38 protein-coding genes, 1 other RNA gene and 1 pseudogene (1 of these 40 cut by a window edge) are annotated in these 53,611 nt (G+C 43.4%); 24 read left to right on the top strand and 16 right to left on the bottom strand.

Annotated features, from left to right (window positions below; translation table 11 throughout):
* The first annotated feature begins 558 nt into the window (after positions 1 to 558).
* Both rsmA and PG901_RS02435 read left to right on the top strand, forming a co-directional pair.
* Entirely contained in the window at positions 559 to 1,422 is an 864-nt protein-coding gene (gene rsmA / locus PG901_RS02440) for a 16S rRNA (adenine(1518)-N(6)/adenine(1519)-N(6))-dimethyltransferase RsmA (protein WP_271133366.1), read from the top strand.
* Positions 1,423 to 1,492: 70 nt separating this feature from the next.
* Positions 1,493 to 2,335 carry a symmetrical bis(5'-nucleosyl)-tetraphosphatase gene (locus PG901_RS02435; RefSeq protein WP_271133365.1) on the top strand — a complete coding sequence of 281 codons (843 nt, stop codon included), beginning with the start codon at positions 1,493 to 1,495 and terminating at the stop codon, positions 2,333 to 2,335.
* A 118-nt stretch (positions 2,336 to 2,453) separates the two neighbouring features.
* Here the strand turns inward: PG901_RS02435 and PG901_RS02430 are convergent, their stop codons facing one another.
* The 8 genes from PG901_RS02430 to PG901_RS02395 all read right to left on the bottom strand — a co-directional run bounded on the left by PG901_RS02430 (position 2,454) and on the right by PG901_RS02395 (position 17,124).
* On the bottom strand, positions 2,454 to 4,934 hold the full coding sequence (locus PG901_RS02430) for a site-specific recombinase (protein ID WP_271133364.1): 2,481 nt from the start codon (positions 4,932 to 4,934) through the stop codon (positions 2,454 to 2,456).
* A gap of 490 nt (positions 4,935 to 5,424) precedes the next feature.
* On the bottom strand, positions 5,425 to 7,209 hold the full coding sequence (locus tag PG901_RS02425) for an acyl-CoA dehydrogenase C-terminal domain-containing protein (protein ID WP_201625499.1): 1,785 nt from the start codon (positions 7,207 to 7,209) through the stop codon (positions 5,425 to 5,427).
* A 415-nt stretch (positions 7,210 to 7,624) separates the two neighbouring features.
* A complete protein-coding gene (locus PG901_RS02420; protein WP_201625498.1) occupies positions 7,625 to 9,418 on the bottom strand; it encodes an acyl-CoA dehydrogenase C-terminal domain-containing protein in 1,794 nt (597 codons plus the stop codon).
* Positions 9,419 to 9,767: 349 nt separating this feature from the next.
* Complete coding sequence (locus PG901_RS02415) at positions 9,768 to 11,492, bottom strand: bifunctional diguanylate cyclase/phosphodiesterase (protein ID WP_271133363.1); 1,725 nt, start codon at positions 11,490 to 11,492, stop codon at positions 9,768 to 9,770.
* A gap of 63 nt (positions 11,493 to 11,555) precedes the next feature.
* A complete protein-coding gene (locus tag PG901_RS02410) occupies positions 11,556 to 12,458 on the bottom strand; it encodes a 16S rRNA (uracil(1498)-N(3))-methyltransferase (RefSeq protein ID WP_271133362.1) in 903 nt (300 codons plus the stop codon).
* Positions 12,459 to 12,630: 172 nt separating this feature from the next.
* On the bottom strand, positions 12,631 to 13,479 hold the full coding sequence (locus PG901_RS02405) for a methylenetetrahydrofolate reductase (RefSeq protein WP_271133361.1): 849 nt from the start codon (positions 13,477 to 13,479) through the stop codon (positions 12,631 to 12,633).
* Between the two features lie 13 nt (positions 13,480 to 13,492).
* Positions 13,493 to 14,917, bottom strand: a complete 1,425-nt coding sequence (gene ahcY / locus PG901_RS02400) for an adenosylhomocysteinase (RefSeq protein WP_271133360.1) — start codon at positions 14,915 to 14,917, stop codon at positions 13,493 to 13,495.
* Positions 14,918 to 15,261: 344 nt separating this feature from the next.
* Positions 15,262 to 17,124, bottom strand: a complete 1,863-nt coding sequence (locus PG901_RS02395; RefSeq protein WP_271133359.1) for a TonB-dependent receptor — start codon at positions 17,122 to 17,124, stop codon at positions 15,262 to 15,264.
* Between the two features lie 589 nt (positions 17,125 to 17,713).
* On the opposite strand from PG901_RS02395, the gene PG901_RS02390 reads away from it, so the two are divergent.
* Positions 17,714 to 19,639, top strand: coding sequence for a mechanosensitive ion channel family protein (locus tag PG901_RS02390; RefSeq protein WP_442966839.1), 1,926 nt, complete (start codon positions 17,714 to 17,716; stop codon positions 19,637 to 19,639).
* A 118-nt stretch (positions 19,640 to 19,757) separates the two neighbouring features.
* Here PG901_RS02390 and PG901_RS02385 read toward each other — a convergent pair whose 3' ends face one another.
* The 5 genes from PG901_RS02385 to PG901_RS02365 form a co-directional block, all read right to left on the bottom strand.
* Complete coding sequence (locus PG901_RS02385) at positions 19,758 to 20,390, bottom strand: DNA-3-methyladenine glycosylase family protein (RefSeq protein WP_271133358.1); 633 nt, start codon at positions 20,388 to 20,390, stop codon at positions 19,758 to 19,760.
* Positions 20,391 to 20,552: 162 nt separating this feature from the next.
* Positions 20,553 to 21,284: a Smr/MutS family protein gene (locus PG901_RS02380; RefSeq protein ID WP_201629096.1), complete on the bottom strand. Its 732-nt coding sequence runs from the start codon at positions 21,282 to 21,284 to the stop codon at positions 20,553 to 20,555.
* A 77-nt stretch (positions 21,285 to 21,361) separates the two neighbouring features.
* Positions 21,362 to 22,243: an indole-3-glycerol phosphate synthase TrpC gene (trpC, locus tag PG901_RS02375; RefSeq protein WP_271133357.1), complete on the bottom strand. Its 882-nt coding sequence runs from the start codon at positions 22,241 to 22,243 to the stop codon at positions 21,362 to 21,364.
* 131 nt (positions 22,244 to 22,374) lie between these two features.
* On the bottom strand, positions 22,375 to 23,511 hold the full coding sequence (gene trpD / locus PG901_RS02370; RefSeq protein WP_271133384.1) for an anthranilate phosphoribosyltransferase: 1,137 nt from the start codon (positions 23,509 to 23,511) through the stop codon (positions 22,375 to 22,377).
* Between the two features lie 118 nt (positions 23,512 to 23,629).
* Positions 23,630 to 24,253, bottom strand: a complete 624-nt coding sequence (locus tag PG901_RS02365) for an anthranilate synthase component II (protein ID WP_271133356.1) — start codon at positions 24,251 to 24,253, stop codon at positions 23,630 to 23,632.
* Between the two features lie 667 nt (positions 24,254 to 24,920).
* Here PG901_RS02365 and glnA point away from each other — a divergent pair.
* On the top strand, positions 24,921 to 26,330 hold the full coding sequence (glnA, locus tag PG901_RS02360) for a type I glutamate--ammonia ligase (protein ID WP_271133355.1): 1,410 nt from the start codon (positions 24,921 to 24,923) through the stop codon (positions 26,328 to 26,330).
* 194 nt (positions 26,331 to 26,524) lie between these two features.
* Complete coding sequence (locus PG901_RS02355; protein WP_271133354.1) at positions 26,525 to 27,349, top strand: DUF4124 domain-containing protein; 825 nt, start codon at positions 26,525 to 26,527, stop codon at positions 27,347 to 27,349.
* A 166-nt stretch (positions 27,350 to 27,515) separates the two neighbouring features.
* Here PG901_RS02355 and PG901_RS02350 read toward each other — a convergent pair whose 3' ends face one another.
* Positions 27,516 to 28,232: an SIMPL domain-containing protein gene (locus tag PG901_RS02350; RefSeq protein ID WP_271133353.1), complete on the bottom strand. Its 717-nt coding sequence runs from the start codon at positions 28,230 to 28,232 to the stop codon at positions 27,516 to 27,518.
* Between the two features lie 267 nt (positions 28,233 to 28,499).
* On the opposite strand from PG901_RS02350, the gene ffs reads away from it, so the two are divergent.
* The 13 genes and pseudogenes from ffs (at position 28,500) to PG901_RS02285 (ending at position 45,965) form a co-directional block, all read left to right on the top strand.
* Positions 28,500 to 28,596: signal recognition particle sRNA small type (gene ffs, locus PG901_RS02345), an RNA gene on the top strand.
* A 207-nt stretch (positions 28,597 to 28,803) separates the two neighbouring features.
* Positions 28,804 to 29,400 (top strand): LemA family protein, encoded by a 597-nt coding sequence (locus tag PG901_RS02340; protein WP_201564982.1) that lies wholly within the window; start codon positions 28,804 to 28,806, stop codon positions 29,398 to 29,400.
* A 50-nt stretch (positions 29,401 to 29,450) separates the two neighbouring features.
* Positions 29,451 to 32,612 (top strand): M48 family metalloprotease, encoded by a 3,162-nt coding sequence (locus PG901_RS02335; RefSeq protein ID WP_271133352.1) that lies wholly within the window; start codon positions 29,451 to 29,453, stop codon positions 32,610 to 32,612.
* Positions 32,613 to 32,696: 84 nt separating this feature from the next.
* A complete protein-coding gene (locus PG901_RS02330) occupies positions 32,697 to 33,569 on the top strand; it encodes a hypothetical protein (RefSeq protein WP_271133351.1) in 873 nt (290 codons plus the stop codon).
* A gap of 107 nt (positions 33,570 to 33,676) precedes the next feature.
* Positions 33,677 to 34,786 carry a 3-phosphoserine/phosphohydroxythreonine transaminase gene (gene serC / locus PG901_RS02325; protein WP_271133350.1) on the top strand — a complete coding sequence of 370 codons (1,110 nt, stop codon included), beginning with the start codon at positions 33,677 to 33,679 and terminating at the stop codon, positions 34,784 to 34,786.
* A gap of 281 nt (positions 34,787 to 35,067) precedes the next feature.
* Positions 35,068 to 36,900 (top strand): extracellular solute-binding protein, encoded by a 1,833-nt coding sequence (locus PG901_RS02320; RefSeq protein WP_271133383.1) that lies wholly within the window; start codon positions 35,068 to 35,070, stop codon positions 36,898 to 36,900.
* 217 nt (positions 36,901 to 37,117) lie between these two features.
* Complete coding sequence (gene tnpB / locus PG901_RS02315; RefSeq protein WP_271133349.1) at positions 37,118 to 38,266, top strand: IS200/IS605 family element RNA-guided endonuclease TnpB; 1,149 nt, start codon at positions 37,118 to 37,120, stop codon at positions 38,264 to 38,266.
* Positions 38,267 to 38,400: 134 nt separating this feature from the next.
* On the top strand, positions 38,401 to 39,180 hold the full coding sequence (gene gloB / locus PG901_RS02310) for a hydroxyacylglutathione hydrolase (protein WP_271133348.1): 780 nt from the start codon (positions 38,401 to 38,403) through the stop codon (positions 39,178 to 39,180).
* Positions 39,181 to 39,222: 42 nt separating this feature from the next.
* Positions 39,223 to 40,290, top strand: a complete 1,068-nt coding sequence (gene yejB, locus PG901_RS02305; protein WP_271133347.1) for a microcin C ABC transporter permease YejB — start codon at positions 39,223 to 39,225, stop codon at positions 40,288 to 40,290.
* Positions 40,290 to 41,372: an ABC transporter permease gene (locus PG901_RS02300; RefSeq protein WP_271133346.1), complete on the top strand. Its 1,083-nt coding sequence runs from the start codon at positions 40,290 to 40,292 to the stop codon at positions 41,370 to 41,372. The genes yejB and PG901_RS02300 overlap by 1 nt, the downstream gene beginning before the upstream one ends.
* A 16-nt stretch (positions 41,373 to 41,388) precedes the next feature.
* Positions 41,389 to 43,071 (top strand): ABC transporter ATP-binding protein, encoded by a 1,683-nt coding sequence (locus PG901_RS02295; protein WP_442966838.1) that lies wholly within the window; start codon positions 41,389 to 41,391, stop codon positions 43,069 to 43,071.
* A gap of 56 nt (positions 43,072 to 43,127) precedes the next feature.
* Positions 43,128 to 44,342 (top strand): annotated as a pseudogene (locus PG901_RS02290) (low temperature requirement protein A).
* Between the two features lie 312 nt (positions 44,343 to 44,654).
* Positions 44,655 to 45,965 carry an iron-containing alcohol dehydrogenase gene (locus tag PG901_RS02285; RefSeq protein ID WP_201564989.1) on the top strand — a complete coding sequence of 437 codons (1,311 nt, stop codon included), beginning with the start codon at positions 44,655 to 44,657 and terminating at the stop codon, positions 45,963 to 45,965.
* 123 nt (positions 45,966 to 46,088) lie between these two features.
* Here the strand turns inward: PG901_RS02285 and folE are convergent, their stop codons facing one another.
* Entirely contained in the window at positions 46,089 to 46,685 is a 597-nt protein-coding gene (gene folE / locus PG901_RS02280; RefSeq protein WP_271133344.1) for a GTP cyclohydrolase I FolE, read from the bottom strand.
* A 352-nt stretch (positions 46,686 to 47,037) separates the two neighbouring features.
* On the opposite strand from folE, the gene PG901_RS02275 reads away from it, so the two are divergent.
* Entirely contained in the window at positions 47,038 to 47,844 is an 807-nt protein-coding gene (locus PG901_RS02275) for an enoyl-ACP reductase FabI (protein ID WP_271133343.1), read from the top strand.
* 109 nt (positions 47,845 to 47,953) lie between these two features.
* Entirely contained in the window at positions 47,954 to 48,652 is a 699-nt protein-coding gene (locus PG901_RS02270) for a YoaK family protein (protein WP_201620356.1), read from the top strand.
* 53 nt (positions 48,653 to 48,705) lie between these two features.
* Here PG901_RS02270 and PG901_RS02265 read toward each other — a convergent pair whose 3' ends face one another.
* On the bottom strand, positions 48,706 to 48,867 hold the full coding sequence (locus tag PG901_RS02265) for a hypothetical protein (RefSeq protein ID WP_201564991.1): 162 nt from the start codon (positions 48,865 to 48,867) through the stop codon (positions 48,706 to 48,708).
* A gap of 502 nt (positions 48,868 to 49,369) precedes the next feature.
* On the opposite strand from PG901_RS02265, the gene PG901_RS02260 reads away from it, so the two are divergent.
* The 4 genes from PG901_RS02260 to hrpA form a co-directional block, all read left to right on the top strand.
* The gene (locus tag PG901_RS02260) at positions 49,370 to 50,794 is read left to right on the top strand and encodes an SLC13 family permease (protein ID WP_271133342.1); all 1,425 of its coding nucleotides are present in this window, start codon (positions 49,370 to 49,372) and stop codon (positions 50,792 to 50,794) included.
* A 172-nt stretch (positions 50,795 to 50,966) separates the two neighbouring features.
* A complete protein-coding gene (locus PG901_RS02255; protein ID WP_271133341.1) occupies positions 50,967 to 51,557 on the top strand; it encodes a DUF1543 domain-containing protein in 591 nt (196 codons plus the stop codon).
* A 1-nt stretch (position 51,558) separates the two neighbouring features.
* On the top strand, positions 51,559 to 51,876 hold the full coding sequence (locus PG901_RS02250; RefSeq protein ID WP_271133340.1) for a hypothetical protein: 318 nt from the start codon (positions 51,559 to 51,561) through the stop codon (positions 51,874 to 51,876).
* Positions 51,877 to 52,125: 249 nt separating this feature from the next.
* On the top strand, positions 52,126 to 53,611 hold the start of the coding sequence (gene hrpA, locus PG901_RS02245) for an ATP-dependent RNA helicase HrpA (protein ID WP_271133339.1). Its footprint extends 2,819 nt past the window's final position; 1,486 of the gene's 4,305 nt are visible here — the first part of the coding sequence; it begins with the start codon at positions 52,126 to 52,128; the stop codon falls past the right edge of the window.

Genomic DNA, 53,611 nt, shown 5'->3' with positions numbered 1-53,611 from the left:
CGAGTTACAATGTGGCTTATCCCGAACTGGGGTTATCTAATATTTGCGGGTTTGTATTCTGACAAGCCGTTAAACTGAGTAACAGCATGCTTAAAAGTAGTGTGTACTTCATATTAGCTTTGTTCCTTTTAAAAATTAGCGTCATAACGAATGACGACAGGACTTCCGCTTAGCATACAACAGCAAATGACCATGCGATGTTGGTATTTTATAGGGTTTCGTTTTCAAGCTGTCACGCTGCATGAAGAATGACGGCTCTAACATAGATATTACCTAGGTTAATCCGTTAATTGAACGGGTACTATCTTAACTCGTAATTTTACGAACCAATAAAGTAAGTTTGTCGTTACTATTATCAACTGTTGCTTCCTTATAAAAAATGGTTTAAGAACAAAAAAAGTAATGGGTCGATTGTGCTAAGGTATGGGTAGTTTGCTAATAAAATATCTCAAAAAGACAGTGCATTTATGAGCTGTGTTATAATTCATTGATATATAATCAGCATATTGCTGCCATAGCGCTATAGCCCATTTATCTTTTATCGATTAAGACCTTTTTATGTCCAAAACTACGTTTGATGCTCAATCTATTTCTAACAGCCTACGCGCTGCCAAACACCAACCGCGTAAGCGTTTTGGTCAAAACTTCTTGCACGATGGCAGTGTCATCCGCCAAATTGTTGACAGCATTCGCCTAGAGCGTGATGACAATTTAATCGAAATTGGGCCGGGCATGGGCGCTCTGACTGAGCCGCTATTGGCAGAAGTCGATGCGATGACCGTGGTAGAGCTGGATCGCGATTTGGCAGATAGTTTACGTATTCGTATCGGTGCCAATAGCCATCCGAATTTTACGATTATCAAAGACAATGCCATGCATGTCGATTATCGTGAACTGTATAGCCCTGAGCGCGGTAAGCTCCGCGTAGTCGGCAATCTACCTTATAATATTTCTACGCCGATACTCTTTCATTTGCTCAGTTATGCCGATGTGATTCAAGACATGCATTTTATGCTGCAAAAAGAAGTGGTCGAGCGTATCACTGCCGATGTCGGCAGTAAAACCTATGGTCGTCTATCGGTCATCATGCAATATCACTGTGATACCGATTATCTACTGACCGTACCGCGCGGTGCATTTAATCCGCCGCCAAAAGTCACCAGTGCCGTTTTTCGCCTGACGCCACATATCAACAAACCAATCGTGGCAGAAGACGAAGCGTACTTTGCGATTGTGGTGCGCGAAACCTTTAACCATCGCCGTAAGACGCTACGCGCTATTTTTAAGAAATCTACATTACTCCCAACGCTAAGCGAAGACGACTTTGCGGCTTGCGCCATCGACCCGCAAGCGCGCCCTGAAGTCTTAAGTGTGAAAGATTTTGTCAATCTCAGCAATCAGGCATGCAAAATAGAGGTTTAAATGAATCTACTGCCGCTTTATCGTTAAAAATTTTCGCATGATAAACATCACATAAAAGTATAGAGGGTTTATGAGTTTTCGCCATCAGTATGTTATCGGTGACTTGCAAGGTTGCTATGCGGCATACCTGCAATTACTGGAAACCTTGGATTTTGACCCTGCGCAAGACAAGCTATGGTTTGCAGGTGACTTGGTGGCGCGCGGTGAAGACTCGTTAAGTACCTTACGTCATGTGAAAGCGCTATGTGAACAAGGGGCTGCGGCAACGGTATTGGGCAATCACGATATCAATTTAATTGCGGTTTGGCGCGGTACGACGTCGATTAAGAAAAAAGACAAGACGGCAGCTATTTTTGCTGCCGATGATTGTGATGAATTGCTTGAATGGCTACGTCATCAGCCAATATTGGCTTTTCCTGATGAACAGACGGTATTGGTACATGCTGGCATTCCACCGCATTGGACGATTGAAGCGGCAGAAAACTATGCGCAGCAGTTAGAGGCGCAGCTACAAGGCAGTTTAAAACAGCTGGATCGTTTATTGCCAAATCTATATAGCAAAACAGCCGATGAGTGGCATGCGGGTATTAATGGTTTTACCAAAATGCGCGCAATTACCAATTATTTCACGCGTATGCGTCTATGCAAACAAGATGGCACGCTTGAATTTAGTTTTGCAGCAGGGTTAGAAGAGCCGATGCCAAAAGGGTTTTTACCTTGGTTTGAATGGCAAGTACCGCGCACGCGCAAGATTTTGTTTGGTCATTGGGCTGCGCTTAAAGCTGAGGTTGATTTGCCGTATGCGCGTGCACTTGATGGTGGCTGTGTTTGGGGCAATCATCTATTGGCTTATCGCTTGGGCGATGGCAAAACCATCACCTCAAGCGCGCATTGCTTACTGCCAGAATCATAATCTTAGTTATATAGCTTATATATAGGGTGTTCTTTTTAGATAGTTATCTCAAAAAAATACTCAGTTAACAATTCAAGTTTTTATTTAAAAGATTGTCTAAACCACCAAAACCGTCCCATTAACTGGGTAGGTTTGGTGGTTTTTTTGGTTTAGGCAGTGGCGTTTTGGCATCGCCCGCAGCTTTACTCTCAGGATTGCTATCATCATTAGTATATTGAATGCTTGCCTGATGCTCTTCATTCAAGGCATTGTGCGCTTTATCGTATTGAATATCATTGCTATAAGGAACGCTATTAAGCTCCGCATCTAGCAGTCCATCATCGAGGTCAATGGTTTTTTTAGTGCTGATATGATTGGTGGTGCTGTGAGCTTCCCGACTTGTGATCGCTGCGTCAAGGTCACCATTTGATATATTATTATCGTAATCTATATCGGTGACAGCCTGCTCATTTTGCATGCTTTTTTGCTTAGATTTAGGCAGGATTTTAACATCAGACAAACGGCGCACCACATAATTGTTATGGATGGGCTGCCCGCCTTTATGGGCGCTGGTATCATCAAAAATCATATGTCCTTGACTGTCAATTCGAGCGTATTTCATAGGCTTATCACGCGGCCAGATAAAGTCAGAAGGATGGGTGAGCAGGTGACTAAAGAGTTGCTTGGTTAAACGGCTCCACTCCATAAATTTGACTTCTTTAGAGCGTAGTGCCACAAATAAGGCCAGCGAAAAGCTTACCATTAAGTTGACCATACCGATAAGGGCAACGCCCAAGATGGAAATAAATACAATCTGCCAATCCCATTGGTTGGCGGATATATTAAACAATCCATGTGCTAGATTTGCCGAGGCAAAAGCAATATGGCGAATATCAATCGGTAAGCCAAATAAGAAGCCGATGGTTGCGGTACTGCCTAAGAATACCCCGAATAAAAAGTTACCCATAATGGCGCCGAGGTTGGCTTCTATAAAGCCGCCTAAACGCTGTAACCAAGCTTTCGGTAATAAGTATTGCAGTAGCCGATGGCGCTGAATACGGGCGCCGATTTGGTTATAAACCGCCAGATTATCATAGTAGCCAGCGATAAGACCGGATAAGAATAAATACACGCCAGCGATAGCTGCATGGGGTAGTGCCAGTGAACGAAACGGGTCAAGATCATGCAATAAGTGCGCAGCCTTATCGGTATTGATCATCGGTGCGCCGGTATAATGTAACCACGCAAAAGAGATAATCAGGGCAACGGGTATTGCCACCATGACGTTACCCATAATCGCGACAAACTGGGTACGTAAAATATCGACCACCAATTCTGATAACTTATTTAACTGATGCGATTTTTTGCCAGAACCATCCGATATGGTAGAGGCGATTGCTGCTGCCGTCATAGCGGGCTGCTTGGTGGCGACCGTACCATGGACGATATGAATAAAAACAAAACCCAAACCATAAATCATGCTATTGATAAAGGCGCGTCCCATCGGTGCAAGCGCCAGATGGTACGCCAATATCTTAGTGGTCGCCATAAAAGCAATGATAAAGCCACCGATAGAAGCCTTTTTAAACATCTTCTGATAACCAGATTTATCGGTACTAATATAATGCTCACCGACGCGACTGGCGTTTTCGGTGACTTTACGCGACAGCAGCTTGGTATTATTATCAATCAGATAGCCAATACTATAGCGGCGGCTGGCGGTGGTAATCAGCGCTTGAATCAGCTCAATGATGGCCTGATCGCGCTTATCATAATTGTCTGCTACCAGCTCAGTTAAGATGCGCATGCGCTGCAAACTTTGATCCAAACGGAGCATCATATTGGTTAGGCGGATAGAGATACCGGTTTTATAAATGCGCTTACGTATGGTGGCAACGATATCTTCGCATTGCTCAATCATGACCAATAGCGGCGCTGGATCCACGGCTTTTTCAGGAATGATATCGGTTAGGGTGTCAAGCTCATGCGCTTCGCGGTACTGATTGACATACAAGACCGCTTCTTGATTTTGTGCCACAAATGACGCTGAATAATTCAGCATTTGCGGATAAAACTCCATCAAATCTGGATGCAAGCCAATGCCGCTGATACGATACGATAAAATGATAATCGCGTTTAAGATGCTGTTTTTTGCCGTCGCGACTAAGTTTAAATGCTGCTCATTGACTTTGAGTAGCCCGACCAGCTCATCCCATTTGTCCTTGTCGATATGGGCAAGCCAGCGCTCATCAGAGCGTCTATCGAATAAATAACCAACCAATTCTACGACGGAGTCTTCTTGTGGCAACAGTGGTAAGAAACGATGACCGACAAGGCGGCGCAGACTATTAAAAAATCCCTGATCTGACATGATGCCAGTATCGGTATATAAAGCAATTTGACGATATTCAATAATAAGCTTTAAGACAAAACTTGATAGCCCGTCGCCATATTCTGGATGTTGACGTATGACCTCAATCAACTCTTGAATATTCTGATTGGCCAAAGCCGGCTCTTTATCACTCACTCGTAGCTCATCGATTAAGCGCTTGAGTACCGCAGGATCTGGCACATCACTTAAGGCAGTAATCTGTTGTAAAATGTGTTTTATCTCTGACACATCGCATCCCTTATGGTGGTTATTTCAATCATTGTTATTATTCAGTCTGTGCAACGATATATTTTATTTGAAACCTTTTCTTCTCATGCTTGTCGGAATTATCACTGTTGCGATATAGGCCTCTATGAATTGACCGCTTGTTAATTTGCAGGGTATAAAATTAGAGTGTATCGATTTTCAGATGTTGCTTTATAGGCATTGCTTTATAGGTATCAGGAATATTCTTATTAAGCGCAATACGTTTGGCGTTGCGTTATTTTAATCGTAACGACACGTGGGCGGTTAATTATTTTGTTAGCAGTTATTGTGCTGCAGATTGTGCCGCTCATGCTGTCGATTGTTGTGTAAGTGGCAGCTTCGATTATTACTTTGATTATTGCTTCGATGCTTTTGCTTACTGCGACGATATTTTTGGCAAAAAAAGGGACAGTAGCGTGACTGTCCCTTTTATCATAGTGCGGTAGGCTTACTTTATTATAAAAGTAAAAAATTAGCTAGCAGGTACATCAAAGTAATTTAGATCAAAGTTCATCATTGGATCACTACCGGCTTTAACCATCTGTGCATGAGCATCGATACGTGGCAAGATACGACCAACGAAATAATCGGCAAGCTTGGCTTTATTGGTGTAGAAATCACCTTCTTTACCGTTAGCGGCTTCGACCATCAAGGCAAACATATACGAGTAGGCAAGATAACCAAAGGCGTGCATGTAGTCAACCGCACAGCCGTTGATTTCGCTCTTGCGCTCACCGATGTTGTTTAACACAGTGGTGGTTAGCTCTTCGATGGTATCAGCAGCATTTAGCGTCGCTTGCTTAATACCATGATCCGCTTGCATATTATTGACAAAATCACGAATCTCACCTAAGAAATGAGTGACGTATTTGCCATTATTTTTCGCCACTTTACGACCTAATAGGTCGAGCGCTTGAATACCGTTGGTGCCTTCATAAATCTGCGCGATACGAGTATCACGAACGATTTGCTCCATACCCCATTCGCGGATATAGCCATGACCGCCAAATACTTGCTGGCAATCAATGGTCGCTTCTAATGCTTTGTCGGTCAAGAACGCTTTAGCAACTGGCGTTAGTAGGGCAACGCGCGCTGCTGCTGCTTGAGCGGCTTCAGGATCGGTACTAAATTTCTCTTGATCAAGGTTTTTGGCCACGTACATTGCAAAACAACGTGACGCTTCAGTATTGGCTTTAGCATTTAACAGCATGCGGCGTACGTCGGCATGATGAATGATGGCATCGGCTGGTTTTTCTGGGCTTTGAATTTGCGTGTCGCTACGGCCTTGACCACGGTCATTAGCATATAAAGCAGCGTTTTGATAAGCAAGCTCAGAACCACCTAGGCCCTGTAGACCCATGGTGACGCGCTCATAGTTCATCATAATGAACATTGAAGACAGACCGGTATTTTCTGCACCAACCATCCAACCTTTGGCGTTGTCAAAGTTCATCACACAAGTGGCAGAGGCTTTGATGCCCATTTTGTGCTCAATAGAGCCAACTGCTAAAGTGTTGCGCTCACCTAAGCTGCCATCTTCATTAACCAAGAATTTTGGCACAACAAATAACGAGATGCCTTTTGAGCCTTCTGGCGCATTCGGGGTTTTTGCCAATACCAAATGAATGATGTTTTCGGTTAGGTCATGCTCACCGCCAGTGATAAAGATTTTGGTACCAGAGATATCATAGCTACCATCATCGTTAGGAACGGCTTTGGTTTTGATGATACCCAAGTCAGTACCAGCATGCGGCTCGGTCAAGCACATAGTGCCCGCCCATTCACCGTTGTACATTTTCTCTAAGTAAGTTTGCTTTTGCTCTTCAGACGCTGCCGCATTTAGGCAAAGTGTCGCGCCAACAGTTAGGTTTGGATAGAGGGCAAATGACTGGTTGGCCGTGAAGACCATCTCTTCAGTCAGCATGGTGACCATTTTTGGGAAACCTTGACCACCGTATTCAGAGTTACCGCTTAAGCCAACCCAACCTGATTCTGCATACTGCTTATACGCCTCTTTAAAACCAGTCGGGGTGGTTACAACGCCATTACCTTCAAAGGTTGCGCCTTCTTCATCACCGCTACGGTTGATAGGCAATAACACGTTTTTTGACAGCTTTGCCATTTCTTCCAAAATCATATCGACGGTTTCCATGTCAACATGAGCAAGGTTTTCGTTATTTTGCCAAAATTCATGGGCTTTAAAAACGTCAGTTAAAATAAAGCGCATGTCGTTAAGAGGGGCATTATAAACAGCCATAAACATTCCTTTGGTTCAAATGAATAAAAGTAAGTGGGTCGAAAATATCGCGTTGTTCTTTTGGGTGGCACATAAGCATAGATAGCTAAAGTTTAGCAAATTAGCGTATCGAGAGGGGGTTTTCTTCGTGAATTGTGCGTACACCAAAAATAGTTTAATGGGCAGAGTCGCTGTTTTGTCTGCGTCAATTTTAGTCAAAAAATCAGTTTGGTAGATTAGCTAAGAAAATCGGCAACACACCTGAGTATGTTGCCGATAGGACCTACATATTAACATCTACATCAACGCCGCTTTATTGTATAACACCTAAGCAATAAAAATAGCTTTAATCTATCTATTACTCATACAAGCATTATCAATTACAGCGTCGTCAATTTCCGCAAAAACTAGCCGTGTTAATTACTAGTCGTTTTCATTAAAAAGCAAATTGATCAACATCCATCGTCATGTACGGCTCAACACCAGTGCTGATGCGCTGTACGTGTGTGGTGGTACGTGGCAATAACTTCGCAAAGTAGAATTGTGCGGTTTTTACTTTGGCATCGTAGAATGCCTGCTCGCTGCTACCATTAGCGATTTCAGTTTGTGCAACTAATGCCATACGAGCCCATAAGTAAGCTAGGGTCACATAACCGCTGAAGTATAAGTAATCAACAGCCGCGCCGCCAACCGCATCAGGGTTTTCAGTCGCTTGCATGCCGATACGGGCAGTCAAATCGCTCCATTCTTTAAGATGCTTGGCAAGTGGGCGGATAAACTGACCCATCGCGTCATTTTCTTTATTTTCTTCGCAGAATGTTTGGATAATTTTGATAAAGTTGGCAAGCAGTTTACCTTGTGAACCCAATACTTTACGACCTAGTAGGTCGAGCGCTTGGATTTCAGTGGTACCTTCGTATAAGCAAGCGATACGTGTATCACGGACGTTTTGCTCCATGCCCCATTCGCTGATAAAGCCATGACCACCATAAACCTGCACGCCATGGTTGGCAGCTTCTAAACCAGTCTCAGTCAAGAATGCTTTAGCAATCGGCGTCAATAGTGACAGCATTTGGTCAGCAAACTTCAGGTTATCGCCTTCGCCTTTTGCCACGGTATCGGCAAAATGTGAGAGGTAATAAACCAAGGCGCGACCGCCTTCTGCAAAGGCTTTTTCGGTCAATAGCATGTTACGAACGGCTGGATGCACAATGATAGGGTCAGCGACTTTTTCTGGCGCTTTAGCACCTGATAGTGAGCGCATCGCTAGACGGTCTTTAGCATAAGTTAGCGAGCCTTGGAACGCGTATTCTGCTGCTGTTAAACCTTGAACCGCTGTACCAATACGGGCCACGTTCATAAAGGTAAACATGCACTGTAAACCACGGTTTTCTGGGCCAATGAGGTAACCTTTGGCGCCATCGAAGTTCATTACACAAGTCGCTGAGGCTTTAATACCCATTTTGTGCTCGATAGAACCACAAACGACGCTATTCTTTTCGCCTAGGCTGTTGTCTTCGTTGACCAATATCTTAGGAACGATAAACAACGAGATGCCTTTGGTGCCAGCTGGTGCGCCTGGTAAGCGAGCCAAACAGATATGAATAATGTTGTCAGTTAAATCATGCTCACCGGCTGAGATAAAGATTTTCTGACCGGTAATGCTATAACTGCCATCATCGTTAGGTACAGCTTTGGTGCGGATAATACCCAAATCAGAACCCGCATGTGCTTCAGTCAAGCACATGGTACCTGACCATTCACCGGTGACCATTTTTTCTAGGTAGGTTTGCTTTTGCTCATCCGTACCATGGTGTTCGATGGTTTGGATAGCGCCATGCGATAGGCCGGGGTACATAGAGAATGACCAGTTCGCGGTACCAACCATCTCATTGATGACCGTTGATAATGAGAACGGCATGTTTTGACCACCGAATGCTTCTTCAGCAGATAAAGCTGGGAAGCCAAGCTCACAATAGGCTTTATACGCTTCTTTAAAACCTTTTGGCGTGGTAACAGTGCCGTTGTCAAATTTACAGCCTTCAGCATCGCCGCTTTGGTTCAATGGTGACAGCTCATTTTCAGCAAAGCTTGCTGCCATCTCAAACAGGCTGTCCATCAACTCACGATCCGCTTCTTGGAACGCCGGCAAGGTTTTGTAGTGACTTTCGCTGTCAAGTAACTCATGCATCACGAATTGGATATCACGTAGGGGCGCTTTGTATTGCATAACTTCCTGTCCTTTTTTAAGGTGCGACCGGCAGTAAGGCGACGACTATCATTGACTGTGATTAGTTAAGTCTGAGTCGCCAGCCAATTACTGGTATGAAATCTGTCTGCATAAATAACAAACAATGACACCGATCATATGAAATAGATTGAGAAGAGTAAAAAGAATTATGACTGTATTCGTAAATTCTTGGTAAAAGATAGGCGTTCAGTGGCAAATATACAAGTTTGGTGACAATACTGATAAGTCATCAACCTGTCTTGCATCCTATATATCATCGACCTTACAGAATAAAACGACTCGCAATAACTCTATGAAAATACTATCAATCTACTTTTATTAGACAGTATTAAGAAGGGTTGTTTTTGGACAAATGTTGCTGCGTTAATAGCACGGTTGCTTGCTCAGCCGTCATAGGCTTACCAAACCAATAGCCTTGCCCGTACTGGCAACCCATGTCTAAGAGTAAATCACGCTGCTGCTCGGTTTCGATGCCTTCGGCGATAACCTGCATATCAAGCGCCTCCGCTAAATCCAAAATCGCTTTGACAATCGCGCGCTGTGTACGGTCATCTGTGATTTTGGAGATAAAGCTTTTATCAATTTTAATAAAGTCAAAAGGGTATTCTTGTAAGTAACTCAATGAGGCATAACCGGTGCCAAAGTCATCAAGCGCCAGACAGATGCCGAGTTTCTTGAGTAAGTTAAGCTGCTTTTTGACATTGGCATGGCGCTGTATTAAAGAAGATTCTGTCACTTCAATGTGCAGTTGGTGGGCGGCAATATCATGCTCTACTAGTAAGTTACTGACCATGTCAAAAAAATCAGGATGGCTAAATTCAGCGGCATCAGCATTGATACAGATGTGTTGATCAAAGCCCAAACCTTGCCAAATTGTTAGCTGCTCGGCGATTTGAACCGCCATTTGCGAAAATAACTCAAGCGACAGTTTATGAGAAATGATGGCATCGATAAAATCGATAGGTTTTAATAAACCGCGGCTAGGGTGTTGCCAGCGTACTAACGCCTCAAAACCGGTAATCATGCCTGTGTCTAGGGCGAATTTAGGTTGATAATAGGGCACAAATTGCCCTGCATTGGTGGCAGCTCTCAGCTCAGATTCTAACTGTATATTATGCGCATTGACCTCATTTATGGCTTTATGATACCAACAGACATCATCGCCACCCTGCTGTTTGACATAATTCAAAGCTTTTTCGGCTTTGGTCAACAGGCCGATAAATTCATTACCATTTTCAGGAAAATAGCTTACCCCGACAGAGATATGGCAATAGACCTCGGTGCCTTTTGCCGTGTTGCCATTTAAGAAGAAAGGGCGCTCGCACATTTGCATTAAGCTGTCTAACTGATGGCGCACCATATTGGCATCATTACATTCAAACAATAAGGCAAAGTCATCACCGCCGAAATGAGAAAAACAGCGTAAATTATCAAGCTCCAGCTCAGTAATACGTAGGACGAAATTTTCTACTAGGGTATTGATTGCATCCGGTCCTAATAGACTGGCAAGGTTGCGATAACGGTCAATGTTAAAACGCACGACCACCACTTCTTGATAGCTGTCTAACAACAATTCACTGGTTTGACTTAAAAACACTTTACGGTTCGGTAGTCCGGTCAGCTGGTCATAATTCAGCAGGTGCACCACCTTTTTTCTGTTTTTAGCAAGCGTCGCCATATCACGAATGGTACCGACGTAATAAGGGGTATCTTCTAGATAAATTTTGCGATAGGTGATATGGCAGTCGATGACTTGCCCGTAGCGGTTTGCCATTGAAAAGTCAATTTCACAAAATCCTGTACTGTCCAAGCTGTTAATCAGATTTTTGAGCACTGCCTGTTCATCTTCTGACAAAAACTCAGCAGCATATATCCCAAGTGGACGCCCAAGCAAAAAATTTTCTGTATAGCCAAGCATCAGCTCATAGTTAGCATTGACGGATAAATAGCGTAATTTTTCGTCCAATATGAATATGGCGTCTTCAAATTGCTCGCACAATTTGACCAATAGTTGCTGTTTATCTGATATTGGCATAGGGGTGAATGCGCTCATAATGGACTCATAACATCGAAATTAAATAATAAATGGGCTTGGTAATGGTGAACAGTTTGTCCACTATTGATTTAAAGCATGCATAGTTGCCAATGCCGACAATGTCGCCAGTGCAACCACGGGCGCGGTTTCAGTGCGCAGAACCCGTGGGCCAATTTGCCAAGGTGCAAAACCCACATCCGCAGCTTTGGCGCATTCATCAGCGCTAAGCCCGCCTTCAGGTCCGATTAATAATTCGATATAAGGCGCATGTTTTTTTAAAACGACAGGCAGGGCTTCAGGCATCAGGGGTTGTCCTGCTGCTGGCACACTCAGTTGCAGGCGCAAATCTGCTGGCTGCTGTAATACTTTATAATAAGTATCTTTACTCAGCTCAGCCACCATAGGGCTGACGACCATTTCTTTTTCGCTAGCTGCTACATTTAATAGCCAGTCATCAATCGATAATGGCGCGATAATAAGCGGTGGACGGTTAAGACCGCATTGCTCACAGGCGGCGATGGCGACTTGCTGCCACTGTGCCAGTTTTTTCTCTACTTGGGCAGGTTTTAGATTGACCTCGCCATGATGGCTGCTCAGCAATTGAATGGCAGTCACACCAAGCTCAGTGGATTTTTGAATGGCGTAATCCATTCGTTCACCGCGACTTATGACCAGACCGATTTTCGTCAATACAGCGGCATTGCGGTCAGTATTTACATGAGCCAATAACGTTGCAGTGGCGTGCTTTTTGCTGATGGTTTGTAGCTGTACCTGATATTCACCGCCGAAACCGTCAAACAAAATCCCTTTATCGCCAATATTAGCGCGTAATACACGGCACCAATGATGGACGATGCTTTCGGTTAATTCGACGCTGGCACCGATAGGCAAGGTGCTAAGCTGAAGGTAGGTTGCAGCCTTTTCATTTTCATTGGTAACGTCATTACTAATGTTGCTATCGGTGGCATAAAAGAAACGTCGCAAAATACTTATTCCTATAATAGGTGTTATGATATTTTTCAATATCTTAGCAGAATATCATTTGAGTGGGTAAAGGGATTGTCACTAATGGAACTCGCATAACTGCAATTCCCATACCAAAAAAGACTGGCGCTCCTAGGAACGCCAGTCATTAAGCAATACATTCGATAAATATTTAAGCAATCAGGCCTAAGGCTTCGACTAAGCGCTTGTTTGGCTCAACCTTATTCATGCTATAAAAATGCATGGCAGGTACGCCCTCGCTAATTAAACGCTCGCATAAACGATAAACGACATCAAAGCCGAACTCACGAATAGCAGTACGGTCATCACCGAAGTCAGCCAAGCGCTTACGTACATAACGTGGAATATCAGCGCCACAGCTATCGGCAAAGCGTACGAGATTACTAGAGTTAGTAATCGGCATAATACCGGCTACCAATGGCTGTGCAACCGTATCAATACCGCGTTTTTCTAAGGTATCACGCAGATACAAGTAGCTATCAGCATTATAGAAAAACTGGGTAATTGACGCATTGGCGCCCGCTTGGTATTTATTCACCAAGTTGTCAACATCAAACTCAAAGCTCCGCGCCTGTGGATGCATCTCAGGATAGGCTGCGACTTCGATACGGAAGTGATCGCCTGAGTATTCGCGGATAAACTTAACCAAGTCTAACGCAAATGGCAGCTCGCCCATACCAACCTGACCGGATGGCAAATCACCACGCAGGGCGACCAAGCGTGTGATGCCCAAGCTCTTATAAAGATCGAGCAACTCAGCGATTTCCGCTTTGTCATCACCAATACAAGACATATGCGGCGCAATATCAGTGTCACCGCGCGCGCACAAAGCTTGAACGATATCTAAAGTGCGGCTACGGGTTGAGCCACCCGCACCATAGGTCACTGAAAAGTAAGCAGGTGATAGCTTATTTAACTCATCATAAGTGCTGAGGAGCTTTTCGTGTCCTTGCTCGGTTTTAGCTGGAAAAAACTCAAAGGAGAAAGCAGGCTTAGTCACAGTCTGGCTCCTATTAGTATTTATAAGCGTCAGGCTTAAATGGACCTTCGACAGGTACGCCTAAATACTCCGCTTGTTTTTCAGTCAGCTTAGTTAGCTTACCGTTAAAGCCAGCAACCATCGCCGCAGCCACTTCTTCGTCTAGCTTTTTCGGTAAGACTTTAACGTATAAGTTGTCATTGCGCTTATCTGCTGGCAAGTCAGCGAATTTTTCTTCGAACAGATACATTTGCGCCAATACTTGGTTGGCAAATGAGCCGTCCATTACACGCGACGGGTGACCGGTTGCGTTACCTAAGTTCACCAAACGACCTTCAGCAAGCAGAATCAAATAATCATTTTCATCGTCTGAGCGGAAGATTTGATGCACTTGTGGCTTAATCTCAACCCAGCGCCAGTTATCACGCATAAACTGCGTGTCGATTTCGGTGTCAAAATGACCGATATTACAAACGACAGCACCTGGTTTAAGTGCTGCTAGCATATGTCTGTCACACACATGGTAGTTACCAGTCGTGGTAACAATCATATCGGTATCTTCAAGCAGACGGGTGTTGATATTTTCTGCGCCGCCAGTGTTATCGCCATTGATGTAAGGAGATAATACTTCAAAACCATCCATACAAGCCTGCATAGCACAGATAGGATCAACTTCTGACACACGTACAATCATACCTTCTTGACGTAAGCTCTGCGTAGAACCTTTACCAACATCACCATAACCGATAACTAAGGCACGGCGACCAGCAAGGAACATGTCAGTTGCACGTTTAATGGCGTCATTTAAGCTATGGCGGCAGCCGTATTTGTTGTCATTTTTAGACTTAGTAACCGCGTCATTGACGTTGATCGCTGGTACTTTTAGCGTGCCTTTATTTAGCATCTCAACCAAGCGATGGACGCCTGTAGTAGTCTCTTCTGAGATACCATGGATGTTATCAAGCAGCTCTGCATAATCATTATGAATCAATGCAGTTAAATCGCCGCCATCATCCAAGATTAAGTTAGCATCCCAAAGCTGACCTGATGCTTCACCGCCAACATGGATTTGTTGACGCAAGCACCACTCGTACTCTTCTTCGGTTTCGCCTTTCCAAGCATAAACAGAGATACCAGCAGCAGCAATCGCCGCAGCAGCATGGTCTTGGGTTGAGAAAATGTTACATGATGTCCAGCGTACTTCAGCACCTAGCGCGACTAGTGTCTCGATAAGGACCGCAGTTTGGATGGTCATGTGGATACAGCCAGCGATTTTCGCGCCTTTAAGCGGTTGATCGGCTTCGTAGCGACGACGCAAACCCATTAGGGCAGGCATTTCAGCTTCGGCTAGCGTGATTTCACGGCGACCGTAATCAGCAAGGCTGATGTCGGCGACTTTATAGTCGGTGAAAGAGGGATCGATCGTATGGGCAGATGGGGTGTTAGACACTGCGTCCATAATATGCTCCTATCAGTTAATAGATAAAAAGAATAAAAACGCAGGTGCCGTTATTTGCGCTGTCAATAACCAAAAATTGGCAATGGACAGTTAACCGAGCCTAACATAACAAATAATTTGCAAAGCGATTTAGCTTCAATGCAATAAGACTTATTATGGCGCAACACCTCTCGGAGGTCGTTATTGTAATAGATGAATCTGCGATTGTCACCTATTGGATAACATAAATATTAGGCAGCATCGGCATAAGTGATTTTGCCTTTTTGGTGGGCACAAAAAAAGGCCATCGTTGGATGACCTTATTTGCTTTGTTAACTACTAGCTTTTTATACTGCTAAATTGGTTTAGAACCAGTTATAAGTTAAAGAGCCGAAATAACTGGTGCCTTCTGTGGCGTACTCATTACCGAATTGGCTGGCAAGGGTATATTCCTCGTCAGTAATATTATCTATACGCAAGTTAGCGCGAAGTTTGGGCGTAATATAGGCGCTACCACTTAAATTAAGCAAGGTGTAGCTATCCAGTTTATTATTTTCGGCAGTACTTCTATCATCCGTATGTTTGGCTTCAAGACGAACATCGAAAGTAGGTTGTTGATAACCCACATAAACCATACCGCTATTTTTAGGACGGTAGGCAAGCTGTTGATTATAGCTGGTGCTATTGGCAGTTTTGTCCTTCGCATCTAAGTAGTCGTAACCGAGACCAAATATAAAGGCATCCATATTCCAGTCTGAGGTTAAGCTTAAGCCTTTGATTTTCGCTTCACTGATGTTTGTAGCATTAGCAATGAGGTCCTCTGCATCTGTATGATAGCCTGTCAATCGAGACGTCTGCATGTCATTAGCATATTCAACGAATACTTCTGTGTTCTCTGTTCTTTCAGGCTTTAGATTTGGATTACTGAAACCAGGCCAGTATAAGTCGTTAAACGTAGGGGCACGAAAACCTGTGGCATAATTTGCGCCAATGCGCATACCTGCCATTGGATGTATGGCAGCCCCTAGATTGTAAGTGCTCTCATTACCGTATTGAGAGTTGTCATCTACACGATAGTTGGCTTGTAGGTCGTAATAAGACTCTGACAATTGATAGCCAACAAAAGCACTTTTAACGGTTCTGTCTTCAGGGTCATAAGGAGTTTGCACGGCAGGATCAGGGTAACCTGAAAAGTCTAAAACATCTGAGGCGTCTAGTTTTTGTGATAACCATTCTGCGCCAACGATAATAGTACCAGGTTGCGCGTTAATACTGGTCTCTAAACGTGCTTGCTCTTGCGTGGTATCGTAATGACTGCCTTCTTGATAATTAATAGAATTGGCATCATGAGAAGTGGATTTGTCGATACTTTGACCATAGCTAAGTTTGCTGACCGTCAAAGGCGTTCTGTATTGAAGATAAGCATTTGCACTGCCGTTCTTTTGATCTGAATAGGCATTTGGAAACGCGTTTCCTGCCGAATCAATATCAGTGGTAGAGTCGGTATATAAGGCACTGAGCCCAGCGTTTAACGAGTCCGATAGCTTATGTTGTAATGCCAAACTGGCATTGGTAGATTTAAAGCCATCATCGTCTGCGTTGAAATCATAAGAACCAGAGTTGGCAATCGCGTTAAACCCATCTGTTTCGTTGCGACTGACACCCAAGCTCAATGATGAGGTGTCATTTTTAAGCTGACCTGTTATACCGACTTGGTAGTGATTGTTACTACCATAACCAACAGTCGTAGAAACATTGGATTGTTCTACATTATTGCCCTTGGTGAAAATTTGAATAACACCGCCCATGGCATCAGAACCGTAAATACTAGAACCAGAGGCACCGTATAAAATTTCGATGCGATCAATTTGGTCTGCGGACAACAAGTTCAGAGATGGACTGCCTAAAGAAATAGAACCATATCGTATACCATCAATAATCACTAATACTTGCTTACTATCAAAGCCGCGCATATAAAAATTACTGGCTGTACCCATGCCGCCACTTTGGGTGATATTGATACCAGGCTGATTTTTTAGTACATCAGTGACATTTTGACCTCGATAGCGCTGTAATTCTTCTTTATCAATCACCCGAGTTTGAGCAATCACATTGCTGGTCTTAGTCGGTGTACGTGTGGCTGTGACGACGATTTTGTCAAGCTCAACTTGTGGCAGCTCGCTATCATCAATAGTGCTACTGTCAGCAGTTGCGGCTGTAGCACTCATGGCAAATATGCCTAAAGCACTTAAGATACACAACCGAAGATAGGTGGTCGAAGACGAACGGGATAAAGCCATATTTAATTCCAAATTGATCATGTCAGAAAGTTACAGATGCGAAAGCTGAGACGCTAATATTTACAAAAAGTAATACCTATATTACACGCGCTTATTATCTATAAAGTTCTCTTACTTATAAACCACTTTAACCTAATGTTTATTCATTATAAGCTGAGCAGCTTTCATGATAGATGGTTGTTTATGCACTTAAATGACTTAATTAAATAAAATACACTACAGTGGGTATATTCCTAAATTACATAGGTAGAGCGGCTATAAGAAGTGAACGCCTAAATATGAGAAGTTAAAATATAATTGCCTAATAAAGACTGCGATAAAAACACGCAATCAAAAGCATTACCGTCATAAATAATTGCTATCATAGGGCAGGTTTTATATATTTTTCTGTTGTGCCATTCATCAAGCTAAGAGGTTTGTTTTGTCTATTCAGCGTTATCTGAGTGCTCGTACCGCGCCATCTCCCTCAATATCATCTCCGAAAACGCCGCTTATGATGACGGCGTTTCTGTTTGCGATGATATTGAGCGTATTAAGCCTGTTAAGCGTCGTCTTATCGCATAGTGCGACTGCTGCCGAAGCCAGCATACTGGGTGTGGGTGGTCAAAGTGAGGAGGCGACCAAAACCTCGATACCAGATTCGTTTGGTCGCGATACGCCGCGCCATACAGTACAAGGTTTTATCGGAGCATTAGGGGAAAACGACTATCTGCTGGCAAGTAATTATTTAAATTTGTCCAAATCTGATAATCCAACCACCATTGTGCGCCAATTTAAGCAAGCGCTCGATGCCGGTGGACGTTTTCAGCCTGACTTACAGATTAACAATACCCCTGAGGGCAATTTAACCGATCAGCTACCACCTAGCCAAGAAAGCGTGGGCGTGATTAATGTTGGCGATAAAAGCGTGCCGCTGCTGCTCGAAAGGGTTGTGTCTAAGGAAGGGGAGCAGTATTGGCAGTTTTCGAGTGACACGCTTGATGCCGTACCAGAGGTGATAGAGAACTATGAGCCGACGTTGGTTTCTCGCTATACCATTGATTCATTAGAAGGCAAAAAGCTGTTTGGTTATCAGATGGCGGATTTATTTGCTGCCCTTACCATGATTGTCAGTAGCTTTATACTGACTTATATTTTGGTTTGGTTGCTCTATCACTTATTAAAACTGGCTTATCCGCGTATTCGTGGTGAGGCATTGCCCTTACCTGATAATGTGATATTGCCGCTGGCAGTAGTGGTTATGGCGTTGATATTGTCTGAGGTGATGGTTTATGCGGGTGTCTCAGTGACATTGCGCGAGCCGGTCAATCGCTTTACTGATATTGCCTCTTGGGTAGCGACTACTTGGTTGTTATTACGCGTTATTGATTCGATATTTACCCGCGCGGTCAATTTAAGCTATAAGAAAAACTATACCGAACGTGTTTCTATCTTGGGACTGCTGCGTAAAGTGGTCAAAGCACTATTATTGATATTTGCCGTTATCGTCATCTTTGGTAATTTGGGCTTTGACTTGACCACAGGTATTGCGGCATTGGGGGTCGGTGGTTTGGCCTTAGCCCTTGGTGCGCAAAAGACGATTGAAAACTTGGTTGGTAGTGTGGTGGTGGTAGCGGATTCGCCCGTGCGTATCGGTGATTATTGTAAATTTGGTACCTATGAAGGCACGGTTGTCGATATTGGCATTCGTTCATCACGGGTACGTACCTTATCGCGCACCATCGTTACTGTGCCAAACGGTGATTTTTCATCGATGCAAATTGAAAACTTTACCTCGCGTGATATGTTCCGTTTTTTGCACCAGTTATATCTTAAGCGTACCGCTGATATTGAGGTGGTATTTAAAATGGTCAAAGACTTGGATGCGTTTTTAGATGAGCACTATCTAACCAACCAAGAATGGAATCAGGTCAATATCTTAGAGCTGCGCCAAGATTGCTACGTCATCCAATTACAGGCTTACGTCAATGCCAATGGGATTACCGAGTTTTATGACAAACAAAACGTGTTATTTGTCGATATCTTAAACCAAGTAGCGAAATACAAGGTCGAGCATGCCTTGCCAACCCAGCAGCTGATTGTCAATCAAGCTGAGCTTGAGCATCAAATGTTAAATGATATCGAGGATAATGGTAGTGAAGCGGTAGAAGATAATTTAAGCACTGATGAGAATAAGACTGAGGTTAATCATGACGTCAATCATGACGTTAATGACATCAGCAACAGTGATGATATAGACGGTAAGCAGAATGGGGTTGATTTAAGCAAAGAGGCGGACAAAACCAAGGATAATAAAGCAGCTGAAATCCAAGCAAGCAAAGAAGCCAAGCATAAAAAAATTAACTTAGATAAAGAGCGTCAACAAAAAAGAAAGGCATTGGTAAAAAATAAATTTAAGCGTGCCAAAAGAAAATTTGGTTTTTCTATTTGGAATCAGCCTTAGGGTGTCATGTGATAGTTTTGCTTAATAACTTACGCCACGTTTTGTTCGTTAGAGAACTATTTAGTTAGATGGCTATGCAGTTAGATAGTTATAAAGGCATAGCTTATAAAAGTACCGCTTATAAAGGGATGGCATTTTTTTGACGTAAAAAACCATAATACTCCCACAATAATAAGCTGGCAGCGCTACGATGCGGTGACCAATCGTGAGTGAGGTTTTTTAATTGTTTCGGCGTTGGGCGTTCTGCTAACCCTAACAAGTCCATCGCCGCCACTTTAATCGCTAAATCATCGACTGCCAGCACATCGGCTCGTTGTAATGAAAACAGCAGATACATCTCAGCGGTCCAGCGCCCAATACCGATAACGGCAGTCAAGGTTTCGATAACTTCGTCATCGGGCAGGGCTTCTAAGGCAGCAAAATCTATGTTGTGCTCGACTAAAGAGCGCGTATAACGAATTTTTTGCTTAGATAGCCCCTGTGCTCGTAAGTCCTCATCTGTCGCTGCATGAATCGCTGACGATGTCGTAAAACCTTTATCTACTAAGCGTTGCCAAATGCTTGCTGCCGCTGCTACAGACAGCTGTTGCCCAACCATCGCTCTCATTATTTGTGTAAAGCCGCCAGCATTATGGCGTAAATCAGGCACGCCAACTCGCTCATAAACAGGCGCAAATCTTGGTTCGATAGCAATCAAAGCGCTGATATGCGCTTTTAATTCTTTACTGTTTTCAATGGTTTGTATGGTCATGATAATTCTGATTTCACTGTTTTTTAAACGGAAAAATAGAGATATAAAAATAATGGCGTATATAGTTAAAGCTTATGATTAAAAAATTTTACGATTTTCTTTATAAAAAAGGACTGCCCAATTGCAGTCCTTTTTATTTCGATACTAAGCTAAAACTAAAAACTACTCGCCATCATTTTTAGGCTTTTTAAGTAAGACTAATACTGCGCCATTACCGCCATCTTTAGGCGGGGCAGAGCAAAATGCCAATACTTCTGGTAGTTGACGTAGCCAACCATTAACGCATGTTTTCAAAATCGCTTCCGAACCTTTACCATGGACAATTTTTACCATGGTTTCATTGTTTTGCTTGGCTTGGCTTAGTAGTTGGGTCATTGCCACGCGTGCTTCTTCGATGGTGCAGCCATGAATATCTACCGCATCATACCAACGTAGCTTACCTTTTTTGAGCTGATCAAAGATTTTGTTTTGCAAGGTTGGCTGCTTATAAGATAAGTACGCTTCAGCAGCGACCGGATTGAGTAATGCTTGCATATCTGACAAGCCTGCACCTAAGTCACTTGCTTCACTACCTTGAGCTGCGGCACGTTTGGATAACGTTGCGGCGTCAAGTTTGCCAGCTTTTGAGGCATTGGCAGGCGAGCGCACATTTTTATCTTCTAATTGATTGACGCCATGCATCGCTTGCATAAATAGCACTTTATCGTCGTCGATATGTTCGCTATCTAATTGCTTGACCGTTTTTTTAACTTGCTTTTGCGTCAATAATGACACAGGTTCGGTTGGCTTTTCACTGTCGCCATCCGCTGAGTTGGTATCGCGACCTTTACTCAGTTGCCCTTTGAGCTCTTTTAGTTGGTCTTGCATTTCTTTTGAAAACAGAGAGTTTGACATAATAGTTAACGTATCGTTGGTGAGTGAATGAGTGGCTTAATGGTTTATATAATACATAAAAATCGATTTAGCTTACTTTACGCCTGTGCTGCAACGCTCGCAAGTAAGGATTGTAACGCTTGTCCGGGATGATCGGTTTTCATAAATTGTTCACCGATTAAAAAGTGCTGAATATCGTTATTGAGCATCAAACGAATATCGTCGCTGCTATGGATACCGCTTTCGGTGACAATCAGTGGCGACGTCTTTGGTAACAGCATGCCGCTATCAATGTCAGCTGCTAAGGCTTCGATTAGTATATTTTTTAGCTCAAGCGTCGTTTGTAAGTCGACATCAAAGGTATTTAAGTCACGATTATTAATACCATAGATGTTGTGCGCTGAGCGTGGCAGTTGTAGGGCGCGCTCAAGCTCAGCCTTGGTATGCACTTCAATCAATACATCCATACCAAGCTCGATGCTGAGCGCATGCAATTCTTGTACTTGGTCATCGTCAAGGCAGGCCATAATTAGCAAGATGCAATCGCCACCCATCAAATAAGATTGGTAAATCTGATATACATCTACCATAAAATCTTTGCGCAATATCGGTAAGCTGCAAGATTCGCGTGCTTGGATTAAGTAGCTATCGTCACCTTGGAAATAATCACGGTCGGTGAGTACTGATAAACAACTGGCACCGGCTTGCTCATATTGCTTAGCAAACAGCGCGGGCTCAAAGTTATGATTGATAATGCCTTTAGATGGCGAGGCTTTTTTAATCTCAGCAATGATACCAATATCAGCGCTGCGTAAAGCATTGGCAAAACCGCGACGGGGCTGTGTATCAGCAGCAACTTGTGCTTTTAATGCCTCAAGCGATACTGCTGCACGAGCAGCGACAACTTCTTCATGTTTGGTGGCAACGATACGCTGCAACACTGAAGGAATAGCGGTGTCTGATTTTGGATTGGCGGTCATGGCTATATTCCGTTATTTGGTAAAAAAATTAGGGAAACAATTAAGAAAATAAATTTAGGCTGCATAAATAGTTGCGATTAACAGGGTTATGAGCAACGTATTTTTTTTATTAATTCTAAGCATTTAGCTTATTAAACTTGGTCAGCTAATTGCTGCGTATATTTGGCTAGGTCATCAAGCTTAATCAAAGCGTCACCATTTTGAATGACTTTTTGTGCGCGGCTCACGCCATTCGGATAGTTGCTGGCAAGTCCTGCGGTATATATCGCGGCACCGGCATTTAAGGCAATCATATCACGAGCTTTTAGGACAGCGCGGTCGGTAGTATCTGCTCCTGATAAAGCGGCACGAATCAGCTCAAGACTTTGTGCTGGAGAATCTACATCAAGGCCAATTAAGGTTTGTGATTCGACGCCGGCATCTTCTGGCATCATCTCATAAACAGATATTTCACCATCTTTTAACTCAGCCACCGTGGTCGAGGTCGCGAGACTGATTTCATCCAGACCATCTTTTGCACCGACCACCATGACATGGCGCGCGCCCAAGTTTTTCATCACTTTTGCCAAAGGTTCACATAGTTGCGCGGTAAAGACGCCGATAACGAGATTTGGCGTGCCAGCAGGGTTGGTCAGTGGACCTAAGATATTAAAAATCGTCCGCGCTTTTAGCTCACGGCGTACCGGATTGGCGTAGCGCATCGCACTATGATGATTGGGCGCAAATAAGAAACCAATGCCTTGATTTTCAATACATTGCTGCGCTTGTTCGGGGGTCAGCGTAAGGCTAATACCTGCTTGTTCAAGTAAGTCTGAGCTACCTGATTTGGTCGAAACTCCGCGGTTACCATGCTTAGCGACTTGCGCCCCCGCTGCGGCTGCTACCAAGGCTGCGGCTGTTGACACGTTAAACAAGTTAGCCCCATCGCCACCTGTACCGACGATATCGACCATATAACGACAGTCTTTTGGGCTGATATTGGCGGCTAAAGCACGCATGGCGCTTGCTGACGCTGTAATCTCGTCAATTGACTCACCTTTCATACGTAAACCAGTCAAAATCGCGCCCATCATGGCATCGCTACATCTGCCTTGCATGATAATGAGCATGACTTGATACATCTCATCAAAGGTCAGATCAATATGCTGAAAAATCCTGCCTAAAGCGGTGGTTAGGAGTTTATGAATATTCTCATCTGAGAGCTGATTGATGTCTTCAACCGCTTTCTGCGTTTGGTTAATTTGATTGCTCTTATTAATTTGTTCCATCATTGATTTTTCATCCTGCATAGCGGCAGAGGTCATAATATTCTCACTTATTATTATCTTTTATAGTTGTCGTTTAAATACATTCATTGGGTTAAATAGAGTTTTTCTCTTAAAACAGCTAGCCTACTTGCGGTAGCTCATCTGACGACATTACGGCTAGATTGTGCGTTTGTAAAAAGTTATTTAGCAGCTGATAACCGGCTTCGCTTAAAATCGACTCAGGATGAAACTGAACCCCTTCAATCGCAAACTCGCGGTGGCGAATGCCCATGATTTCCTCAATATCGCCATTAGCATTTTGCGTCCAAGCGCTAACCTCAAAGCATTCTGGTAAGCTTGCTTGCTCAATCACCAGTGAGTGATAACGGGTAAACTTTGCTGGATTGGGCAAGTTGACAAACGCCCCTTGTCCATTATGATAAATAGCCGATAAACGCCCATGCATGACCTCGCTTGCTTTGACGATTTTGCCGCCAAACGCTTGGCCAATGGCCTGATGACCCAAGCAAATACCTAATATCGGGATAATGCCTTTAAACGTCTCAATCACCTCTAGCGAGATACCAGCACTGTCAGGGTCACATGGGCCAGGACCAATAACAATGGCATCTGGGGCGAGTGTTTTAATCTCTTCAATACTGATCTTATCGTTGTGCCAAACGCTGATGTCCTGCTGCAATTCACCGAAGTACTGTACAATATTGTAGGTAAAGCTGTCGTAATTATCGATCATCAAAATCATTATTTGTTCAACTTAGTCTCTTTAACCTAGTGTCTTAAGCTTGGTGTTCTTAGTGTAGTGTCTTTAATTCAATGGGTTCAACAGCGATGCGATTTTAAACGCTGTTATCTTAACACTATTTCGTTATCTATCAAACGTAGCGCCGTTGCACGCTGATAGCAATAAATGCTCTATAAAGGTGCGTTACTAAGTTAAATTTTCTAAAGTTTGCACTGTTATGGGACGTTATTTAATATATTAATCTTTAATTTTGCTAGCTAGACATAACAATTGCTATGCAGATAACGCTTTAATATAAAAGATTTATATTACGTAAATGTTTGTATTTATTATAAATAATTATTACTTTCAGCATTTGGATGTTTTAAAAACTTGATGGCTCGAAGATGAGTTGGCATAGTAGCTGCAATTCTTATAGGTGTGAATAGCTCGCTATTAAAGCGATGTAATATTATTTACCAAGATGCATTTGAAGAGTTCAGCATTATCGGTCAGATGTTGCTAAAATAGCACCTGCATTTATTTGGCTCATAAAAATACTTAAAGCTTAACGCCAGAAAATCAGCTGCGCTTTGAGCAAAAAATAACTTTTAAAAAAACTTTCCGTCTAAAATTTTCATTCTACGTTTCAATTTTATTACCACGATAACCATAAAGGAAACTTTCCATGTCGAACAAATTACTTGATCTTATCGAATCATCCAACGCTAAATGGGTTGATTTTCGTTTCACCGATACCCGCGGTAAAGAGCAACACATGACTTTCCCAGCGCACAGCGTTGATGAAGAAGTGATGGAAGATGGCAAAATGTTCGACGGCTCATCGATTGCTGGCTGGAAGGGTATTGAAGCCTCAGATATGATTTTACGTCCTGACCCAGAAACTGCCTTTATCGATCCATTCTTTGACGCAGTTACTGTGGTGGTGACTTGTGACATCATCGAGCCATCAACGCTACAAGGCTACGACCGTGATCCGCGCTCTATTGCTCGCCGTGCTGAAGAATACTTAAAATCAACGGGTATTGGTGATACCGCTTTTTTTGGTCCTGAGCCTGAGTTCTTTGTTTTTGACGAAGTAAAATGGTCGGTTAATATGTCTGGTGTTAGCCATGAAATCGTCGCTGAAGAAGCCGCTTGGTCAACCAATAAAGCCTATGAGTGGGGCAACATGGGGCACCGTCCACGCGTCAAAGGCGGCTATGTACCAGTACCACCGGTTGATAGTTCACAAGACATGCGTGCGGTAATGTGCGAGCGTATCGAAGATATGATTGGCGAAGGTTGTATCGAAGTCCATCATCATGAAGTGACTCCTTGCCAGTTAGAGATTGGCGTGGCTTTTAATACCTTGGTTCGTAAAGCAGATGAAGTACAAAAGCTAAAGTATGCCGTCCATAACGTCGCCCATCAATTTGGCAAAACCGCCACCTTTATGCCAAAACCTATCGTTGGTGATAACGGTTCTGGTATGCACGTGCATATTTCTATCTCAAAAGATGGCGTCAATACTTTCTCAGGTGATGAATATGCGGGCTTGTCAGAAACCGCACTATACTTTATCGGTGGTATTATCAAACATGCCCGTGCTTTAAATGCCATCACTAACCCATCGACCAACAGCTATAAGCGTCTTGTGCCACATTATGAAGCACCTATTAAGCTTGCGTACTCAGCGTCTAACCGCTCGGCGTCTATCCGTATTCCACACGTTAGTAGCCCAAAAGCGGTGCGTGTTGAAGCTCGATTCCCTGACCCAGCAGCCAACCCATACCTAGCGTTTGCGGCGTTGCTCATGGCAGGTCTTGACGGTATTCAAAACAAGATGCATCCAGGCGAAGCCGCTGATAAAAACTTATATGACTTACCACCAGAAGAAGAAGCACTCATTCCAACGGTTGCTGAAAACTTAGAAGTGGCGCTACAAGCGTTGAAAGAAGATCACGAGTTCTTATTAAAAGGTGACGTCTTCACTAAAGAGATGTTAGAAGCCTATATTGCACTGAAGCAAGAAGAAGTGCAGCGTGTCAACATTACTGTACATCCTGTTGAGTTTGACTTGTACTATAGCTGCTAATCTGTAGTTAACACGCCAAATTCTCGATAAACAAAAAACCAGTTAAGTAATTCTTAGCTGGTTTTTTTTGTTCAATCAAAGTGCGAGTTTAATTGGTCAATTTAGTGTGAAGTCATTGCTGATTTAATGTTAAAAATATCGCATAATGGTCTCATCTATATGTTAATAATAAATATCTACTAGGCTAACTGACTATGATTGCATCATTAAAAAGTACTGTTTTAAATAAAGGGTTGCCGCTAAGTTTGCTGACAGGGCTAGTCATTTGCACAGCCAGTCTTTACGCACCGATGGCAAATGCCGCTGCTATTTATAAAGTTGTTGATGCAAAGACCGGTCAAGTGACCTTTACCGACCGACCGCAAAACTATGAGCAGCAAGCTGGCAAGCAAATTAGCCAAACCAGTGTTATGACTGGCAGCGATAGTGTTGCTGCAAATAGTTCGGGTCAAACAAATAATACAAGCAATCAGCCTGTCAATACTACCCAAGCTCCTGCCGCCGCTAACACCACTGCCAACAGTGACTCAACCGCTAATAAAGCGCCCATTAACTATCAGCTGACGATGACAGAGCCTAGCGAAGAGCGGGCGTATCGTCGTCCGGTACAAAGTATTGATGTAAAGGTACAAGTAAAACCTGCCCTACAAGCAGGTGATAGTGTCAGTATTATGCTTGATGGAAACGAAGTGGCGCAGGGTTTAAGCGCCTCGATTGCAACTGTTGATGTTTTGCCGGGTGCGCATAACGTTAAAGCCGTGATAAAAAATAAGAAAGGGCAGATAGCAAAACAGGTCGAGCGTACCGTCTATGTCATCCAAAATACGCAAACCTTGCAAAAAAATAAAAAATTAGCAGAGCAGCTTTTGGCGTATCAGCGTCTGCCTTGGTATCAAAAAGTGTTACTAAAAATGCGTCAAGATGGCAAACAGCCTAATATGTTGTCATTTACTAAACCAATAGTTGATAAACCCATAGTTGATACAACCATGACGCTTGAAGAACCGGTAAAAAAATAACTCTGGGTCACTGTGTTAAAGGCTAGTAGTTAAAAGTGAAAAGATAGTGGCAATCCATTAACAATAATTGCTGGATATAAAATAAGTGCAATCACTGAAAGCAGTGATTGCACTTATTGGTAGAAGTTAGTAATAATATCTATTGCTTAACTCATTACCTCTGCGTTTATTTCGTTAACTCAATCGTGCCATTCGCAGTCACTGAAATGGTACTGTTGCCCGATTCAAAGCTTTGGCTTGGTACTGAGGCATCCGCCGCTTCAGCTTTCATATTCATCGCGCTATACATAGGGCGAGGGTAGTTGCTGCCGGTATTTAGATTGACAGTGACGACACGATAGCCACGCGCATCCCATGCACGAGTCAGGTTTTTAGCCTGCTGCTGAAAAGCACGAGAAGCATCGGTCATAAGCTTTTGCTCTAGCGCATCTTTTTTAGCGTCTGAAACCCCAAAGTTTAGGTTTTCCATCACTAAGGTCTCTTGCAAGTCTGCAATCAGCTGACTGGTCGCGGCAAAGTCAGTGCTCTTTAAATCGATGCTGGCTTGTCCTGTCCAACCAATGATTTTGTCATTTTTATCATAGCGCGGATAAGTGCGCTGCTGACCCGTACTGACCGTCACACTAGGGTAGCGTTTAGCGATTTTCATCGCATTGTTGATAGAGGTGTTGAGGGTGGTGGCTAGCGTCTTAGCATCTGTAGCTTGCGCTTTTTTATACATACTGGCGCGAACTTCATCGTTTTGGATTTCTTCTTTGACTTCTGTTTGAAAGGTCAGCTGATCGTAGCCTGTGGGTTCTGCATGGGCGCTACCCATCATCGCGGTCAGTAGGGCGGCTGTACCCGTAGCAAGTGCGGCTTTGTTCATCCAAGTGTTTTTCATAATTATCTCCTAATGAGTGCTAGTAATGGTAATCTCAATTATCTGAGTCACATTGATTTACGTTGTTATAATGCGCATTGTTATATCCGCTGTTGTTTATGTTCATTTTTTATTCAACAGACCTTAGGTAAAATAGCAAAAAATACACGGGTTGCTGTGAGAATTTTGTCACTTAAGTTACAGGCTCATTGAGTCTCTAAAGCAAACAGTTTGACGATAGGGGTTGTAATAATAAAAAATTCTTGTATAATCTGCAACTGGTGGCTCCATTGGTAGCCTCGCAACATTGTTCTATGAATCCCGCCAGGACCGGAAGGTAGCAACGGTAATAGTTATAATGTGTGCCGAGGATGTGCTTTTGGAGTCGCTTTTTTTTGCCTAAAATTTGCTGATACTCCTGCTATATCGTTTTAAAGAGTGAAACCTCATAATAAGTCCTTCATTGTAAAGGGCTTTTTTTTTGCCAGCATTTCGTCTGATTTTGGACTTTGAACAATATATATGGGGTAAAATACATTGTAGTAACCTTTATTAACAATAGTATAAGTACAAAACTTTTTGGAGTCTGATAATGAAAATGTTTGTTTGGTTATTCATTGCAGTGGTCATATTGATTGTGGTTTTTGGGGTGTCAGTATTTAATAAGCTGGTACGTGCCCGTAACCAAGCAAAAAATGGCTTTGCACAAATTGATGTACAGCTAAAGCGCCGTCATGATTTGATTCCAAATTTGGTCGAAACCGCCAAACGTTATCTGACCCATGAAGAAGAAACGCTGACCCGCGTGATTGGCGCGCGTAATCACGCCCAAAGCTTGCAAGATTCTACTAAGCATCAGCCAGACTCCCTTGAACATATGGCGTTGTTTGCCAAAGCAGAGAGTATGTTGTCGAAAGCCTTGGGGCAATTCTCAGCGGTTGTAGAGGCTTACCCTGAGCTAAAAGCGGATAGCATGATTAAAGAGTTGATGGATGAGCTGACCAATACCGAAAACCGGATTGGCTTTGCCCGTCAGCATTATAACGATAGCGTGATGTTCTATAACAATGATCGTGAAATGTTCCCAAACAATCTTGTCAGTAGCACCTTTGGCTTTCGTCCACTTAGCCCATTGGTGTTTGAAGACAGAAAGGCAATTGCTCAAGCACCTGTTGTCGATATGGGCTGATATTTACATACTGTCAAATGCACGTAGTTATGGTTAGGTAAGAGTAATAGATGGATTTTTTTGGTGCACAGCGTACCCGTACTCAGCGCAGCTTGTTGCTTTATGGGCTATTTTTTCTGATTGTCTTTGCCCATATTGCGGTGGCACTTGGTGTTATGGCGCTGCTGCTGACGCTATTTACCGGTGGCATTTATCATTGGGTATTAATACTGGTGGTCGTATGGACAATCGGTAGCTTTGTTGCGGGCAGTTTTTTAGAGTATAGACGCTTAAAAGCAGGTGGTCGTGCGATTGCTCAGCGCGTGGGCGCGGTGCGATTGTTTATCGACCACAGCCAAGATGCTTGGGAGCATAGTCAAGGGGTTGCTCATCAGCATGAGCCTGCAGCAAAGGTTCGCTTTAGTGCCCGGCATATTGCGGTGCGTGATGAGCGTGATTTCCCGCCTGTCTATCGGCGTTATTATGAGATTGCCCAGCAGCTAGCCATTGCTTCGGGTTTGCGTATGCCGATTCTCTATGTGTTGCCTGATGAGCAAGGTATCAATGGCTTTGTTGCGGGTCGCCATAGCCAAGATATGGTGCTCGTCGTCACCCAAGGCGCGCTTGATAAGCTGTCTGATGAGGGGTTATACGGGCTTATTGGGCATGAGTATGGTCATATCTTGCATGGCGATGCGACGTTTAATTTACAGCTAATGGTGGTGTTAGCAGGCTTGCAATTACTCTATGACTGGAGTGATTCTATTAATAATTTTGGTTCTGGTTATAAAGTCAGTCATAAAAACAGTCAGCAAAACTATTTTGATGGCTCTTTTATTAATAGTGCGGTCAATCAAAGCAACCCTTTATCGCAAAGAGCGATTGATAGCCATGCGCGTAGCACTGAAGCGCAGACAGCAAACTTTACCACTCATAGTGAATGGGTCGCCTACTGGCAAAGCCAGTCACAAAACCGGCAGTCAGCAGTTAAAAGCCAGTCGATGTGGCTACAAAGTAGGGCTACGGTTGATAATCAATCGCCGCGTAATATTTGGACATTATTAATCCATGGTTTGAGCTTTTCTAGTATGGCCAGTGCACAACTCATCAAACACAGCTTTAACCGTGAGCGCGAGTTGCTTGCCGATGCGACCAGCGTACAGCTCACACGTTCGCCGGCTATTATGGAAACCTTAAAGACCATTCATCAAGATGCGCTTGGTTCGCGCTTAACTGGCATCGCCGATATCAATGGATTAAGTCATTTCTTTTTTGCCAGTAGTGGGGCAGATTTGGGTGACGTATCGTGGTTTGCTACCCATCCAAGCTTGGCTGAGCGTATGAGTGCTATTAACGAGAATGCTTATCATGACTTTGCGGTGCAGGTTGCTAAAGAAAAACGTCTCAATCAGCAAAAGATTAAAGAGATATATGAGCAGCGCCGCTTAGGTGATTGGGGCGTGATAGTAGCAAATAGCCTAAGCAATAATAAGCAAGAGAAAAATGCACATCAATCGCGAATATCTGCAGTTCAATCAGCGTCAGATATTTATAAAACCGCGACCGATAAAAACCGATATTCGGCTGATAAAAGACTTAATAGTAACTTCAATGATGTTATTGAAAAAAATGCTATCGAAAAAGAAATCGCTGCCTTTTCTACTCGTGAAATGCAGAACGAATTGCAGGACGATAACGGGCTTGAATTTGTTATAGAGCAAGATGTTGTTATTGATGGGCGTTTGCAGGTGCAAGCAGAAGATGTCGGTACTCATCAGTTGCTTAAGCCATGGCAAGCCAAACCTGATAGTGATTTGCCGTCTGATACATTAGTTGGTATTGATGACATACAAAAGGTATCGCTACCGCAGTATGTGCTCAATCACAGTTATCATGCGCTCGGAGCGCAAGCTCTGATTGAAGCTGTGCTACTTTGTCATCAGGGTTATGTGCTGTCAACAACAGCGACTTATGATTTAACTGATATCTGGCTTGGGCTTGATGAGAATAAGAGGTTTTCTGCTGAAATTACTACTAACTCTAGGGTGGATATTAGCAGTAACACACAAATTTTACCGCATACACTCGATCATAAATTATTAGCGGCAGTGGCAAATCTTGATCGGCGTCTAGACAGTGCTTTGATTGCGTTAGCGCTAAAGCAACTACGCCAACATAATCTATCAGAAAACGCTATCGATGAATTGCGCTTAAAATATGAAGCCAGTCATAGTAATCAAGATCATCAATATTATGTGCAGCAAAAAAAGTGTCGGACGATGCTAATTCGTTATCAGCAAGGTATCATTGAGCTGTTTGAAAACTCCCTTACGGCTGATTTAAGCCAAAAATTTGCTGATACTATAGATAATGATGATTCTATTGATAAATCTACATCCGTATTAAATCCTTTAGAGAATACCTATTCTCGGTCGCCAGCGATTTTAGCGTTATGGCAGGCGCTACAGCTGCAGCAATTGTTACCCGTATTGTCTGCCGTATTAAATGATACACAGGTTCAGTCGCATCTTCACCCTCAATATCCATACTATCAATGTCAGCAAGTATTGCACGCTGGCACGGATGATATTTATGCTCAGCTTGACCCGTCAGGACAGGTGTTTGATGGTCTCGATATTGCCGTGAAAACAATGCTTACTTTATTGGCTTATCGCTTATCAAAGGATGCTAAAGGGCAGATAATATCTGCACTAGATAGCTCAGTACCTATCTCAACACCTATTTCAGTGCTCAGCTACAATAGTGCTAGCGTTGCTCATTATCTTGTAGATTTACGCCGTCATGCACGTTTGATTGATATTGATTTAGCAGCCGTTAGTGAGGCAAATTTGCAATGGTTGTTATTGACTGCGCAAAGTTTAAATAGTGTTCAATTACTGGCATTAATAGAAGCGGTACCTATTTTTATAGCATCTGCCAGTCAATCATCTAGTTCTCAAGCCAAAGGTGATGATAATTATCGACAGAGGCAACAGGGCGGCGCTCAAATAGATTATAATGCTCATATACAGGACGGCAATGCAGATAGGGCAGATAGTGTAGATAAGGCGGGCAATGATAGTACGCGCCATTTTTATACTTATCATACGTACCGGCAATGGCTGAGTACGTTGCATACAGTGATGTTACACGATACGATAGTCAGTCAAGATGAGTATGATTGCTTGACCGAGCTTGCCAATCATTGGCTAGGCGTTCGGCAGCTTTTTTGAGCAATGTCATTAATTGCATTTGAGTATTCTTTTGATAGTAAAAGCCTGTAAATCCATTTTAGATAAGTAGGATAGTAAATAAGCATGAGTGATATCCAAGACCCGCTAATTGTATTGCAGCATCGTATGCAGCAGCGCCAGATTTTAGCGATGATGGGTATCAATCAGTGGGTGCAGCCAAGCTCTGAAACCATGAATATCGCGGATATTTCTGCGCCTGCCTTGCCTGATGCGGTTACAGCTAACGCTAGCATTGCATCTCATTCTACTGCTTCTACAACGAGCACTGAACAGCCAAGCCTTGAATCTTCTAATATTGAATCCCCAAATATTAATGCCATATCAGATATGGTAGATGATGGGTCTAATCATTCTTATGATGACGCTAATGAGACAGGTTTAAGTCATTCTGACCAACAAAGCCCCGTTACCTATAGTTTTGACTCGACTGCCCCTGACATCTCTAAGCCCGCCGTTACCTCACTTGTAAATACTGTCGTTCAGCAAGCTGCGATTGATAATGTAAATAATGCTCCAAGCTTTGAAGATAGCAGTTTTAAAGAGAATAACTTTAAAGACGATAGCTTTAAAAAGGTAGTACCATTTGATTTACAAGGTGGTCGCTGTGGCGATTGGGTAATTTTGGTTGATATTCAAGCCCTTAATCATGACAGTCAAAAGCTTTGGCAAAATATCACCCAAGCGCTATCCATCAGTTGTGAGACAACCTCATTTCCTATTTGTGAAGGTATGGATACGGCTGAGCTTGCTAATGCCAGCCTTGCAGGATATGTCTTTAAGATTGGTCGTAGCGAAGAGATAAAAGTTGCCGCATTAACTGCCTTGCCTGACGGTCTTGAGCATCCGAACTTTACTACTGTGCCCACGCTCGATGACATGCTTACTGATAGTAGCCTTAAACGTCAGCTTTGGGAGCAGTTATCAAAGCAGAATTAAAGGCTTGCCACTTACTATGACAGAGATTAAAAAATAACGATAAAATTCACCTTCAACATTTAACCTTTAATAACCACGATGATTTCATCATATTTAGGATAATGATTATGACCACTAAAGCCGCTCCTAACCGTGTACCCAATTTTTCAGCGGGACCTGCCACCATACCGACCGCCGTCTTATCACGCGCTCAAGAAGAGTTGCTTGATTGGCAGGGACGCGGTATGTCGGTCATGGAAGTGAGTCACCGTAGTAAAGAATACATCGCGATTACCGAAAAAGCTGAAGCCAAATTGCGCTCGCTAATGGACATTCCAGATAACTATAAAGTGCTGTTTTTACAAGGCGGTGCCAGCTTACAGTTTTCAGCGATTCCATTAAACCTGTTAAATGGTGGCCGCGCAGACTATCTAACGACAGGTACTTGGTCTGGTAAAGCGGTTAAAGAAGCACAGCGCTATGCCAAACTGGGTTTAGGCGAGGTCAATGTGGTGGCAATGGGTAAAGACAGTAATTTTACCGACGTGCCAGCGCAAAGTGATTGGAACCTAAGCGAAGATGCGGCGTATTTCCACTACTGCGCCAATGAAACCATTCATGGTGTACAAATATTTGAGCCGCCACAAGTCGATGCGCCGATTATCGCCGATATGTCCTCTTGCATTTTGTCACAGACAATCGACGTGTCTAAATTTGGCATGATTTACGCGGGTGCGCAAAAAAATATCGGGCCAGCAGGATTAATCATTGTCATTATTCGTGAAGATTTATTGGGCAAAGCAAGTGAATGGTGTCCATTGCTGATGAACTATGAACATCAGGCTGAAAAAGAGTCAATGTCAAACACGCCAGCGACGTATTCTTGGTATTTAGCAGGGTTGGTATTTGATTGGTTAGAGGAGCAGGGCGGCGTTGCTGCTATCGGTGAAATCAACCAACAAAAAGCTGATTTGCTCTATAAAACGATTGATGATAGCAGCTTTTATAGCAATCCAGTTGACCCCAAATATCGCTCTATCATGAACGTGCCTTTCACGTTAGCAGACAGCAGCCTTGACAAAGTATTCTTAGAAGAGTCAGCGGCAGCAGGTTTGATGAATCTAAAAGGTCACCGCGATGTTGGCGGAATGCGTGCCAGTATTTATAATGCAGTGTCGCTAGATTGGGTACAGCAATTGGTTGACTTTATGATCGCCTTTGAAAAAAAGCACGCTTAAGTTAGCACAGGTTTTAAAACAAAAGACGCAACTTTTATGAGCTGCGTCTTTTTTTATGCGTATTAGTGTTTTTTAAGCTGCATAATCCGTCATGTAGCAACCTTAACGCTGCAAAATATTAGGTTAAAAAACCTAAGTTTGTTATGATAAAATTTTGCAGCACTTACGATACGTCATATTTTTTCAGCTTTTATTTCATAAGCGGTCGGTGGCTTTCAGTAACTGGTTAAATGCTCAATATATTCATTCGGTCTGGCAAAAGGGTTTGTTATAACTTTATGATGCTAAAAAATACCATGCTAAAAGCCGTCTTGCTTGCCATTACTATCAGCTGGATACCTGCTAGTATTGCTGCGCCAATCACTACGACTGCGCTTGGGCATAATAGTACCACTGAATATATTGACGTGCCGTTTATGCCTTATGCCAATCCCAATGCGCCCAAGGGTGGCACATTATCGCTTGAGGCACGCGGCACCTTTAATGCAGCCAATAAATGGATGACCACAGGTGTGGCGATGGTTGGTACGGACTATCTGTATGATACCTTGATGACAGGCTCACTCAATGAAGCCTTTACAATGTATCCGCAGCTGGCGAATAAAGTCACGTATGACCCTGATGATACCAGTTGGATTATTTACCATGTTAATCCTGCTGCGCGCTTTTGGGACGGGTCGCCAGTGACCAGTAGTGACGTCAAAGCCACTTATGATGCGATACTGACTAAAGGCCCAATGTATATTCGCAGTTATTTAGGCGATATTAAAGACATTGAAATTATCGATAAGCAGCGGGTAAAGTTTGTTTTTAAGTCTGATGAAAATAAAGAGATTTTATTAACGGTCGGGCAATTCCCTATTTTTGCTAAGTCATCGATTGATACAGATTTTGAGAAAATCACCTTAACGCCGCTCATGGGCAGTGGTCCTTATAAACTTGGTCGCGTCGATGCGGGGCGCGCGGTCAGCTATGTGCGTGATCCCAATTATTGGGGCCGTGATTTGATGGTTAATCGTGGTCGCTATAACTTTGATATGATTAAGTTTGTCTATTATCAAAGTGATGAGATTGCTTTTGAGGGTTTTAAATCTGGGCAATATCGCTTCCGCCCGGAAAACAAAGCCTCTAATTGGGCAACAGGTTATAATTTCCCAGCTGTCAAAGCTGGTCTGATTAATAAAGAAACCATAAGCAGCGAAAATCCAGTACCGATGCAGGGTCTGGTGATGAATATGCGTAGGCCAATTTTTCAAGATATTCGCGTCCGCCAAGCATTGACGGCAGCTTATGATTTTGAGTGGATGAACAAAACTTTATTCCATGGGCAGTATGAGCGCTTACAAAGCTTCTTTCATGGCTCAGAGCTTGCTGCTACTGGTACGCCATCTGCGGCTGAGATGCAGATATTAAGCCCATTGCTGGCCAAGCTTGAACCGATTCAGCGACAAGCGGTATTAACGGAATGGCGATTGCCAACCAGTGACGGTAGCGGCTTTAATCGTAAAGCCTTATTAGAGGCGCGCCAGCTGTTGCTAGATGCTGGCTTTTATTATCAAGATATGAAGTTATATCAGCCAAATGGCAAGCTTGCTCAGATTGAAATTTTGATGACAGGCGAGACCATGGGGCGCGTGCTGTTGCCTTATATCCGCAATCTAAAGCGTTTGGGGTTTGACGCGACCTTACGTCAAGTCGATGGGCCACAATATTACGAGCGTATGCGCCGTTTTGACTATGATATGGTGGTCGACGTCTTTGCACAGAGCTTATCACCTGGTGCTGAGCAGGCGGCGTTTTGGGGCAGTGCAGCCGCTGATGAAGCAGGTAATCATAATACTATCGGTATTAAAAATATAGTGATAGATGAGGTCGCAAGCGCACTTGCAAATGCTGAGAGCCGTGATGAGATTGTTTTATATACCAAGGTGCTCGATCGCTTGCTACGGGCAGGTCATTATTTAGTACCTTTATACGGCAAGTCTGCCACCAATGTTGCCTACTGGAATCAATATCGTCATACTGAAAAACTGCCGACCAACGCCGTCGCTATCGATTATTGGTGGACAGATAAAGAAGCAGAAGCACGTGTTAATCAATATTTGAAGCAATAGTCTAAAACAATGGCTCTAAAAGATAGTTTAAAGCAATAATTTAAGTTAATAAATGCAATGACGCTTCAGAACTTTTTATTTGGTTTGAAAATTTAACATTTCAGCGCAGAATTCCCCTACTTCTAAAGTAGTGGGGTGAATGCGTTATTGATAACTACCCTTACTCTCTATGGTATTATAATTAATAATTATAACGCCAATTAACAACAAGCTCCTTATGACCAAGCAAATCCTAAAAGCCCATAAAGTCAGGCTGTACCCCAATGAAGAACAGCAAATATTCTTTGCTAAATCATTCGGCTGCACACGCTTTATCTGGAATAGGATGCTTAGTGACAAAATTGATCATTACAACGAGCATAAGACCGAGCTTAAAAATACTCCTGCTCAATATAAGAAAGAGTTTGAGTGGCTCAAAGAAGTCGATAGCCTGGCACTGGCTAACGTCCAGCAAAACCTAAGAGCCGCTTATAGTAAATTCTTCAAAGGTTTAGGCTTCCCTAAGTTCAAAAAAAAAGGTCAGCGTGACAGCTACACCACCAATAACCAAAAGGGCACAGTGGCGATCACAGATAGCACTGTCAAACTGCCTAAGATTGGTCATATCATCGCTAAATTTCCAAGCAAGGTAAATGGCTTAATAAAATCAGCGACCATCAGCAAAACCCCATCAGGCAAGTACTATGTCAGTCTATTGGTTGAAACCATCGCTACAACACTGCCAAAAACACACTCTAACATCGGCATTGATTTAGGACTGACTGACTTTATCGTCCTATCAGATGGCAGCAAAGTCGCTAATCCTAAGTTTTTATCGAAGCTGCAACATAAGCTCGCGCGAGAACAGAAAATACTGGCCAAGCGTAGAGCAGTGGCCAAGGCCGATCAACGCAAGCTGTCTGACAGCCGCAACTATCAAAAGCAAAAAGTTAAAGTAGCTAAGGTATATGAAAAAATAACCAATATCCGAAAAGACTTTCTACACAAACTCTCATTCAATCTCATCAAAAACCACGATGTGATTGCGATTGAGGACTTAAACGTCAAAGGCATGGTTAAGAATAGAAAGTTATCTAAAGCCATATCAGACAGCTCATGGTCAACCTTCACCACCATGCTGAACTACAAGGCTGAATGGTACGGTAAAGCGCTAATCAAGGTTGATAGATGGTATCCATCTTCTAAGACCTGCTCAGGCTGTGGTCACTTACTGACTAAGGCTGAGCTACCATTACAGGTGAGATCATGGAATTGCCCCAGCTGCTTGCAATCCAACGATAGAGACATCAACGCCAGTATCAATATCCTAAACGAAGGATTGAAGTTGGCAACAATCAAAACCGTCGGTACGACGGGGTTGGCTTAGTCAATTTGCTTAACCGCTGATACAAAATATCGTATCAAGTATGGGTATTACCTAAGAAACCCCTACCTCTATAGGTGGTGGGTAGTTCATTAAAAGACATTCGTAATAAAGATAATCACTGCTAAGGACTTCATATGAGTATTCGTATTCACCCGATTAAAGCATTTAATGACAATTATATCTGGACATTAATTAATGAGAATAATAAGCAGGCGATTGTCATTGATCCGGGTCAAGCTGAGCCAGTGATTGCTTATTTAGAGGAGCATGAGCTGGAGCTGACGTCTATCTGGACCACGCATCATCACCATGATCATATCGGCGGCGTCGCAGAGCTACAAGAGTCTTATCCGATGACCCATCTGGTCGCGCATACAGAACACAACGTTGATGAAGACCAGACCATTAAAGACGGCAGTACGGTCAGTGCGTGGGGCTGCGCCGCGCAAGTATGGGATGTGTCCGGTCATACCGCAAGCCACGTGGCGTATATTTTGGATATCGATGGGCAGAAGCATTGTTTCTGCGGTGATACTTTATTTAGTGCCGGTTGTGGTCGCGTCTTTACCGGTACGATTGAGCAATTGCATGACAGCTTTAAGCGTTTAAATGGCTTGCCAGCTGAGACGCTGCTGTATCCAGCACATGAATATACTGCCAGTAATCTACGCTTTGGCTTATCTATTGAACCGGCTAATGAAGCGATGCAGCAAGCGCTTGCGCAAGCAGAAGAAAAAACCGCCCAAGGTGTCCCGACGCTGCCAGTCACATTAGAACATGAGCGCGCAATCAACGTGTTTTTGCGGACGCAAGAGCCAAGTGTGATTGCAGGTGTGAAGTCTAAAGTCAATATTGATGATGATAAGTCTTTAACCATATTTGCTGCGTTACGTGAGCTAAAAAATAACTTCTAAATGCTAAGTTGTCATATTTCTTTATTTTAGGAAGCCGCCATTATGGGTCGTTATATCTTAAAAAGGTTACTACTGATATTACCGACGCTATTTTTGATATTGCTGGCGAACTTTGTCATTGTACAAGCAGCGCCGGGCGGCCCTGTTGAGCAGCAACTGGCACTTATTGAGCAAAGCGCAAAGGACATTGCGCTCGGTGGTAATATCGGTGCGGGCAGTGCCGGTAATACTAGTACTTACCAAGGTACGCGCGGTCTATCGGAGGAGATGGTGGCGGCGATTAATGCGCAATATGGCTTTGACAAATCAGCACCTGAGCGTTTTTGGCTAATGCTAAAAAATTATGCCAAGCTGGATTTTGGTGAGTCGTTTTTTAAAGGTCAGTCAGTAACCGACCTCATTATAGAGAAGCTGCCCGTCTCCATCTCACTCGGGCTTTGGAGCACGTTGCTGATTTATATGATAGCGATTCCACTGGGTGTTTATAAAGCCATGCATCATGGCTCGGGGATTGATAAAGCCACGGCGATGCTGCTTGCTATCGGCCATGCGATTCCCGTTTTTGTATTTGCCGTCATACTATTGGTGTTTTTCGCTGGTGGCAGCTACTGGAATATTTTCCCATTGCAAGGATTAACCTCTGAGAATTTCGATCAATTAAGCACGCTTGGTAAAGTGAAAGATTACTTTTGGCATCTGGCGCTACCGCTCCTAGCAAGTACCGTTGGCGGTTTTGCCGGCTTAACCTATTTGACCAAGTTTAGCTTTTTAGAAGAGCTTGGTAAGCAATATGTCCTTACCGCGCGAGCCAAAGGCTTGGGTGAGCGGCAAGTGCTATATGGTCATGTGTTTCGTAATGCCATGCTGATTATTATCGCGGGTATTCCAGCGGCTATCGTTGGGATCTTCTTTGCCGGTAATTTTTTGATTGAGATTATCTTTAAACTTGATGGTTTGGGGCTGTTAGGTTTTGAAGCCATCCAACAGCGCGATTATCCGGTGATATTCGGTACGCTGTTTATCTTTACTTTGGTCGGATTGTTATTACAGTTAATCAGTGATTTAAGTTATCACTTAATTGATCCTCGTATTGATTTTGAGGGGCGCTAATGTCAAGTCATCCATTATCTTCAACGCCCTCAACTGCCTCTTCTATTGCCCTAGAAAAAAAACGCCGCCTAAATCCTATTTGGCAAGCACGCCTAAACCGTTTTCGTCATAATCGCCTTGGTGTCATATCGCTGTTTATTTTTGTGCTGATATTCGTCATTTGTATGGCAGCCAATGTCATTGCCAATGACAAACCGCTACTGGTGCAGTATCAAGACAATTATTATTTCCCCGTACTAAAAGCCTATCCTGAAACGACTTTTGGTGGAGTGTTTGAGACCGAAAGCAATTACAAAGACCCTGCGGTGCAAGCGCTGATTGATGAGCAGGGCTTTTATATTATGCCGCCCATTCCATTTGCCGATCAGACGCCAAACGTTGAGTTAGGTATTCCATACCCAGCCGCGCCGAATAGCCAGAACTGGCTTGGTACCGATGACTTAGGTCGCGATGTGCTGGCACGGATACTTTATGGGTTGCGGGTATCGTTATTGTTTGGACTGGCACTGACGCTCGCGGGCGCTTTGATTGGTATTATCGTCGGTGCGATACAAGGTTATTACGGTGGCTGGGTAGATTTAGCAGGGCAGCGCTTTATGGAAGTATGGGGCGGTATGCCGCAGCTGTTTATGATTATTATTTTGGTCAGCTTGTTTAGCCCTAGTATCTTTATGCTGTTTGCCATGATGTTGTTATTCGGCTGGATGGGGTTAGTCGGTTTGGTACGGGCGGAGTTTTTGCGGGCGCGTAACTTTGATTATGTCCGTGCTGCTCGTAACCTTGGGGTGTCAGACAGTCAAATCATGCTCAGGCATATCTTGCCTAATGCCTTAGCTTCAAGCTTGTCACAACTGCCGTTTATTTTAACGGCTAATATTATTGCTTTAACAGCTCTAGACTTTTTAGGGTATGGCTTGCCACCTGGTTCACCGTCGCTTGGTGAGCTGATGGTACAAGGGAAAAACAACCTCGATGCCCCATGGCTTGCGCTATCTGGATTCTTTAGCTTAACCTTTATCTTATCATTGCTAATCTTCGTTGGCGAAGCGCTACGTGATGCCTTTGATCCGAGGCGCTCGTGATATGACAACTGAGAATATGATAACCGCTAATATAACAACTGCTACTAAGCAAAAAAATTGTTTAAATGACAATCATAGCAATGCACAAAACAAGCTTATGCTGATAGTGGATAAGCTTAGTATTGCCAACACTCTTGGCGTGCCTTTAGTCGATAAGCTATCGTATGAGCTGCGGCAAGGACAAACACTTGCCATAGTTGGTGAGTCAGGATCTGGTAAGTCGATTGCCAGTCTTGCACTATTGGGTTTGTTACCGGACAGTTTGACCGTTACTGGCGATGTACAATTAGCAGATGTAACAGGAATGGTGACATTACCGGTAGCTAATAATAAGGCACGTAATGCGGCGCTGCGCTCTATTCGTGGTCAGCGTATCGGTATGGTATTTCAAGAGCCGATGACAGCGCTAAACCCACTACATACGGTCGGCAAACAAATTGCAGAATCATTGCATCTCAGCGGCGTAGCCAAAAAGCAATGGCGCGAAAAAAGTATCGCCTTGTTAAATGATGTCAATATCAGCGACCCTGCTGATAAGCTAAATCGCTATCCGCATGAATTATCGGGCGGTCAACGTCAGCGAGTCATGATTGCCATGGCATTGGCGCAGCAACCTGATATTTTAATCGCTGATGAACCGACTACTGCGCTTGATGTGACCTTGCAACATGAGATTCTTGAGCTGTTAGATAACCTTAAGTGTCAGCATAATATGGCAATGATATTAATCAGCCATGATCTCAATCTGGTCAGGCGCTATAGCGATGACGTCATCGTCATGCGCCAAGGACACACGATTGAGCAAGGGCAAACGGCAGCAGTATTTAGCCAGCCTAAAGCGGAATATACCCGCTCGCTTATCAAGCAAGACTTTGGTCAGGCGCTAAGCTTATTCGCTCATAGCAGTGAGCAACCAACCGTATTGCAGGTAAGTAATTTACAAGTACAATTTCCTATTGAAAAAAGTTTGTTTGGCGGTACCAAACGCTGGTTTGATGCGGTAAAAGATGTCGATATGACCCTACAGAAAGGGCAGGCATTAGGTATCGTTGGTGAGTCAGGTTCTGGGAAAACCACGATTGCCCTTGCGCTAAGCCAATTACTCAGCAATCAAGCGCGTGTCAGTGGTCAGATAATGGTCAATGGACAAGATATTACAGCATTGTCCAAACGTGATTTGCGCACCTTCCGCTCGCAAATTCAAATGGTATTTCAAGACCCCTTTGCCAGTATTAACCCGCGCATGACGGTTATGCAAATCGTCGAAGAAGGGCTGTTAGTACAAGGTGTTAATAAAGTAGAACGTCAGCAGGCGGTCATGGACAGTCTCGCTACTGTACATTTACCATTAGCGTTTGCGCAGCGATATCCGCATGAGCTATCAGGTGGACAGCGTCAGCGCGTGGCGCTTGCCCGTGCACTCATTATGCGACCAAGTCTGTTGATATTGGATGAGCCAACGTCTGCACTTGATAGCACCACGCAAGTCACTGTGGTCAGCTTGCTACGAGAGATTCAGGAAAAATTGCAAGTCAGCTATGTGTTTATCAGCCACGATTTAAAAGTAGTCCGTGCCTTATGTCAGCATATGATAGTGATAAAAGACGGCGTGTGTATTGAGTCGGGTCGTAGTGAAGATGTGTTTAATAACCCAAAGCACCCGTATGCGCAGCAATTATTGCAGGCGAGTGTGATATAGACTAAGTAGGTTAGACTGAATAACTATACGAATTTAGAGAAATTGGAACTCACTACATGATAAGTAGGCTCAAAATAAAACCCATCCATGCTCGAGATACCAGCGAGCCAAACAGGCCATCAACCACGCTTGAGCTGTTGCTTGATCTAGTCTATGTGATTGCTGTCGCAGCCGCGGCACATGGGTTTTATAGTCGTTTAAGTGAGCATGACCTGTCAGGGTTTTTGACTTTTATCGTGGCGTTTTTTATTCTGTGGAATGCATGGACCAGCTTTACTTGGTTTGCGTCAGGATATGACCCTGATGATTGGTTTTATCGCATCTCAGTGATGTTTCAGATGTTTGGTTCCCTGATGATAGCGGCCAATATCCATCAGTTTTATTAGCAAGGGCTGACATGGATTGGGGTGACTGGCTATGCGATTATGCGGCTGGCGAGTTGTAGTCAGTGGTGGCGCGTCTATCGACAAGTACCGGGTCACCAAAAAGTCGCTTGGCGCAGTATCGTCGGCCTGTTGACCCTGCAAGCCCTTTGGATCAGTTGGCTGTTTTTACCCGCATCATTACAAACGCCCGCATTGTTTCTGTTTATCGCAGCAGAGCTACTCATGCCAGTATGGGCAAGATCAGAGCAGTTTAATAATTGGCATCCGGCACATATTGCCGAGCGTTATGGGCTATTGACCATCATTGTATTGGGCGAGGGCGTGGTAGGGGTTAGCAATACGATTCAATACTTTTTGACCAACTCTTCTTCCGCCGCCAGCTCTATTATGTTTTTAGGCTCAAGCTTAGTCGCCTTGGTGTTTTCTTTATGGTGGCTATATTTCATCGTTCCTTTCGATACCATTTTAAATAAAGAACGCCGACGCCATGATTTGTTTTTATTTGGCTATGGTCATTTTTTTATCTTTGCCTCAATCGCAGGGTTAGGCAGTATGCTGAACTTGGTCACTGAGTCTGTCGCCGCGGATACTAGTGCTCCTGGCTATCAAATTATCTCCCAGCCTTACGCAATGGGCATGTTAATGGGTATGCTGAGTGTGTTTTTATTAACGCTCACGATACTGCGCGAATTAATGTGCCGTAAATCGAGTCATAATGTTATTGCGATGCTTATTGCATTGATCATTATTGGGCTGAGCTATATGGCGGTCGTACAAGGACTGCCAATTACTTATGGTATTTGGCTCAGCATCTTGGCGCCTGTGGTGATGATTTGGTATTTTAATCAAGATAATAAGCAGTGGCTAGTCAAAGAAGCGGATTAATAGGACATGGCTAAGCTTATAGTGATTATCAATTGACTGCTTAATAAGTAACAGTATAAGCAACGACATAAGCAACGACGTGGCGCTAAATAATCAGAACATCGCAGTTCATAATAATCGTAACATCCTAAAAATGGCGGTGGTACAATAAGTTTAAACAGTAGTTTGCTTTATGTAGACACTGATGCAGTACCTTTATTCACAGTACTTTTATTTTGACAGCATTTTTTTATTCTGACAGCGGTGATGATTCGCTGATTCAAGTTGTCGTTATTGCTAGTATTAGCATCATTAAAAAGGATTTTTATACCCATGAAAAAACAAAATACTATTTCTAAATTGGTAAACAGTACGGGCTTACAACACGCTGGTTATTTGGCGGTTGCCAAGACGCGTGCCAAAGTGCTAAAAGCCTTTGCGTACGTTGTCCCTATCAGAAGACCTATGTTATTCGTCGGTGAGACCTCTTGTGAGGATTTGTGCGACATGCTCATCAATGAAGGCAATACCAATGTCTTTATCGTCACAGATGCGGTATTAAACAAGCTTGGTATTCCTGCCAAAGTCACGGACTACCTAGATAGCAAAAATATCAGCTATAAAGTCTATGACGGCATTACCCCAGATCCTACTTTTAAAGTCGTCGAAGAAGGCCTACGCAAGTCTGTCGACGCTAAGTGCGACTCAATTATTGCTATTGGTGGTGGTTCGGTTATTGATGCGGCTAAAATGATTGCCATGTCACAAGGCAATAACTGCAAGCCAAAACAGCTTATCGGTATCTTGAAAGCTAGAAAGCCTTCGGTTCCGCTTTATTGTATTCCGACCACAGCTGGTACGGGTTCAGAAGCCACTTTGGGTGCGGTAGTATCAGATGATAAAACCCATCAAAAAGCTCTGTCTATCGACCCAAGAATGGTGCCATTAGCCGCAGCTATCGATCCGGTTATTATGAAAGGCATGCCGGCGCATATCACAGCCGATACGGGTATTGATGTCTTAACGCATGCCTTAGAAGCTTGGATGAGTGCCAATGCCAGCGTCGAGACCGACTACTATGCGGCGTCTGCAGTTAAATCTGTGATGCAAAACTTACCCCTAGTTTATAAAGATGGCGGCAATCTTAAAGCCCGTGAAGAGATGGGTATCGCCGCTCATTATGGCGGTATCGCCTTTAATAAAGCCGGTCTTGGCTACGTCCATGCCATCGCTCACCAGTTAGGAGCGCATTATAGTATTCCTCATGGTCGCGCCAATGCCATCGTGCTGCCGTATGTGCTTGACGTCAATCGTAAAGGCAGCAAGAAAAGACTGGCAGAGTTGGCTCGTAAAACCGGTATGGTAAAATCGGGTCAAGCTAACAAGAGCGATAGCGACATTGCCGATCATCTCATCGCGCAAGTACGCGAATTGATTGCCACTTTACATATCGATCCAACCGTTAAAGGCATGCAAAGCAGTGATTTTGATAACATTGCCAAAGCCGCGGCTAAAGAAGTCAGCGATACTTATGCGGTACCGACTTATCTGTCTGCAGCTGAAATCAAGGCTATTTTAACTAAGATTCAGCAAGCCAGTGATGAGCACGCAAGTCGTGACTCAAAAAATGATAAGGTGGCTTAATAGCTCTCATTAACAATCTCTAATTAACAACCTTTATAAATAAAAAAGAGCATATTGCTGATATGGCAATATGCTCTTTTTTTGACTTTTATTTCTGTCGCTGGTTTTTATCTTGATTGATATTTAAAAAGCAGGTTTCCGCTTTGGCACCGCATCTAAAAATTCATTACGTGCTTGATTGTCGTGTACGTATTCGCCCAGCATCGCTGTACTGCGCGTGGTTGAATGCTGTTTATTCACGCCGCGCATCATCATGCACATGTGCGCTGCATCCATGACTACTGCCACACCGCGGCAACCCGTCACATCCATAATCGTTTGTGCCACTTGTTCGCTTAAATTCTCTTGAATTTGCAAACGACGGGCAAACATATCGACGATACGAGCGAATTTTGACAGCCCTAATACGTGACCATTCGGCAAGTAGCCGATGTGCGCGACGCCATGAAACGGCAACATATGATGCTCACATAATGAATAAAATTCAATGTTTTGCACCAAGACCAATTCACGATTGGTCGATGGGAATACCGCGCCATTGACGACTTCATCCAAGCTTTGATGATAACCCTTAGTCAAATGCGCAAACGCTTTTGCTGCACGCGTTGGGGTGTCTTGCAAGCCGGGACGCTCTAAGTTTTCGCCAGTTGAGGTGATTAGCTGACGATAAGATTCGACACTTTCTTGAAAATCTGATGCTAGTGTTGGGGTATTGCTCATAAGTTTGGCAGCCATCCAAAATGTGGGTGTAGCTTAACGCTAAATCCTTGGTTACAAACAACGGTTGTAACGGATTTTTATAAAAATTGTGCAAGCTGGGAGGGCTGTGATTATACTTGAAATCCACTCAACTTCATACTGCTGTGGTCAGTAGATAATCGTTTTATCCATATTAGATGGTACTATTAAAAGAGAAGGGTGTTCATACAGTGTAAGTAAATACAGTATACGAGTGTTTACTTAAATTAATTCGTGTATAATAAGTCATCTTTTAACTTGTGCTTTTACTCGCTATTTGTGCGCGAGCTATTAAAAATAATCTATCATTTCAATCGATTTACAGGGAAATATTATGCTACTACAAGGACAACGCTTTGTCATCACTGGCATCGCAAGCAAGCTTTCTATCGCTTGGGCAATCGCTGAAGCCCTACATCGTGAAGGCGCATCGTTAATTCTCACTTATCCAAACGATAAAATTAAAAAACGGGTCGATATGGCCGCAGAAGCCTTTGAAGCTGACTTGGTACTTGAGTGTGATGTGGCATCGGATGAGTCGATTGCGGCATGTTTTGAGCAAGTGACCGCGCATTGGGGCGATGGTATTGATGGCGTGGTACACGCGATTGGCTTTGCACCGATGGATCAATTGGATGGTGATTTTGTCAATGCCACCACTCGTGAAGGCAGCCAAATTGCCCATGATATCTCAAGCTATAGCTTTGTAGCATTGGCCAAAGAAGCGCGTGCTTTGTTGGCCATGCGCCATGGTTCTATGCTGACCTTGACTTATGAAGGTAGTATTTCAGTATTGCCAAATTACAACGTTATGGGCATGGCAAAGGCCAGTTTAGAGGCCAGCGTTCGCTACCTTGCCACTTCGATGGGCGGTGAAGGTATCCGTGTGAACGCCATTTCTGCTGGCCCTATCCGTACCCTTGCGGCAAGCGGCATCAAATCGTTCCGTAAAATGCTTGATATCAGTGAAAAAATCGCTCCGCTACAGCGTAATATTACTCAGACTGAAGTCGGTAATGCGGCGCTTTTCTTGTTATCACCTTGGGCATCTGGTATCACCGGTGAGATTATGTTTGTGGACGCAGGTTTTAATACCGTTGCCATCAGTGAGCAATTAATGATGCTTGATGAGACAAAATAATTGTTTTAATTAAGGGTAATATGAGTTAAGACTTAAGGAAGGCAGCCAATTGGCTGTCTTTTTTGGTTATAATAGGGGCTTTTTGGTAATAAGCCATAAAGCGACGAATATGATAACCAAATTACCAGGATGGATATTGTGGGGCGGCGCTGTGCTGGCATTCAGTGCAGGCTGCGTCAATACAGCCGCATTAATGGGCTTTACTAATTTATCTGTCTCGCATGTGACGGGTAACGTTAGCTTATTTTCAGCCGCGATTGCCCATTTAGACGGCCGCAGTATTTTATATATCGGTGCGCTACTGCTGTCTTTTTTGGCAGGGGCGATATTGAGCGGCTATGTGATTGGTCAACGGTCATTAAAATTAGGTCGGCGTTACGGCACGGCGCTTTATATTGAAGCGGCGTTGTTATTAATGAGCTACTGGTTATATCAGCAGCATGATTATTTAGGGCAGTTGGCGGCGGCAATGGCATGCGGGTTGCAGAATGCGATGGTCGCCACTTATAGCGGGGCTGTTATTCGCACCACGCATTTGACCGGTCTAACCTCTGATATGGGCGCTGCAATCGGCAATTGGTTGGCTGGTCGTCGTATCAGTAAGCCGACACTGGGCTTTCAGGCAATTATTTGGTACAGCTTTAGCGGTGGCGGAGCGGTCGGGGCATTTTTATATGCCAAAGTCGGCTATGGGGCGTTATTTGTCCCTATCACCATTGTTTTGTGCGCGGCATTTATTTATAACTATGTGTCAGATCGTCTGCCAGAAAAAAGACAGCCAAGACGCAAAAAGCACCCATCTACTTGATGGGCGCTTTTATTTTAATGTTATTACTTACATAAGATTAATTATTAGATAAATTATTTCTCGTCTTCTTCATGATTTTCATGTTCATGCAAACCTTGCATCATATCCAGTGCAGAGTCATCAGTGCGCTGTTGGTCTTTTTTGGCCAAGCCATCTTGGTTGATGTCTTTTGGTGCCATTTTAGTGGTCGAGTCGGTTTTATTTGAGTCTGTCATAAAGTACTCCTAATTATTTTTATCAACTTCCAATAAAAAACGTTATAAGAATTTAATAAGTAACGTTTATTGGTGTTTGGTTTTATAGCGACTCATTTAGTATGAGATAGCAGCATGTGCTTGTACATATACAGTGTACGCTTGTTTAGTGATGATGTGTAACGGCACCTAACAAGGATTACTACTTGATAAGGCTAATTAGCTATAGGGGTTTAAAAGGAATATAGCTAACGAGGAAATTTATCTTGGCAACGTATTGTTTAAGGTGCATTCATTTTAGTTCATTAGAAGTCACAATGCATTAAAGTCAATTTTTTACCTTTAATATAACCATATCTATTGCAAATTTAATAACCGCTTTGTTCCATCAGTTTTTTGTTATATATCTGTTATGATGTCGGCGTCTTTTTAGTGGTTGCCGATGATTAAATGGCAAATCGCTAAAATGCATCTTTATTATTAGCGTCTTTTTACACCGTCTTTGGGAAAATAAGGACATTTTATGTCAGAGCAAAAACTAGATAGCCATCTTCCGGATGATGGCAACGAGTACTTATTTACCGATACCTTTCCAAAGGGTACCGGTAAAGGACTGATAGTGGTCGCTATTGCGGCGGTTATCAGTGTGATTATTTATAATGTGTTGCCGTACGATATAAGTGCAAATAAAGGCCTCGCGATGTTGTTCTTTATCGGCGTGTTATGGTTGACGGAAGCGGTGCATGTGACCATTACGGCGATATTGGTCGTGGTCATAGGGGCACTTATTGGGTTGCCTGACTTCGATGCTGCAATCGGCTTACAGAGCTTTGCCAACCCAATCATTTATTTGTTCTTTGGTGGTTTTGCTTTGGCTGCGGCACTACACGTGCAGCAACTGGATAAAAAAATCGCGCTAAAGATTTTATCGATGTCAGGTGGCAATCTGAGAAACGCGGTATTCTTAATATTTGGGGTGACAGCGTTTTTATCGATGTGGATATCGAACACGGCTACTGCAGCGATGATGCTGCCATTAGCACTGGGTATTTTAACGCAGGTTGATCGCGAAAAAGACCGTGGTACCTTTGTATTCGTGCTATTAGGTATCGCTTATTCTGCTAGCCTTGGTGGTTTGGGTACGATTGTTGGTTCACCGCCAAACGCTATCGCGGCAAAGGCGCTCAACATTGCCTTTGTGGACTGGATGAAGTTTGGTATTCCAATGATGTTAGTGCTGTTGCCATTATTGCTTGGTGCGATGTATTTATTTCTCAAGCCCAATCTTAATCGTCAGGTCACGCTTAACGAAGATGATGAGGCTATTGCATGGAATAAGCCACGTGTGCTGACGATTATCGTCTTTATCGTGACGGCACTCAGCTGGATACTTTCTAAGCAAATCGGTGCAGCACTGAATGTCGAAGATATTGATTCTATTGTCGCTCTATTAGCGGCATCAGCAGTGGTTAGCTTGGGTTTAGTGTCATGGAAGCAAGTGTCTGACAATACTGACTGGGGCGTACTCATGCTGTTCGGTGGTGGTATTGCACTTTCAACCGTTCTAAAAGTCTCAGGAGCATCCCTGGTTCTTGGTCAAACCGTTGCCAATGGACTATCAGCTGCACCGCTTATCGTAGTCGTACTTGCAGTCTCGGCATTTATTATCTTCTTAACAGAGTTTGCCTCTAATACCGCATCTGCGGCCTTGTTAGTGCCTGTCTTTGCTGCTATTGCTGAGCAAATGGGTCTGCCACCTGCAGTACTAGTAATGATTATCGGTATCGGTGCTTCTTGTGCCTTTATGCTCCCTGTTGCGACTCCGCCAAACGCCATTGTCTTTGGTACGGGTCTGATTAAGCAAACAGAGATGATACGTGTGGGTGTCATACTCAATATCATTGCTACCTTTGTCGTCGGACTGTGGGCTTATTTCTTCTTAATATAACCTCGCAATCAAGTTCATCATAACTCCTAAAACCCGATGTTTAAGCGCTTAAACATTGGGTTTTTTTATTTCTTTTTATTTGCAATGTCTATATAACTAGAGCGTATTATCGTTTTAAAGCGAGGACATGCTCTAACCATAAGTTTTATATATCTAATAAGGACTACATAAAATGCTAACACTGTTTATGGTGCAACTTGGTGGTCGCCCCAAAGGTCGTTTGATTGAGCAGCACGATATATTTTTTGGCGTGGCCAATGAAGTCAGCGAGTTGATAGACGATATCAATCAGCATTGGCCTGAAGTCAGAAATAAATGGCATATTGATTCGTACCGAGCGATTAGCAAAGTCGATAATTATGCGATTAAATTGGTCGAATCAAGCAGCCAAGTAGAGTGTGGCAGCGACTTAAAGTTATTCTTTATCAATTTAGGTGGTTATCAGCGCGGCAGTTTTGAGGAGCTTCATCACAAGCTACTTATCGTTGCTGCTACTCAAGCGGACGCCATTAAGCAAGCAAAGCAGAGCGAGTTTTATAAAGCGTTTACTTATAAAGATAAAGGCTCACCTTTCAACGCAGCCTCGCATATCGATGATAAGTTTGAGGTAGATATCGATAATATTTATAACGTCAATGACCTTATCTCAAACGTTCGGCTGTTAATTGAGCCTATGGCTAATGATAGTCATAAGCTTGTGAATGCTGATGATAAAGAGTACGTTGGTTATCTGAGTATCAAGAATTTAAGGAAGTTAGCATAATATGGCTTTAAATATGTATTTTAAAAACGGCATCATTCGCAAAACGCGTTGCCAGATACCTGATGAGTTATTGACCACGCTTTATCAGGTTCATAATAATGCCAATTTTCCACAATTGACGTGGTTAATTGATAATCTTTATGAAAATCCGCAGATTCAGCCTGACGTCGCTAAGTCATTAGCCGATGAGGTGGTCGTGTTTGAGAGATTAATACTTTCGTTGCACCTGCCTTTTCCTATGGTGCCACTGCAAAAGCTCCATACCTTCTTTACGGGAGCTGTGACTAGTCGACAGCTCATTCATACCAGTAACGCTTAATTTTACTCTTTAGGCCGTTTTCATTAGTTTTAGGGCGTGCTTGATGGCTTAACCATGGGCATGAAAAGAGCTATTACATTATCAATGCCATCAAAGCTAGGGCTCTCAAAACTGATAAAAGATTTCAATGTGTCAACCAAGCACTATAACTATCTTGAATCATGCCCAAATTACCCCCATAATCTAACCACTTCCAAATAATAAATAGCCTAAGTAAATATGCACAATACTTCTAAAAATGTCTCAGAAATGCCTACTGAAAACACCGCCAGTGAACTAAGCTCCAATGAACGAAACGCCAGTGCCCTTAGCCCCAATCAGCCAAGCAATGAATCAAGTAAAGCTGTTAACCCAAATAATGATGACTCAAATATCACGGCAAACAGTGATAATGCGTCTTCGCACGCTAAAGTTGCCGCTGATTTACCCGTGCTGGCAAAAGACAGCTATTTTCTCAGTCGCTTAGAGCGTGAGCTGGCGCGAGCTGCTGTGTCTAACAATAAGAGAGACAAGAAGGATTCTGATAATAAAGCAGAAGATGGGCTAGCTAAAAAACGCGCCCAATATGACAAGATAAAAACCCGCTCACAGCAAGCGGTGCAGGCACGTATGGATAGCATTCCAGACAAATTGGCAGAAAAACTGAGTCTTGATTTGCCTGTGAGTCAACGTGCTGATGATTTAATCCAAGCTATTATTGATAACCAAGTGATTATTGTCGCAGGCGAGACGGGCTCTGGTAAGACGACGCAATTGCCGAAATTGGCGATGTTGGCAGGTCGCGGTATTACGGGGCAAATAGGGCATACACAACCAAGACGACTGGCTGCTAGAAGTGTGGCAAACCGTATCGCTGAAGAATTGGGCGAGCAGCTCGGTAATACGGTCAGCTTTAAGATTCGCTTTAATGAACAAGGCACAGCGCAATCTGTCGTGAAGCTCATGACTGATGGTATCTTACTGGCTGAATTGGGGCATGACCGGTTTTTGAGTAAGTACGACACCATTATTATTGATGAGGCGCATGAGCGTAGCTTAAACATTGACTTTATTATGGGTTACCTAAAAAAACTATTACCCAAGCGCCCTGATTTAAAAGTCATCATTACCTCTGCAACCCTCGATACCAAGCGCTTTAGTGAATACTTTAGTCGTTATGATGATAAGCTCAAGCGTAACGTGCCTGCGCCGATTTTTAATGTCGAAGGTCGTAGTTTTCCTGTTGAAGTTCGTTATCGTCCGTTGACAGATGAGCCAGTAAACAGCTCGGATGATGACAGCTATGATGATTTTGAAGAGAATCTGCCACGTGCGGTCGTTGCCGCAGTGGAAGAATGCTTTAGTGATGCACAAAATAAAGGTCATGCTGATCAAGCAGATATCTTGATATTTGCCGCCACTGAAGCAGAAATTCGTGAGCTCCAAGAGGTGCTTGAGCGTCATGGACCCAAGCACACCGAAGTATTGCCACTATTTGCACGGCAGACCTATGAAGAGCAGCAACGTATCTTTCAGCCCTCAGGTCGCGGTCGGCGTATCGTCATTGCGACCAACGTTGCCGAGACTGCGCTGACCGTACCCGGCATTCGCTATGTTATTGACTTAGGATTTGCGCGGATATCACGCTATTCGTATCGCTCACGCGTACAGCGTTTACCGATCGAAGCCATCTCACAAGCAGCAGCCAATCAGCGTAAAGGGCGTTGTGGTCGTGTTGCGCCGGGTGTTTGTATCC

The sequence above is a fragment of the Psychrobacter sp. ANT_H3 genome (genome assembly GCF_027919975.1).
GTDB classification, from domain to species: Bacteria; Pseudomonadota; Gammaproteobacteria; order Pseudomonadales; family Moraxellaceae; genus Psychrobacter; species Psychrobacter maritimus.
This window is presented reverse-complemented; position numbering and strand designations above follow the sequence as displayed.

Bases quoted from the DNA above. Each gene is read 5' to 3' on its own strand.
- PG901_RS02420 (WP_201625498.1), bottom strand. From the start codon at position 9,418: ATGCAATACAAAGCGCCCCTACGTGATATCCAATTCGTGATGCATGAG.
- PG901_RS02365 (WP_271133356.1), bottom strand. From the start codon at position 24,253: ATGATTTTGATGATCGATAATTACGACAGCTTTACCTACAATATTGTA.
- PG901_RS02250 (WP_271133340.1), top strand. From the start codon at position 51,559: ATGGCTTTAAATATGTATTTTAAAAACGGCATCATTCGCAAAACGCGT.
- PG901_RS02435 (WP_271133365.1), top strand. From the start codon at position 1,493: ATGAGTTTTCGCCATCAGTATGTTATCGGTGACTTGCAAGGTTGCTAT.
- PG901_RS02340 (WP_201564982.1), top strand. From the start codon at position 28,804: ATGAAAATGTTTGTTTGGTTATTCATTGCAGTGGTCATATTGATTGTG.
- folE (WP_271133344.1), bottom strand. From the start codon at position 46,685: ATGAGCAATACCCCAACACTAGCATCAGATTTTCAAGAAAGTGTCGAA.
- tnpB (WP_271133349.1), top strand. From the start codon at position 37,118: ATGACCAAGCAAATCCTAAAAGCCCATAAAGTCAGGCTGTACCCCAAT.
- yejB (WP_271133347.1), top strand. From the start codon at position 39,223: ATGGGTCGTTATATCTTAAAAAGGTTACTACTGATATTACCGACGCTA.
- PG901_RS02300 (WP_271133346.1), top strand. From the start codon at position 40,290: ATGTCAAGTCATCCATTATCTTCAACGCCCTCAACTGCCTCTTCTATT.
- PG901_RS02320 (WP_271133383.1), top strand. From the start codon at position 35,068: ATGCTAAAAAATACCATGCTAAAAGCCGTCTTGCTTGCCATTACTATC.
- PG901_RS02425 (WP_201625499.1), bottom strand. From the start codon at position 7,209: ATGGCTGTTTATAATGCCCCTCTTAACGACATGCGCTTTATTTTAACT.
- trpC (WP_271133357.1), bottom strand. From the start codon at position 22,243: ATGACCGCCAATCCAAAATCAGACACCGCTATTCCTTCAGTGTTGCAG.
- gloB (WP_271133348.1), top strand. From the start codon at position 38,401: ATGAGTATTCGTATTCACCCGATTAAAGCATTTAATGACAATTATATC.
- ahcY (WP_271133360.1), bottom strand. From the start codon at position 14,917: ATGGACGCAGTGTCTAACACCCCATCTGCCCATACGATCGATCCCTCT.
- rsmA (WP_271133366.1), top strand. From the start codon at position 559: ATGTCCAAAACTACGTTTGATGCTCAATCTATTTCTAACAGCCTACGC.
- PG901_RS02415 (WP_271133363.1), bottom strand. From the start codon at position 11,492: ATGAGCGCATTCACCCCTATGCCAATATCAGATAAACAGCAACTATTG.
- PG901_RS02395 (WP_271133359.1), bottom strand. From the start codon at position 17,124: ATGAGTGCTACAGCCGCAACTGCTGACAGTAGCACTATTGATGATAGC.
- glnA (WP_271133355.1), top strand. From the start codon at position 24,921: ATGTCGAACAAATTACTTGATCTTATCGAATCATCCAACGCTAAATGG.
- PG901_RS02390 (WP_442966839.1), top strand. From the start codon at position 17,714: ATGATATTGAGCGTATTAAGCCTGTTAAGCGTCGTCTTATCGCATAGT.
- PG901_RS02295 (WP_442966838.1), top strand. From the start codon at position 41,389: ATGATAACCGCTAATATAACAACTGCTACTAAGCAAAAAAATTGTTTA.
- PG901_RS02260 (WP_271133342.1), top strand. From the start codon at position 49,370: ATGTCAGAGCAAAAACTAGATAGCCATCTTCCGGATGATGGCAACGAG.
- PG901_RS02335 (WP_271133352.1), top strand. From the start codon at position 29,451: ATGGATTTTTTTGGTGCACAGCGTACCCGTACTCAGCGCAGCTTGTTG.
- PG901_RS02380 (WP_201629096.1), bottom strand. From the start codon at position 21,284: ATGTCAAACTCTCTGTTTTCAAAAGAAATGCAAGACCAACTAAAAGAG.
- PG901_RS02385 (WP_271133358.1), bottom strand. From the start codon at position 20,390: ATGACCATACAAACCATTGAAAACAGTAAAGAATTAAAAGCGCATATC.
- PG901_RS02275 (WP_271133343.1), top strand. From the start codon at position 47,038: ATGCTACTACAAGGACAACGCTTTGTCATCACTGGCATCGCAAGCAAG.
- PG901_RS02255 (WP_271133341.1), top strand. From the start codon at position 50,967: ATGCTAACACTGTTTATGGTGCAACTTGGTGGTCGCCCCAAAGGTCGT.
- PG901_RS02285 (WP_201564989.1), top strand. From the start codon at position 44,655: ATGAAAAAACAAAATACTATTTCTAAATTGGTAAACAGTACGGGCTTA.
- PG901_RS02330 (WP_271133351.1), top strand. From the start codon at position 32,697: ATGAGTGATATCCAAGACCCGCTAATTGTATTGCAGCATCGTATGCAG.
- serC (WP_271133350.1), top strand. From the start codon at position 33,677: ATGACCACTAAAGCCGCTCCTAACCGTGTACCCAATTTTTCAGCGGGA.
- PG901_RS02265 (WP_201564991.1), bottom strand. From the start codon at position 48,867: ATGACAGACTCAAATAAAACCGACTCGACCACTAAAATGGCACCAAAA.
- PG901_RS02355 (WP_271133354.1), top strand. From the start codon at position 26,525: ATGATTGCATCATTAAAAAGTACTGTTTTAAATAAAGGGTTGCCGCTA.
- PG901_RS02270 (WP_201620356.1), top strand. From the start codon at position 47,954: ATGATAACCAAATTACCAGGATGGATATTGTGGGGCGGCGCTGTGCTG.
- trpD (WP_271133384.1), bottom strand. From the start codon at position 23,511: ATGGAACAAATTAATAAGAGCAATCAAATTAACCAAACGCAGAAAGCG.
- PG901_RS02350 (WP_271133353.1), bottom strand. From the start codon at position 28,232: ATGAAAAACACTTGGATGAACAAAGCCGCACTTGCTACGGGTACAGCC.